The organism is Streptomyces sp. NPDC090127 (assembly GCF_044746945.1).
Lineage (GTDB): Bacteria > Actinomycetota > Actinomycetes > Streptomycetales > Streptomycetaceae > Streptomyces.
In genome coordinates this window covers 317532-374321 of the sequence record NZ_JBIVDE010000009.1, presented here as the reverse complement: position 1 = coordinate 374321, position 56790 = coordinate 317532, and the positions used below count along the sequence as shown (strand labels likewise).

47 protein-coding genes (1 of these 47 cut by a window edge) are annotated in these 56790 nt (G+C 72.6%); 16 read left to right on the top strand and 31 right to left on the bottom strand.

Going from position 1 to position 56790, the window contains the following annotated elements; translation table 11 throughout:
• Positions 1 to 19: 19 nt before the first annotated feature.
• The 4 genes from ACIPPS_RS30240 to ACIPPS_RS30225 form a co-directional block, all read right to left on the bottom strand.
• Entirely contained in the window at positions 20 to 1201 is a 1182-nt protein-coding gene (locus ACIPPS_RS30240) for an SIS domain-containing protein (protein ID WP_401438537.1), read from the bottom strand.
• A gap of 307 nt (positions 1202 to 1508) precedes the next feature.
• Entirely contained in the window at positions 1509 to 1688 is a 180-nt protein-coding gene (locus ACIPPS_RS30235) for a Trm112 family protein (protein WP_401438534.1), read from the bottom strand.
• 135 nt (positions 1689 to 1823) lie between these two features.
• Entirely contained in the window at positions 1824 to 3191 is a 1368-nt protein-coding gene (locus tag ACIPPS_RS30230) for a phosphomannomutase/phosphoglucomutase (RefSeq protein ID WP_401438531.1), read from the bottom strand.
• Positions 3192 to 3419: 228 nt separating this feature from the next.
• Entirely contained in the window at positions 3420 to 3848 is a 429-nt protein-coding gene (locus ACIPPS_RS30225) for a DUF3499 domain-containing protein (RefSeq protein WP_401438528.1), read from the bottom strand.
• Between the two features lie 439 nt (positions 3849 to 4287).
• Here ACIPPS_RS30225 and ACIPPS_RS30220 point away from each other — a divergent pair, with 439 nt between their 5' ends.
• Positions 4288 to 4692, top strand: coding sequence for a metallopeptidase family protein (locus ACIPPS_RS30220; RefSeq protein WP_401438619.1), 405 nt, complete (start codon positions 4288 to 4290; stop codon positions 4690 to 4692).
• Between the two features lie 47 nt (positions 4693 to 4739).
• On the opposite strand, the gene ACIPPS_RS30215 is transcribed toward ACIPPS_RS30220, so the two are convergent.
• The 3 genes from ACIPPS_RS30215 to ACIPPS_RS30205 all read right to left on the bottom strand — a co-directional run bounded on the left by ACIPPS_RS30215 (position 4740) and on the right by ACIPPS_RS30205 (position 10795).
• Positions 4740 to 6281 carry a DUF5719 family protein gene (locus ACIPPS_RS30215; protein ID WP_401438526.1) on the bottom strand — a complete coding sequence of 514 codons (1542 nt, stop codon included), beginning with the start codon at positions 6279 to 6281 and terminating at the stop codon, positions 4740 to 4742.
• Entirely contained in the window at positions 6278 to 10117 is a 3840-nt protein-coding gene (locus tag ACIPPS_RS30210; protein WP_401438523.1) for a glycosyltransferase family 2 protein, read from the bottom strand. The genes ACIPPS_RS30215 and ACIPPS_RS30210 overlap by 4 nt, the downstream gene beginning before the upstream one ends.
• Before the next feature lie 414 nt (positions 10118 to 10531).
• Positions 10532 to 10795, bottom strand: coding sequence for a WhiB family transcriptional regulator (locus ACIPPS_RS30205; protein WP_015033978.1), 264 nt, complete (start codon positions 10793 to 10795; stop codon positions 10532 to 10534).
• A gap of 686 nt (positions 10796 to 11481) precedes the next feature.
• Between ACIPPS_RS30205 and ACIPPS_RS30200 the strand changes: the two genes are divergently transcribed.
• From ACIPPS_RS30200 to ACIPPS_RS30190, 3 genes are read left to right on the top strand one after another with little or no spacing between them, the layout of a single operon-like run.
• Positions 11482 to 12048 (top strand): cysteine dioxygenase, encoded by a 567-nt coding sequence (locus ACIPPS_RS30200; RefSeq protein ID WP_401438520.1) that lies wholly within the window; start codon positions 11482 to 11484, stop codon positions 12046 to 12048.
• Positions 12049 to 12061: 13 nt separating this feature from the next.
• Complete coding sequence (cofD, locus tag ACIPPS_RS30195; RefSeq protein ID WP_401438517.1) at positions 12062 to 13018, top strand: 2-phospho-L-lactate transferase; 957 nt, start codon at positions 12062 to 12064, stop codon at positions 13016 to 13018.
• Positions 13015 to 14367: a coenzyme F420-0:L-glutamate ligase gene (locus ACIPPS_RS30190; RefSeq protein WP_401438514.1), complete on the top strand. Its 1353-nt coding sequence runs from the start codon at positions 13015 to 13017 to the stop codon at positions 14365 to 14367. The genes cofD and ACIPPS_RS30190 overlap by 4 nt, the downstream gene beginning before the upstream one ends.
• A gap of 237 nt (positions 14368 to 14604) precedes the next feature.
• Here ACIPPS_RS30190 and ACIPPS_RS30185 read toward each other — a convergent pair whose 3' ends face one another.
• From ACIPPS_RS30185 to ACIPPS_RS30175, 3 genes are all read right to left on the bottom strand, one after another.
• Positions 14605 to 15636: a DNA-3-methyladenine glycosylase family protein gene (locus ACIPPS_RS30185; protein WP_401438511.1), complete on the bottom strand. Its 1032-nt coding sequence runs from the start codon at positions 15634 to 15636 to the stop codon at positions 14605 to 14607.
• Positions 15637 to 15881: 245 nt separating this feature from the next.
• Positions 15882 to 16964, bottom strand: a complete 1083-nt coding sequence (locus ACIPPS_RS30180; protein ID WP_401438508.1) for a sugar phosphate nucleotidyltransferase — start codon at positions 16962 to 16964, stop codon at positions 15882 to 15884.
• Positions 16965 to 17076: 112 nt separating this feature from the next.
• Positions 17077 to 18702 (bottom strand): N-acetylmuramoyl-L-alanine amidase, encoded by a 1626-nt coding sequence (locus ACIPPS_RS30175; RefSeq protein WP_401438505.1) that lies wholly within the window; start codon positions 18700 to 18702, stop codon positions 17077 to 17079.
• A 137-nt stretch (positions 18703 to 18839) separates the two neighbouring features.
• On the opposite strand from ACIPPS_RS30175, the gene ACIPPS_RS30170 reads away from it, so the two are divergent.
• The 4 genes from ACIPPS_RS30170 to ACIPPS_RS30155 all read left to right on the top strand — a co-directional run bounded on the left by ACIPPS_RS30170 (position 18840) and on the right by ACIPPS_RS30155 (position 24843).
• Positions 18840 to 19592 carry a TIGR03089 family protein gene (locus tag ACIPPS_RS30170; RefSeq protein WP_401438502.1) on the top strand — a complete coding sequence of 251 codons (753 nt, stop codon included), beginning with the start codon at positions 18840 to 18842 and terminating at the stop codon, positions 19590 to 19592.
• A 71-nt stretch (positions 19593 to 19663) separates the two neighbouring features.
• The gene (locus ACIPPS_RS30165) at positions 19664 to 20983 is read left to right on the top strand and encodes an LCP family protein (protein WP_401438499.1); all 1320 of its coding nucleotides are present in this window, start codon (positions 19664 to 19666) and stop codon (positions 20981 to 20983) included.
• Positions 20984 to 21241: 258 nt separating this feature from the next.
• Entirely contained in the window at positions 21242 to 22996 is a 1755-nt protein-coding gene (locus ACIPPS_RS30160; RefSeq protein WP_401438497.1) for an LCP family protein, read from the top strand.
• A 218-nt stretch (positions 22997 to 23214) separates the two neighbouring features.
• Positions 23215 to 24843, top strand: a complete 1629-nt coding sequence (locus tag ACIPPS_RS30155; protein WP_401438495.1) for an LCP family protein — start codon at positions 23215 to 23217, stop codon at positions 24841 to 24843.
• Between the two features lie 91 nt (positions 24844 to 24934).
• On the opposite strand, the gene ACIPPS_RS30150 is transcribed toward ACIPPS_RS30155, so the two are convergent.
• On the bottom strand, positions 24935 to 25951 hold the full coding sequence (locus ACIPPS_RS30150; protein WP_401438493.1) for a glycosyltransferase family 2 protein: 1017 nt from the start codon (positions 25949 to 25951) through the stop codon (positions 24935 to 24937).
• Positions 25952 to 26170: 219 nt separating this feature from the next.
• Between ACIPPS_RS30150 and ACIPPS_RS30145 the strand changes: the two genes are divergently transcribed.
• Positions 26171 to 27577 (top strand): LCP family protein, encoded by a 1407-nt coding sequence (locus ACIPPS_RS30145; protein ID WP_401438490.1) that lies wholly within the window; start codon positions 26171 to 26173, stop codon positions 27575 to 27577.
• A 114-nt stretch (positions 27578 to 27691) separates the two neighbouring features.
• Here ACIPPS_RS30145 and ACIPPS_RS30140 read toward each other — a convergent pair whose 3' ends face one another.
• Positions 27692 to 28225 carry an acyl-CoA thioesterase gene (locus ACIPPS_RS30140; RefSeq protein ID WP_401438488.1) on the bottom strand — a complete coding sequence of 178 codons (534 nt, stop codon included), beginning with the start codon at positions 28223 to 28225 and terminating at the stop codon, positions 27692 to 27694.
• A 119-nt stretch (positions 28226 to 28344) separates the two neighbouring features.
• Between ACIPPS_RS30140 and ACIPPS_RS30135 the strand changes: the two genes are divergently transcribed.
• On the top strand, positions 28345 to 29616 hold the full coding sequence (locus ACIPPS_RS30135; protein ID WP_401438486.1) for an LCP family protein: 1272 nt from the start codon (positions 28345 to 28347) through the stop codon (positions 29614 to 29616).
• Positions 29617 to 29722: 106 nt separating this feature from the next.
• The gene (locus ACIPPS_RS30130; protein WP_401438483.1) at positions 29723 to 31051 is read left to right on the top strand and encodes a UDP-glucose dehydrogenase family protein; all 1329 of its coding nucleotides are present in this window, start codon (positions 29723 to 29725) and stop codon (positions 31049 to 31051) included.
• Positions 31052 to 31189: 138 nt separating this feature from the next.
• On the opposite strand, the gene ACIPPS_RS30125 is transcribed toward ACIPPS_RS30130, so the two are convergent.
• Positions 31190 to 32113, bottom strand: a complete 924-nt coding sequence (locus tag ACIPPS_RS30125; RefSeq protein ID WP_401438481.1) for a membrane dipeptidase — start codon at positions 32111 to 32113, stop codon at positions 31190 to 31192.
• A gap of 181 nt (positions 32114 to 32294) precedes the next feature.
• Positions 32295 to 32432: a hypothetical protein gene (locus tag ACIPPS_RS30120; protein WP_401438478.1), complete on the bottom strand. Its 138-nt coding sequence runs from the start codon at positions 32430 to 32432 to the stop codon at positions 32295 to 32297.
• Between the two features lie 95 nt (positions 32433 to 32527).
• Here ACIPPS_RS30120 and ACIPPS_RS30115 point away from each other — a divergent pair, with 95 nt between their 5' ends.
• The gene (locus tag ACIPPS_RS30115) at positions 32528 to 32896 is read left to right on the top strand and encodes a hypothetical protein (RefSeq protein ID WP_401438475.1); all 369 of its coding nucleotides are present in this window, start codon (positions 32528 to 32530) and stop codon (positions 32894 to 32896) included.
• Positions 32897 to 32946: 50 nt separating this feature from the next.
• On the opposite strand, the gene ACIPPS_RS30110 is transcribed toward ACIPPS_RS30115, so the two are convergent.
• The 3 genes from ACIPPS_RS30110 to ACIPPS_RS30100 form a co-directional block, all read right to left on the bottom strand.
• Complete coding sequence (locus tag ACIPPS_RS30110; protein ID WP_401438617.1) at positions 32947 to 34149, bottom strand: dipeptidase; 1203 nt, start codon at positions 34147 to 34149, stop codon at positions 32947 to 32949.
• A gap of 122 nt (positions 34150 to 34271) precedes the next feature.
• The gene (gene purE, locus ACIPPS_RS30105; RefSeq protein WP_401438473.1) at positions 34272 to 34802 is read right to left on the bottom strand and encodes a 5-(carboxyamino)imidazole ribonucleotide mutase; all 531 of its coding nucleotides are present in this window, start codon (positions 34800 to 34802) and stop codon (positions 34272 to 34274) included.
• Positions 34799 to 35938, bottom strand: coding sequence for a 5-(carboxyamino)imidazole ribonucleotide synthase (locus ACIPPS_RS30100; protein ID WP_401438471.1), 1140 nt, complete (start codon positions 35936 to 35938; stop codon positions 34799 to 34801). Before ACIPPS_RS30100 ends, purE begins: the two co-directional genes overlap by 4 nt.
• Positions 35939 to 36100: 162 nt before the next feature.
• Between ACIPPS_RS30100 and ACIPPS_RS30095 the strand changes: the two genes are divergently transcribed.
• Positions 36101 to 36619: a GtrA family protein gene (locus ACIPPS_RS30095; protein ID WP_401438468.1), complete on the top strand. Its 519-nt coding sequence runs from the start codon at positions 36101 to 36103 to the stop codon at positions 36617 to 36619.
• Positions 36620 to 36644: 25 nt separating this feature from the next.
• Here the strand turns inward: ACIPPS_RS30095 and ACIPPS_RS30090 are convergent, their stop codons facing one another.
• Both ACIPPS_RS30090 and ACIPPS_RS30085 read right to left on the bottom strand, forming a co-directional pair.
• Positions 36645 to 37916 carry an ATP-binding protein gene (locus ACIPPS_RS30090; RefSeq protein ID WP_401438466.1) on the bottom strand — a complete coding sequence of 424 codons (1272 nt, stop codon included), beginning with the start codon at positions 37914 to 37916 and terminating at the stop codon, positions 36645 to 36647.
• A 301-nt stretch (positions 37917 to 38217) separates the two neighbouring features.
• Positions 38218 to 38895 carry a response regulator transcription factor gene (locus ACIPPS_RS30085; RefSeq protein WP_189602000.1) on the bottom strand — a complete coding sequence of 226 codons (678 nt, stop codon included), beginning with the start codon at positions 38893 to 38895 and terminating at the stop codon, positions 38218 to 38220.
• Positions 38896 to 39322: 427 nt separating this feature from the next.
• Here ACIPPS_RS30085 and ACIPPS_RS30080 point away from each other — a divergent pair, with 427 nt between their 5' ends.
• Positions 39323 to 40840: a peptide MFS transporter gene (locus ACIPPS_RS30080; protein ID WP_401438463.1), complete on the top strand. Its 1518-nt coding sequence runs from the start codon at positions 39323 to 39325 to the stop codon at positions 40838 to 40840.
• An 84-nt stretch (positions 40841 to 40924) separates the two neighbouring features.
• On the opposite strand, the gene ACIPPS_RS30075 is transcribed toward ACIPPS_RS30080, so the two are convergent.
• The 6 genes from ACIPPS_RS30075 to ACIPPS_RS30050 all read right to left on the bottom strand — a co-directional run bounded on the left by ACIPPS_RS30075 (position 40925) and on the right by ACIPPS_RS30050 (position 46661).
• Positions 40925 to 42268, bottom strand: a complete 1344-nt coding sequence (locus ACIPPS_RS30075) for a hypothetical protein (protein WP_401438461.1) — start codon at positions 42266 to 42268, stop codon at positions 40925 to 40927.
• 14 nt (positions 42269 to 42282) lie between these two features.
• Positions 42283 to 43392, bottom strand: coding sequence for a hypothetical protein (locus ACIPPS_RS30070; protein WP_401438614.1), 1110 nt, complete (start codon positions 43390 to 43392; stop codon positions 42283 to 42285).
• A gap of 332 nt (positions 43393 to 43724) precedes the next feature.
• On the bottom strand, positions 43725 to 44612 hold the full coding sequence (locus tag ACIPPS_RS30065; protein ID WP_401438458.1) for a hypothetical protein: 888 nt from the start codon (positions 44610 to 44612) through the stop codon (positions 43725 to 43727).
• On the bottom strand, positions 44612 to 45304 hold the full coding sequence (locus tag ACIPPS_RS30060) for a peptidase (RefSeq protein ID WP_401438456.1): 693 nt from the start codon (positions 45302 to 45304) through the stop codon (positions 44612 to 44614). Before ACIPPS_RS30060 ends, ACIPPS_RS30065 begins: the two co-directional genes overlap by 1 nt.
• 413 nt (positions 45305 to 45717) lie before the next feature.
• Entirely contained in the window at positions 45718 to 46191 is a 474-nt protein-coding gene (locus ACIPPS_RS30055; protein WP_401438453.1) for an ATP-binding protein, read from the bottom strand.
• Positions 46192 to 46280: 89 nt separating this feature from the next.
• The gene (locus tag ACIPPS_RS30050) at positions 46281 to 46661 is read right to left on the bottom strand and encodes an STAS domain-containing protein (protein WP_401438450.1); all 381 of its coding nucleotides are present in this window, start codon (positions 46659 to 46661) and stop codon (positions 46281 to 46283) included.
• Positions 46662 to 46870: 209 nt separating this feature from the next.
• Here ACIPPS_RS30050 and ACIPPS_RS30045 point away from each other — a divergent pair, with 209 nt between their 5' ends.
• Positions 46871 to 47815, top strand: a complete 945-nt coding sequence (locus ACIPPS_RS30045; RefSeq protein ID WP_401438447.1) for an RNA polymerase sigma factor SigF — start codon at positions 46871 to 46873, stop codon at positions 47813 to 47815.
• A 387-nt stretch (positions 47816 to 48202) separates the two neighbouring features.
• Here ACIPPS_RS30045 and ACIPPS_RS30040 read toward each other — a convergent pair whose 3' ends face one another.
• From ACIPPS_RS30040 to hutU, 6 genes are all read right to left on the bottom strand, one after another.
• Positions 48203 to 48454 carry a DUF6406 domain-containing protein gene (locus ACIPPS_RS30040; RefSeq protein WP_401438445.1) on the bottom strand — a complete coding sequence of 84 codons (252 nt, stop codon included), beginning with the start codon at positions 48452 to 48454 and terminating at the stop codon, positions 48203 to 48205.
• A 4-nt stretch (positions 48455 to 48458) separates the two neighbouring features.
• Positions 48459 to 50054: a C2 family cysteine protease gene (locus tag ACIPPS_RS30035; protein WP_401438443.1), complete on the bottom strand. Its 1596-nt coding sequence runs from the start codon at positions 50052 to 50054 to the stop codon at positions 48459 to 48461.
• 193 nt (positions 50055 to 50247) lie between these two features.
• A complete protein-coding gene (gene hutI, locus ACIPPS_RS30030; RefSeq protein WP_401438440.1) occupies positions 50248 to 51501 on the bottom strand; it encodes an imidazolonepropionase in 1254 nt (417 codons plus the stop codon).
• A 101-nt stretch (positions 51502 to 51602) separates the two neighbouring features.
• A complete protein-coding gene (locus ACIPPS_RS30025) occupies positions 51603 to 52940 on the bottom strand; it encodes a formimidoylglutamate deiminase (protein ID WP_401438437.1) in 1338 nt (445 codons plus the stop codon).
• Positions 52931 to 54121 (bottom strand): allantoate amidohydrolase, encoded by a 1191-nt coding sequence (locus tag ACIPPS_RS30020; RefSeq protein WP_401438611.1) that lies wholly within the window; start codon positions 54119 to 54121, stop codon positions 52931 to 52933. The genes ACIPPS_RS30025 and ACIPPS_RS30020 overlap by 10 nt, the downstream gene beginning before the upstream one ends.
• A 17-nt stretch (positions 54122 to 54138) precedes the next feature.
• Positions 54139 to 55824, bottom strand: a complete 1686-nt coding sequence (gene hutU, locus ACIPPS_RS30015; RefSeq protein ID WP_401438434.1) for a urocanate hydratase — start codon at positions 55822 to 55824, stop codon at positions 54139 to 54141.
• A 103-nt stretch (positions 55825 to 55927) separates the two neighbouring features.
• Between hutU and ACIPPS_RS30010 the strand changes: the two genes are divergently transcribed.
• A protein-coding gene (locus ACIPPS_RS30010) for a diaminopimelate decarboxylase (protein WP_401438431.1) crosses the window boundary here: on the top strand, positions 55928 to 56790 show its 5' portion. Its footprint extends 484 nt past the window's final position; 863 of the gene's 1347 nt are visible here — the first part of the coding sequence; it begins with the start codon at positions 55928 to 55930; the stop codon falls past the right edge of the window.

The window sequence follows — 56790 nt, the reverse complement described above, 5'->3', positions numbered from 1 at the left end:
GTGGGCCCTGGGTGTTCCGTCAGTGCGGGGGTGCGATGCCTGCCGATGCCAGGGAGAGGTAGACCGCGGCGAAGTCCGTGACCGCGAGCAGTTCGGCCAGGATCTCCAGGAGCTCGCCCGCTTCCTCCGGCGCCTCCTCCGACGCCAGCGGTTCGAGCTCGCTGATGGCCGTGCCGTGGCTGAGGGCCAGCTCGCGGGCGGCGGGCGCCGCCGTCAGGCCGCCCGCGCCGGCCGGGCGGTCCCGCAGCAGGACGACCCGGGCGCGCAGCGCCTGCTGCTCGTCGACACGGTCGCGGAAGAAGTCGTCGGGGTCGGCGCCTGCCGCGTAGTCGCCGGCGAGCAGGACGCCGTGGGCGGGCAGGGCTTCCGGGAGTTCGGCGGCGAGGGCGGGCAGGCCGGCCAGTTCGGCGAGGACGGCCGCGAAGCGCCGACCCACCGGGCCGGCCGCGTCGCCCTCGGTCCAGATCAGCGGCAGCGAGTCCGCGAGCTCGGCGGCGAGCGTCTTGGCCGGGTTGTTGTACGTGGCCATCGCCGGCCCGCAGCGCTCGGCCGTACTGTCCAGGCGGTCGGCGACCTTCTCCAGCGTCGCCGAGGGCGCTTCGACCAGGCCGACGCGGTCCAGCAGCGCGAGGAGCGGGGTGAACAGGGCCCACAGGTCGCCCGGACCGGCAGCGAGGGTCTCCTCGTACTCCCTCGCGCTCTCGTGCGGGGCCATCGCCATCGGTACGAGCAGGCCCCGGGGCGCGCTGACGGTGTCGGCGAGCGGGGAGGTCCGGGGGGCGACGGCGACGACGGTGATGCCGCGCCGGTACGCCTGCTCGGCGAGGAGCGCGAGGCCGGGCTCGGAGCCGTCGGTGGTCGGGATCAGGAGGAGGTCCACGGAGCCCGCCCAGCCGGGCAGCGCCCAGCGCAGGGCACCCGGGGCGGGCGCGACGCCGGTGGGCTGGAGCCGGATGACGGGGGCGGCGGCGCCGGCGAGGGCGCCGACCAGGTCCGCGACGCCGGCGGCGGCGGTGCCGGGGCCTGCCACGAGGACGGCGCGGGGGCGGCCCTCGGGGCTGAGCTCGGAGATGCCGGCTTCGGCGGCGTGCCGGGTCGCCGTCCGCACCCGTGCGCCGGCTTCGGCGGCGCCGCGGAGGAGGCCGTGGCGGTCGGCGAGGGCGAGGGCGTCCGGGGCGTCGAGGATGGTCTCGTCGAGCATGTGGCGGTGCCTCCGGGTACGGGCGGGGCGGGGTGCGCCGTCGTGGGTGGATCCGCCCCAGGGTCGGCGGGCTGCGGGAGCGTGCCGTTGTGGGTGCTCGCCCCAGAGTCCGGCGGGCTGCGGGAGCGTGCCGTTGTGCGTGCTCGCCCCAGAGTCCGGCGGGCTATAGGGGCGTGGCGTCGTGGGTGGATCCGCCCAAGAGGTCGTCGGGCTGCGGGGTGCGCCGTCGTGGGTGGATCCGCCCCAGGGGTGCGTCCCCTCTGGGGCCCGTCGTCCGCGCCGTTGCCGCCCGGTCGGTGGGCGGCTCCTACGGGCGGCGGGCCTCGTCCACCAGCAGGACGGGGATGTCGTCGCGGACCGGGTACGCGAGGGCGCAGTCCGGGCTGGTGCAGATCAGTTCGGGGGTGTCGGCCGCCGTGCGGTCGTTCAGCGGCGCGTGGCACGCCGGGCAGGCCAGGATCTCCAGGAGGCCGGCTTCGAGCGGCATGAGGTGTCCCTTCGAACATACGAGTGATGGTGCTGCCCTTGGGGCCGCTGCCCTTCGGGCCAGGTCAGCCTACCGCCGGGGAACGGGGCGCGCGGCTCGGCCGTCCGCGCCGTCCCCCGGCGGGAAGAGCGGGGGTCAGGCCGTCGCGCGGACGAGGTCCAGGACCTCGTCGCGGACCTTGGCCATGGTGGCCTCGTCGCGGGCCTCCACGTTCAGCCGGAGCAACGGCTCGGTGTTCGAGGGGCGGAGGTTGAACCACCAGTCGGCCCCCGCCACCGTCAGGCCGTCCAGCTCGTCGAGGGTGACCCCCTCCTGGCCCGCGTACGCGGCCTTGACCGCCGCCGTCCGGCCCGCCTGGTCGGCGACCGTGGAGTTGATCTCGCCCGAGCCCGCGTAGCGGTCGTACGAGGAGACCAGCTCCGACAGCGGGCCGTCCTGGCCACCGAGCGCGGCCAGGACGTGGAGCGCCGCGAGCATGCCCGTATCGGCGTTCCAGAAGTCCTTGAAGTAGTAGTGCGCGGAGTGCTCGCCGCCGAAGATCGCGCCCGTCTTCGCCATCTCCTCCTTGATGAAGGAGTGCCCGACGCGGGTGCGGACCGGCGCGCCGCCGTTCTCGCGGACGACCTCGGGGACCGACCAGGAGGTGATCAGGTTGTGGATGATCGTGCCGCCGGGGGTCTTGGCCAGTTCGCGCGCGGCGACCAGCGCCGTGATCGCGGACGGCGAGACCGCCTCGCCGCGCTCGTCGACGACGAAGCAGCGGTCGGCGTCGCCGTCGAAGGCCAGGCCCAGGTCGGCGCCCTCGGCCCGGACGCGGGCCTGGAGGTCGACGATGTTGGCCGGGTCGAGCGGGTTGGCCTCGTGGTTCGGGAACGTGCCGTCGAGCTCGAAGTACATCGGTACGAGGTCCAGCGGGAGGCCCTCGAAGACGGTGGGCACGGTGTGGCCGCCCATGCCGTTGCCCGCGTCCACGACGACCTTCAGGGGGCGGATCGCCGTGAGGTCGACCAGCGCGGTGAGGTGGGCCGCGTAGTCCTTCAGCGTGTCCCGTTCCGAGATCGTGCCCGCCGTGACCGCCGCCTCGGGCGCGCCCTCGTCCGACCAGCGCTCGACGAGCGTCCGGATCACGGAGAGACCGGTGTCCTGGCCGACCGGGGCCGCACCCGCACGGCACATCTTGATGCCGTTGTACTGGGCCGGGTTGTGCGAGGCGGTGAACATCGCGCCCGGCAGGTTCAGGCTGCCGGAGGCGAAGTAGAGCTGGTCCGTCGAGCAGAGCCCGATCAGGGTCACGTCGGCGCCGAGCCGCGCCGCGCCACGGGCGAACGCGCCCGACAGGCCCGGCGAGGAGGGCCGCATGTCGTGACCGACCACGATCGCGTCCGCGCCGGTCACCCGGACGAATGCGGCCCCGAACAGTTCTGCGAGCCCTTCGTCCCACTGATCCGGCACCACCCCGCGGACGTCGTACGCCTTCACGATCTGCGACAGATCAGCAGCCACGGAACAACCCTCCTGAATACGCCTGCGTCGGCACGCGTGTGCGGCGCGTGTACGGAGGCCCAACCTACCGGGGGTCGTGGGCGAGAGGGCAGAGCGCCTTGGCGGCGGTGTCCGAAGGTCGGCGGTGGCGTGAGGTCCGTGGTGGTGCGAGGCCGGCGGTGGTGTGAGGCCGGCGGTGGCGTGAGGCCGGTGGTGGTGCGGGGCGGCGGTCGGCCGTCGTGGCCGATGTCAGTTGTCCGGGGAGCGCAGCACCCGCAGGTGGCCTCTGCGGCCGACCTCCACGGGGTCCCCGCCTCTGCCGCCGCTCTTGCCGCCGGCTTCCGCGGCGCGCTCCTGGGGGCGGGCCGCCTCCCGTACCGCGTTGGCGAGGGCTTCGAGGTCGTCACCGCTGGGGCGGGCCGGGGCGGAGCCGTCCGAGAGACGGACGACCTCCCAGCCGCGCGGCGCGGTGAGGCGCTCGCTGTGCTCGGCGCACAGGTCGTAGCAGTGGGGCTCGGCGTAGGTGGCGAGCGGGCCGAGGACCGCAGTCGAGTCGGCATAGACGTACGTCAGTGTCGCGACGGCAGGGCGGCCGCACGCGGTGCGCGAACAGCGACGTACAGGGCTCACGACGTTGGACGGTACCGCACTCTTGAGCGGGCCGCGACGACTCTCCACCAGGTCACTCCACCGTGTCGCGGTGTGACCTCGGACACGGCCCCTGTTCGGCTGCCCGTCCTGACCTGCGCGTAAGGAGGGGAACGGGGGGAGGGGCGACCGTCGATCCGGACAACGTCGGACAGGAATCCGGTCAACCACGGCCAGATGGCCGATCGCGGGAACCTATGCAATCGAGCCCGCCCTTGGCTGGAACGCTCAACTATCGACAGTGAGGCGGGCGCGACGGCGTGGTGGCACGTGTGCGCCACGGTCATGGAACACCGAGGAGAGTTACGCTGCGTCAGTGATGGACAGTCCTGTGCCGCCGCGCCCTTCGTCCCGCCCGGCCGAGTCCCACACGGGCGACTCCCCGGTGAACGAGTCCCGCTCGGGCGACCCCCTCGCGGGTGAGTCCGACGCGGGCGCATCCGGCTCCGCCGAGGGGCGTCCCGCTCCGGTGGAGCCCCGGGCGCGCCGCCGTGACCGGCATGGCCGCGGGATGCGGGGGCCGGTCGCCCCACCTCAGGTGCCGTTGTCCGCGAGCCGGGCCGACACCTTCCGCGATCTCGTCATCGACTCGGTGGAACGTCTGGAGCGGCGCTGGCCGCAGCTGGCGGACGTCGAGTTCCTGGTCCTGGACGTGCCGCCCACCTCGCCCGGTGAGGCGGTGCCGCTCGGCGGTTCCGTCCCGGCGGCGAAGGACGAGCCGGCCCGGGTCGTCGTCTACCGGCGGCCCGTCGAGATCCGCTCGAAGAGCCGCGAGGAGCGTGCGTTCCTCGTCCACGAGGTCGTGGTGGAGCAGGTGGCGGAGCTGCTGGGCCTCTCCCCCGAGTCCGTCGACCCCCGGTACGGGCAGGACTGACACCGCGGCCCAGCTCCGACCGCGGCCCAGCTTCGTACCGCCGCCGCTCAGTCGTCCAGGACCGAGAGGTCCTGCTTCGCCGTCGGGACCTTGACCGTGCCCCGGTCGTCCACCAGCGGCTGGACCGTGAACATCGGGATGCCGCCCTCCGGGACGGCCAGCAGGCGGGACGCGTGGACCGGGCCGCCGGAGATCCGCTCGACCGTCAGGGCGTAGGAGCCCTTGAGCCCGGCCGGGACCACGTCGGTGACCTTCGTCGTCGTGCCCGCCTTGACCGTGACGGTCCTGGAGACCGGCGTGCCGCCTCCCGTACCCGCCGAGGCGGTGACCTTGACCTGGGCCGTCTCGCCCGGGGCGGTCAGCGCGAGCGTCGAGCCGGCCGCGCGGTTGTCGGCGACGGTCGCGCGGGAGTCGATCGCGGCGGTCGCCGGGATGAACGCGACCTCCTGCTTGTCGCCCTTGCCCCGCGTGACGCGCAGCGCCGCCACGAACGGGGTCGACTTCTTCGGGTCGGAGGGGCTGAGCAGCAGGGAGCCGGTCTCGCCGCGGGTGAGGTCCGGGAGGTCGACGGCCGCGGTCATGCCCGACTTCACGTGCAGGGACTGCGCGGCCGCGGGGACGATCGTGCCCGTCTCGCTGACCAGCTGGATCTTCAGCTCGGCGTCGTTCTCGCCCGGGGCGTACGCCACCAGGCGCACCGAGGTCGCGTCGGCCGGGATGCCGGGCAGGACGGCGGTGCCGGCCGGGTCGGCGGAGGCGGGCAGCCAGTCGCTGCCGAGCTTGTCGTCGGCGGCGCCGACGACCGCGCCCACCCGCCCGCTGCGGGTGGTGACGTGGACGGTCAGGTCGGCGGTGGGGGCCTGGCCGGTGAGCGTCGAGAGCAGGACGGGGACGCTGGAGTGGGCCGGGACGGGGATGCCCTCGGTCAGCTGCGACTTCAGCTCGCCCTCGGGGCCGTACAGCTCGATGTCGGCCACGGCGGCGCTGTCGTCGGGGTTGGTGAGGTGGACGTAGTCCCCGCGCTCCTTGGCCGTGGAGGCGGCCGGGAACCAGAAGTCCGTGTCGGGGGCGCCGCAGGTGACGCCGAGCAGGCCGCGCGCACCGCCGGCCGGGACGACGGTGGTCTGCTGGACCGTCCAGCCGGGGGCGAGGCCGCCCGTGGCCGAACCCGTCAGGGCGGGGGCGGCCGCGCCGTTCGCCTCGGCGGAGACGGGCTTGCCGGGCTGGGTGACGGTGGCCGGGGCCTTGGCGCCGGGCTTCTTCGCCGTGGTGCCGCCGGGGGTGGCGGCGGTCGGGGCGGCCTTGAGCTCGGCCTTGGCGGCAGCGGCGGCGCCTGTGCCGGAGGTCCCGCTGCCGGAGGCGCTGCCGGAACGTCCGGTCGCGCCCGGGGTGTACGAGGTGTAGTCCGTCTCGGCCAGCTCGGAGCTGCTGGGCGCCGGGCAGAGCAGGCTGGAGCGCTCCACGGGCAGCGTGGCCGGGGCCTTGGCCTCGGGCGCGGCCGAGCCGTCGGGGGCGGTCAGGGCGGCGAAGCCGGTGACGGCGGCGAGGGCGGTGGCGACCGCGATCAGGGAGAGGGTGGTGCGCTTCACTGGTTGCTGCTCCCGTCGGGACGCTGCTCGGTCTCGTAGCCGTACGCGTACGGGTCGTAGGCCTGCTGCTCTTCGTAGCCCTGCTGCTGGTCGTAGCCCTGCTGCTCTTCGTAACCCTGCTGCGGGTACTGCTCGTACTGCTGCTGCGCGTGCTGCTGCTGCTGCTGGTCGTAGCCCTGCTGGGCGTACGGGTCGTACTGCTGCTGATACGGGTCGGTGCCGTACTCGGCGTACTGCTGGGGCTGCGCGTAGTAGCCCTGCTGGGCGTACGGGTCCTGCTGGGCCGCCTGCTGGGCCTGCTGGGCCTGCTGGGCCTGCTGCTGCCAGTCCTCGCCCGCGTACGTCTGCTCCTGCGGTACGGGGACGGGCTCCGCCACCGGCTGCTGGGGCTGGGGCTGGGGCTGGGCGTCGTATCCCGCCTCCTGGCCCTGCTCCTGAGCGGCCAGGGCCACGGCTTCGGCTTCCGCCTCCGCCTCCGCCGCCGCGCGCAGGCGGCGGGCCCGACGGCCGTCGCCCTCCATCGCCTGGGCGGGGATGACGACCTCCTCCTCCGGCAGGTCGTCGTCGATCTCGCGGCGCCGCCCCGGCAGGGCGAGCACGAGCAGGACGACGGCGAGGCCGACCTGGGTCCAGATCCACAGCGTGTGGGTGAACGGCTGGTCGTACGTGAGGTCGAGACGGCCGCCGCCGGCGGGGAGTTCGAAGCCCTGGGCCCAGCCGTCGACGGTGGTCCGCGGCAGCTCCTTGCCGTCGAGCGTGGCGATCCAGCCCTCGTCGGCGCGGTCGGCGATGCGCAGGATCCGGCCCGCAGGGCCCGCGGGGATCTCGGTGTGCGCCTCGACGGGCCCGGCGGCGACGGCGACCGGCTTGGCGGCCTCCGCCGCCGTGTCCGCGTCCTTCGCCCCGTCCGTGGCCGTCTTGTCCGTGGCGGTCCCGTCCGTCGTCGTGCCGGGCTTCTGCGCGGGGACGATCATCGCGCGGGCGACCTCGCGGTCGACGCGCCAGAGCGCGCTGCCGTCGAGCTGGCTGAGCCGGCTGAGGCCCGGGGTGGCGTCGAGGACACGGCTCGTCTCGCGCGGCGCCCCGTCCCGTACGAGGACGTAGCGGATCGCGAAGCCGCTGAGCTCTTCGGTCTGGTCGGCGCCGGAGCCCGCCACGAGGTGGGCGACCACCTTGTCCAGGCGCGCGTCGCCGCCGTCCTCCGCGGCCAGTTCGGCGTCGCCGAGGCGGCCGCCGGAGCCGCGGACCAGGGTGTACGCGACCTCGCCGGGCGAGGTGCCTCCCAGGACGAGGGTGCGCGGCTGGTCGCGGGTGTCGCTCTCCTCGGCGACGAACGCCGGGACCTGGACGGGGTCGCGCCGGGTCAGCGGGCCGTCGGCGCCGCCGATCATCCAGCCGACGGCGGCCACGACCGGGCCGAGGGCGGCGGCGAGGGCGATGAGCGCGGCGACCGGCTGGCGCCAGCCGAAGCCGTGCGCGGCGACGCGGGTACGTCCGTACTCGGCGCCGATCATGCCGGCGACGAGCAGCGCCGTGCCGTAGACGAGGGTGGCGGGACCGGCCCAGCCGGTGCCGCCCGCGCCGTTCGACACCACGGCGAAGAGGAGGCCGACGAGGGCGGCGGTCCAGGCCGTGAGGACGGCGGACCGGCGCTCCTCGCGCAGCAGTCCGGCCAGGGCGGCCAGGACGATGCCGATGAGGAGCAGGCCGCCGGTGGTGCCCGGGCCGCCGGGGCTGATCCCGAGCAGGTCGAGGGCGGAGGCCGTGCCCGTACGGATGTCGAGTCCCGCCTCGCGCAGGAAGGCGCTGGGGCTGGTCAGCAGGGAGAGCGACCAGGGGGCGAGGACGAGGATCGGGGTGCCGACGGTGGCGAGGAAGCGCAGGCCGTAGGCGGCGATGTCGGCACGGCGCAGCACGAGGACGGCGAGACCGAGGACGACGGCGATCGGCCAGACGATGGGCGTGAACGCCATCGTGAACGTCAGCAGGAAGGTGTACGCCCAGGTGGCGCGCCAGCTGCCGCGGGCGCCGCCGGTGCTCTTGCCCGCGCCCCTGCCCGCGCTCGTGCCGCCGGTGCCGGTGCCGGAGCCGGTCAGTCCGTGGGCGGCGACGGCGGCGCGGGCGATGAGCGGGAGCAGGATCGCGAGGATCGCGGTGCCGAGGCGGCCGGCGGCGAGGGCGCCGGTGGCGGCGGGCAGGAAGGCGTACGCGATGGCGCCCCAGGCGCGCAGCAGCGCGGACTCGACGAGCGGGCGTGCCGCGAAGTAGGCGGTGAAGCCGGCCAGCGGGACCGAGCAGACGAGCAGCACCGTGAGCGCGAAGGAGGTGGAGCCGAGGAAGAAGGCCGAGAGTCCGGCCAGGACGGCGAGGTAGGGCGGGGCGGTCTGGGTGCCGCCGGTGCCCAGGGCGTGCCAGCTGTCCGCGTACCGCCCCCACAGCTCGGAGACCGTGTCGGGGGCGGGCAGCAGCGCGCCGCCGGCGAGGGAGCCGCCGCCGAACAGGCCACGGCAGGCGACGACGGAGACGAGCAGGAGGAGGGCGAAGAGGACGGGCCCGGGCCTGCGGGAGATCTTCTTCAGCCGGGCGAACTGCTCGACTTCGAGGAAGTCGGCGTCGTCGCCGCCGGGGCCGGTCTCGACGGCGCCGTGGCGCGAGCCGCCGGAATCGGCGTCGGAGCCGCCGAAGTTCGCGACGACCTGTTCGGCGGCGGCGCGGATGGTGGCGCCGGGCGGCGGGAAGAGCGGGCGGAGTTCGCTGGCGGCGACGGCGGGGTTCTTGCGCTGCCTGCGGGCCGCGAGGATCTTCTCGGGGCGCAGCAGGGTGGCGAGGAGGCCCATGACCTCGTCGACGGCCTGACCGGGGACCTTGCCGACGAGGTAGGCGAGGGTACGCAGGAGTGTGCTGAGGATCAGCCGGACCAGGACGTACGGCAGGGCGGCGCCGCGGCTGTTGGCGAGCAGGGTGTAGACGGCGCCGGCCTTGTCGACGCGGTGCGGGTTGGCGACCGAGCGGCCCGCGCAGTCGACGGTGCGGCGTTCGCGGGCGGAGGCCTCGGCGTGCCGCAGGACGGCGTCGGGGGCGACGAGGACGCTGTGGCCGGCGGCGTGGGCGCGCCAGCAGAGGTCGACGTCGTCGCGCATGAGGGGCAGGCGGCGGTCGAAGCCGCCGAGCTCCTCGAAAACGTCCCGGCGGATGAGCATGCCGGCGCTGGAGACGGAGAGGACGGAACGGACCTGGTCGTGCTGGCCCTGGTCCTGCTCGCGGCGGTCGAGGCCGGTCCAGCGGCGGCCGCTGCGGGCGATGGAGACGCCGGCTTCGAGCAGTTGCCTGCGGTCGTACCAGCCGCGGAGCTTGGGGCCGACGACGGCGGCGTACGCGTCCGCGTCGGCGACGCGCAGGAGTTCGGTGAGGGCCTCGGGCTCGGGGGCGCAGTCGTCGTGGAGCAGCCAGAGCCACTGCACGGGCTCGCCGTGCGGCAGTTCGGGCAGGTCGTACGCCTCGTCGCTCCAGGTCCTGCTGACGGGGTCCCAGCCGCTGGGCCGCTTCAGGTACGTCAGCTCCTCGGGTCCGAGTACGGGGGCGGTGCGGGCCGCCTCCTCGACGGCGGCGCCGAAGCCCGTACGGCGGGCGAGGTGCAGCACGCGGTCGGCGCCGATCGCGTCGGCGAGCAGCCGCGCGGAGTCGTCGGCGCTGCCGGTGTCGGCGGCGACGACGTTCTGCACGGGACGCTCCTGCGCGAGCAGCCCGGCGAGGGCGTCCGGCAGCCAGCGGGCGCCGTCGTGGGCGACGAGCACGGCGGTGACGACGTGTCGCGGAAACTCAGGAGTTGAGGACATCGAGGTACGGGCCCTCCGGCCGGGGGGGGGGGTCGCCCGCGGGGGGCGTGGGGTGCGTCTCGGACGGGGCCCCACACTAACGGCTGTCAAGAAAACGGTCCGCCCCCTGTGGACAGAGCACAGGGGGCGGACCGTTCGATGTGTACGGGTGTGCGCGGTTCGGCGGGTGGGTAGCGATGCCGTCGAGCCGGGAGCCGGGAGCCGGGAGCCGGGAGCCGGGAGCCGGGAGCAGCGGTCGGGCCGGAGGCGGGACAGCCTCGGGCCGGAGGCGGGACAGCCTCGGGCCGGAGGCGGGACAGCCTCGGGCCGGGAGCCAGGACGGCCGTCGGGCCCGGCCAGCCGTGGGGCCGGAACAGCCGCCGGTCGGGCGCCGGCCTCGTCGGTCGGACGGTCGGGCGCCGGGGCGTCCGTCGGTCAGACGGCCGCCTTCTTCAGGCGGCGGCGTTCCCGCTCCGACAGACCGCCCCAGATGCCGAACCGTTCGTCGTTCTGCAGGGCGTACTCCAGGCATTCGGAGCGGACCTCACAGGCGAGGCAGACCTTCTTGGCCTCGCGGGTCGAGCCGCCCTTCTCGGGGAAGAAGGACTCGGGGTCGGTCTGGGCGCACAGCGCGCGCTCCTGCCAGCCGAGTTCCTCGTCCGCGTCCTCGACCAGCAGTTCCTGGAACAACTCGGTCATGTGCGCCCCTCGTCTGTCTGTGCGTCCCCGTGATGTTGCCGCTACCGATTCCGGACCGATTCCGGCCGAACGACACGAGTGAAATTACAAGTTCGTGCTCTGTGCGAGTCAAGCCGGAATCTGCTATTGGGCCCGGTATTCACTCTGCGGAACCAAGGCTATGCGGAAAGTGTTCAAATCACCAAAAACCTGACACATGCCACTGGCCTGGCCGCACCGTTCCCTCTCAGGAGAGAGACGCCCGGAGTGTGGATCTTGTCGCGATCCAGCCACGGAAGCGATCCGGATCACAGTTGGATCACAGGACCTCGGCCGCGTTTACGGGCACGGATGTTGCGCCATCTGTCCCGGTCAGCGGCTGCACAAACCTTTCTCCGGACGCTGTAACCGGATGAGGTGAAACATTACCCCCAAAACGGGCATTGAGTTGACAGTCGGGTGGGCCGCCCGGCACCTTTGGTGGCATGCCAGCGATCTCAGCGCCCTCCGCGACCCACGCCCGTGGGTACCGCAGCGCTGTCCAGGCCCGCTGTTGCTGTTGCTGTTCCAGCTGTTGACGCCTCCGAGCTCCAGCGCCCCCTCTCCGCGTTGCCTGCGTTGCCCGCATTGCCCCGCGTGACCCCTTGCACGACTCCTGTGTGACCCCCCTGCACGACTTCTGTTACTGCCGAGGAACCACCGCACCCATGAACAGCGACAGCGACCTTCAGATCGCCGGCGACATCCTCGAGGTCCCCCACCTCCTGCAGCCCGCCCGCGAGCACCCCTCCACGGTGGCCGAGTTCGTCGGCCTCGCCCGTACCATCGCCGCCGACCGCGCCCAGTGGGCCCCGCACGTCGAGTACGACGCCACCACCCGCTGGTACCACCGGCTGCGCACCGGGCCCGGCTACGAGGTCTGGCTGCTCTCCTGGGTGCCCGGCCAGGGCAGCGGACTGCACGACCACGGCGCCTCGTCGGGCGTACTGACCGTGCTCCAGGGAGAACTGACGGAGCGTACGGAGAGGGGCGTACGGAAGCTCGACGGGGGCGCGACGCGGGTCTTCGCGCCCGGGTACGTCCACGAGGTCGTCAACGACTCCCTCGAACCGGCGGTCAGCCTGCACGTCTACTACCCCGGCCTCACCGAGATGCCGATGCACGAGTCCCTGCAGGCACAGTGCGCGTCGGTGCCGGGCGGCTCGGCCGCCGCGGGGGCCGCCTCGACCGCCTCCGGGACCGCCCCGACCGGCTCCGGTGTCGTACGCGCCTGACAGACTGATCCACATGCGCATTGTGGTTCTGGCCGGTGGCATCGGTGGTGCCCGTTTCCTTCGCGGCCTCAAGCAGGCCGCGCCGGACGCGGAGATCACGGTCGTCGGCAACACCGGTGACGACATCCATCTCTTCGGACTGAAGGTCTGCCCTGACCTCGACACGGTGATGTACACCCTCGGCGGTGGCATCAACGAGGAGCAGGGCTGGGGCCGTGAGGACGAGTCCTTCACGGTGAAGGAGGAGCTCGCGGCGTACGGGGTGGGGCCGGAGTGGTTCGGCCTCGGCGACCGCGACTTCGCGACACACATCGTCCGTACGCAGATGCTGGCCGCGGGCTATCCGCTCAGCGCGGTCACCGAGGCGCTGTCCGCGCGCTGGCAGCCGGGGGTGCGGCTGCTGCCGATGTCCGACGACCGCGTCGAGACGCACGTCGCCATCGAGGTCGACGGCGAGTCGCGGGCGGTGCACTTCCAGGAGTACTGGGTGCGGCTGCGGGCCTCCGTGGACGCGCAGGCCGTGGTGGCCGTCGGCGCGGAGGCGTCGAAGCCGGCGCCGGGTGTCCTGGAGGCCATCGCGGAGGCGGACCTCATCCTGTTCCCGCCGTCCAACCCGGTCGTGTCGGTCGGCACGATCCTGTCCGTGCCCGGCATCCGGGAGGCGATCGCGGAGGCGGACGTGCCGGTGGTCGGCCTCTCCCCCATCGTCGGCGACGCGCCGGTACGGGGCATGGCGGACAAGGTCCTCGCCGCGGTGGGCGTGGAGTCCACGGCCTCGGCGGTGGCCCGGCACTACGGCTCGGGGCTGCTCGACGGCTGGCTGGTCGACACGGTCGACGCGGGTGTGGTCGAGGAGGTCGAGTCGGCGGGGATCCGCTGCCGGGCGGTGCCGCTGATGATGACGGACCTGGACGCCACGACGGCGATGGCGCGCGAGGCGCTGGCGCTGGCGGAGGAGGTCCGGGGATGACCGGCCCTGCGGACGGCGGCTCGGCGGCGGGGGACGGTTCCGGGCCTGGCGGGGGCGGGTATCGGGTGTGGGCGCTCGGTGGGTTGCCCGAGGTGAGGGGCGGGGACGATCTCGCCAAGCTGATCGCCTCCGTCTCCCCCGGGCTCCGGGACGGGGACGTCCTGCTCGTCACCTCCAAGATCGTGAGCAAGGCCGAGGGGCGGGTGGTCGCCGCCGACGACCGCGAGGAGGCGATCGACGCCGAGACGGTACGGGTCGTGGCGCGGCGCGGCGCGCTGCGGATCGTCGAGAACCGCCAGGGTCTCGTCATGGCCGCCGCCGGGGTCGACGCCTCGAACACCCCCGCCGGGACGGTCCTGTTGCTGCCCGTCGACCCGGACGCCTCCGCCCGGGCGATCCGGGACGGCCTGCGGGACACCCTCGGGGTCGACGTCGGAGTCGTCGTCACGGACACCTCCGGCCGGCCCTGGCGCACCGGGCTGACCGACGTGGCGATCGGCGCGGCCGGCGTGCGCGTCCTCGACGACCTGCGCGGCGGGACGGACGCGTACGGCAATCCGCTCAGCGCCACGGTCGTCGCCACCGCCGACGAGCTCGCCGCCGCGGGCGACCTGGTGAAGGGCAAGGCGAACGGGCTGCCGGTCGCCGTCGTGCGCGGCCTGGCGCACGTCGTGGACGGTGCCGGCGACGACGAGGGCGCCCGGGCGCTGGTGCGGGGCGCCGCCGACGACATGTTCCGGCTCGGGACGTCGGAGGCGGTACGGGAGGCGGTGACCCTGCGGCGTACGGTCCGGGAGTTCACCGACGAGCCCGTGGACCCCGGCGCCGTGCGGCGTGCTGTCGCGGCCGCCGTCACGGCTCCGGCGCCGCACCACACCACGCCGTGGCGGTTCGTGCTCCTGGAGTCGGAGGCCTCGCGGGTGCGGCTTCTCGACGCGATGCGGGACGCCTGGATCGCGGACCTGCGGCGGGACGGCAAGTCCGAGGAGTCCGTCGCCAAGCGGGTACGCCGGGGTGACGTGCTGCGGAACGCGCCGTACCTGGTGGTGCCGTGCCTGGTCATGGACGGCTCGCATCACTACGGCGACGCGCGCCGGGACGCCGCCGAGCGCGAGATGTTCGTGGTCGCGGCGGGCGCGGGCGTGCAGAACTTCCTGGTGGCGCTGGCGGGCGAGCGGCTGGGGTCGGCGTGGGTGTCCTCGACGATGTTCTGCCGCGATGTCGTACGGGAGGCACTCGGGCTTCCGGAGGACTGGGACCCGATGGGCGCGGTCGCGGTCGGCCACGCGGCGGCGCCGCCGAAGGAACGGCCGGCGCGGCAGGCGGGGCGGTTCATCGAGGTGCGGTGAGGCGGCCGTGCGGGCTCGGCGGCGGTGGTGGGGGCTGCGGGCTCGGTGGTGGTGCGGGCGCGGCGGCGATGGTGGGGGCTGCGGTCCGTTACGCCCGTAGGCCTTCAGGCCGCCGCTCTCGGGCTGCCGTGCGGGTACGCGCGGTGGCGGGAGGCGTCGCGCGTACGGTGGCCCACGGCGGGTCGCCGGAGGGCCGTGACGGCGGCCGGCTTTCCGGTCGCCTTGGCAGAACGCCTGTCAGAGTGCCGCGATGTTGCCCGGTGTCATGCGCGGTGCCCTGCGCGGTGGGGTCTGGCCGCTGAGAAGGATGAGGCGGGCGGCGCGGTGGCGTTGGCCCGCGTACGGGGCGAGCAGTTCGAGCATGGCCGCGTCGTCGGTGTCGCGGTCGCCGGCGAGGGCGTAGCCGACGATGCCGGGCAGGTGGTAGTCGCCGACGCTCACCGCGTCCGGGGCGCCGTTGCTGCGCTGGACCGTCTCGGCGGAGGTCCAGGGGCCGATGCCCGGGATCAACTCCAGCCGCTGCTGGGCCTGTTCAGGGGCCATGGCAGCGGCTTCCTCCATGCGGCGGGCGACTTTGGCGACGCGCAGGACCGTGCTGGCGCGCTTGTTGTCGACACCGGCGCGGTGCCATTCCCAGGAGGGGATCAGGGACCAGGTCCGGGCGTCGGGCATCACGTGGAGGCGGTGCTCCTGGGGGCCGGGGGCGGGCTCGCCGTACTTCCGTACGAGCAGGCGCCAGGCGCGGTAGGCCTCGCGGGTGGTGACCTTCTGTTCCAGGATCGAAGGGATCAGTGACTCCATCACCAGGCCGGTGCGGGTCAGCCGGAGGTCGGGGCGGCGGCGGTGCGTGGCGGCGAGGAGGCGGTGGCGGGGGACGAAGGCGGCGGGGTCGTCGTCGGCGCCGAGGAGTTGGGGGAGGCGGTCGAGGAGCCACTGCGCGCCGGGTCCCCAGGCCTCCGCCTCCGCCTCGGCGGCGGCCTTGCGGAGGGCCACCCTGATCGTGCCGGGGCCTTCGGGCGTGCGGGTGGCGCGCCAGACGGAGCCGTCGGGGGTCGTACCGAAGGTGGGGTCACCGACGCCTCGACGGAGCGGGCCGAGGGTGAGGCCCAGGTCGGTCGGAGCGTCGGGGGCCCAGCGGCGGGTGGCGCTGCGTGCGGGAGCCGGAGCGGGGGCTGCGGTGATGGGGATGCGGGAGGCGGGTACGGGGATGTGGCCGCCGCGCACGGTGGTGCGGGTGGTGGGGGTACGGGGAGCGAAGCGGCCGGCCATGTCTACGAGCGTAACGGGGCGGGTGCGGTGGGGGTGGCGGCGTGGGTGACGCGTCGGTGGTGGGTGCGCCCGGCCTCCGGCAGGGCTGGTTGTCCCACCCGCACCACCGCCACCGCCCGTGCGGCTGAGAAGACAGAGGTGCGGGTCTTCGCGTGCCGGGCCGCGCACCGCCGGCGGCTGCTGCGGCCGGGTGGCCGACGGCGAGGATCGCGGAGCGCGGAGCCCGGTGCGTCGGTGGGGCTGGGTTACTGGTCCGAGGAGAAGCGGATGGCGCCCTGGGGGACCGTGGTGTCGCACCAGACGCGGATGCCGTCGCGGAGTTCGTTGTCAGGGCCCACGTGCGCGCCGTCGCCGATGACCGCGCCGGTCAGGACCGTGCGCGCGCCGATGCGGGCGCCCGCGCCGATCAGGGAGTCGGTGACGACCGCGCCCGCCTCGACGACCGCGCCCTCGTGCAGGGTCGAGCCCGTCACCCGGGCGCCCTCGCCGACCACCGCGCCCGCGCCGACGACCGTACCGCCGGTGAGCTTCGCGTCCGGGGCCACGCGGGCCGTCGGCAGGACCAGCCGGTCGCCGCAGCGGCCCGGGACCGCCGGGGACGGGGCGCGGCCCAGGACCAGGTCGGCCGAGCCCCGGACGAAGGCCTGCGGGGTGCCCAGATCCAGCCAGTACGTCGAGTCCACCAGGCCCTGCAGGTGCGCGCCCGTGGCGAGCAGCTCCGGGAAGGTCTCCCGCTCCACCGAGACCGGGCGGCCCGTCGGGATCGTGTCGATGACCGAGCGGCGGAAGACGTACGCCCCCGCGTTGATCTGGTCGGTGACGATCTCCTCCGGCGTCTGCGGCTTCTCCAGGAACGCCGTCACCCGGCCCGTCGGGTCCGTCGGCACCAGGCCGAACGCCCTCGGGTCCTCGACCCTCGTCAGGTGCAGCGAGACGTCCGCCCCCGAGGTCTCGTGCGTGGCGACCAGCGCCCGGATGTCCAGGCCGGTCAGGATGTCGCCGTTGAAGACCAGGACCGCGTCCTCCGGGCCCGAGTGCAGGCGCGAGGCGACGTTGCGGATCGCGCCGCCGGTGCCCAGCGGCTCCTCCTCGGTGACGTACTCCAGGCTGAGCCCCAGCGACGAGCCGTCCCCGAAGTGCGGTTCGAAGACCTCCGCCAGGTACGACGTGGCCAGGACCACGTGCTCCACGCCCGCCGCCCTCGCCCTCGCGAGCTGGTGCGTCAGGAACGGCACGCCCGCCGCCGGGACCATCGGCTTCGGTGTGTTCACCGTCAGGGGCCGCAGCCTTGTGCCCTTGCCACCGACCAGGAGGATCGCTTCTGTCACCTGTCGTCTCTGCTTCCTGTCCGGGGCCGGTCTCATCGCCCGTCTGGTTCGTTTCGCTCGTCCGGGCGATATGACCGGTCAGTTTATGCAGATGGTCGGACCGGCGACCGCATCACCGCCGCCCCTGGTACTTCGCCGAGGCGGCCCGGGCCGTGCCGAGCTTCCCGTAGAGGCGGGCTCCGGGGCAGGCTGTGGCGTATCCGTCACGGTGTCCGGCGATGGCGTTGAACTTGACCTTCGTGCCCTTTTTGTAGCGGTTCCCACCGCCCGAGACGAGCGTCGCCTTCCCCTTCGGATTTCCCCCGTGCAGCCCCAGCTTCCATGCGGTCAGCCGGGCGATCGCGGTCGTCACCGCGGCGGGCGGATTCGACGAACTGTAGGTGCCGAGGACGGCGATGCCCATGCTGTTGGTGTTGAAACCGAGCGTGTGGGCGCCGAGGACGGGCTTGGCCACTCCCCCGGCACGGCCTTCGTAGATGTTTCCGCACTTGTCGACGGCGAAGTTGTAGCCGAAGTCCCGCCAGCCGCTGCTCTGCGTGTGGTAGCGGTAGATGCTGCGGAGTACGGAGGGCGCCTGCTTGCAGGTGTAGTTGTTGCCGGTCGCGCTGTGATGGACGAAGGCCGCCTTGATCGACTTGGTGTAGACGAAGCCCTTCTCGCGCAGCTTCTCGTTCGCTCCCCAGCCCTTGCGCGTGATGATCTTCGGGCGGGGCCCGATGTACGGCTTCGCGGCGGCGGCCGCCGGGATCGCGGCCGCGCCGACCGGCGCGAGCTGCGCGTTCACGGAGAAGGCCGCAGCTTCCTCGACGGTCGGGCCGCGGCGCGCGACCCGCGTCGAGGCCGGGCGGCCCTTGCCGTCCTCCGCGTGCGCCGCCCGGCCCGCGGCCTGGTCCGGCTCCGGAACCTGGCCGGGCTCCTGGCCCTGGCCAAGCTCCGCCGCCCGGCCCGGCTCCTGGCCCTGACCCGGCTCCTCGGCCCGGTCCGGCTCCGCGGCCGGTTCCTCGCCCGGGTCGACCAGTTCGAGGCGGAGACCAGTCGGCAGGCCTTCCGCGTCCGCCGACGAGAGGTCGTCCGAGTCGGCCGCGCCCCTCTCCGGCTGTACGCGGATCTCCACGCCGTCCGAGTCGCCGACCCACAGCGGCGCGGTCGCCCCGCGGACCGCCCCGGACGCGGCTTCCGGCGTATCGGGATCGGCCCCGTGCTCGTCGTTGTGGACCTCCACGTCCTGCCACGGCGACCAGGCTCCGCTGCCGGTCGCCCGGGTGCGGACCTGGACCGTCCCGTGCAGGTGCGCCCGGGCGTCGTCCCAGACGACACCGACCAGGGAGAAGGGTCTGACGTTCCGCCGCGTCAGCCCCTGCGCCGTCCCGGTGGCGCCCGGCGCGCGCAGCGCCCGGCGGTCGTCCCCGAGAGGGGCGAGGGGCAGGGACTGGGTGGAACCGGCGACATCCGCGTCCGGTCGCGCGGAGGCGTCCGCCGCCCGAGCGGCGTCCGGCACCACGGCGTCCGGCACCACGGCGCCAGGCGCCGCGTCAGGCACCCCGGGCGCTGACGGCACCCCGGACGCCGACGGCGTCCCAGTCGCGGACGACGCCGCCGTCGTGGAGGGCGCCCCGGTCGCGGCTTGTGCTCCGGACGCGACCGGCTGGAGCGACGCCGCCGGCGTCGCGAGGGACAGCGGCAGGGCGAGCGCTGCCGCGCACGTGACGGTGATCGAGGAGACGAGGTAGGCACGCATGTAGGGATCGTCCGCATCCCGGGCCCGTTCCGCTCGGCGGGATCCGGCCCGGAAACTGACGGCCCGTCGGTCCGACCGGAGGACGGCGTCACCGGTACGGCGGGTCCCCGCACCCCCGCCCGCGTACCCTTGCCCGCGTGAACGCCAGCGACCGCACCCCCGCCGACCTGCTGCGATCCGCGCTCGCCGCGGACCCCGCCCGCCCCTTGGTCACCTTCTACGACGACGCCACCGGTGAACGCGTCGAATTGTCCGTGGCCACCTTCGCCAATTGGGTGGCCAAGACGGCCAATCTGCTCCAGGGCGAGCTGTCCGCCTCCCCCGGCGATCGGCTCGCGCTGCTGCTGCCGGCGCACTGGCAGAGTGCCGTCTGGCTGCTGGCGTGCTCCTCCGTCGGCGTGGTCGCCGAGGTCGGCGGTGACCCGGCGGACGCCGACTACGTCGTCGCCGGACCGGACGCCCTCGACGCCGGGCTCGCCTGCTCGGGAGACCGGATCGCGCTCTCCCTCGCCCCGCTGGGCCGCCGCTTCCCCGCCGCGCCCGCCGGGTACGCGGACTACGCGGTGGAGGTGCCGAGCCAGGGCGACCGGTTCGCCCCATTCGTCCCGGTGGACGCGGACGGCCCGGCGCTGCTGGTCGACGGTACGGAACTGACGGGCGCCCAGCTCGTCGAGCGGGCCCGCGCGGACGCGGAGGCGCTCGGCCTCGCCCCCGGGGCCCGGCTGCTGTCCGGCCGCTCGTACGACGGCTGGGACGGGCTCTCCGCCGGGTTGTACGCACCGCTGGCGGCCGGCGCGTCCGTCGTGCTGTGCCGGAACCTGGAGCAGCTGGCGCCCGAGGCGCTCGCCAAGCGGGTCGAGAGCGAGCGGGTCACCGCGACCGCCGAGTGACCGGCTGAGGGTTCCACCCGTATGGCGCACCGACTCGCCGAGTCCTCGGGTCCGTGCGTCAACTCCGGTACATGATCGGCGGGTACGTACCCCTCCCGCACAACCAAGCGCCCGGTTCAGCCGTCCCACTCTTCGAACGGCGGCCCCCGGGCGCGCCGCCGACGCCGCGAAGGATGGACTCAGACGTGACGGACAGTGCCGGCACGCCCGCCGAACCGGAGGCCCCGCGCAAGCGTCATTGGCTGCGCTGGACGGCTCTCGGGGTCTCGGTCGTCCTTCTCGCCGGAGCGGGTACCGGCTGGTGGCTCTACCGCAAGCTCGACAACAACATCACCACCGACACCGACGCGGCCGCCGAACTGCTCAAGTACGAGAAGGAGCGGCCCACGCCGGGGGCGCTGGGCGCGCAGAACATCCTGCTCATCGGCTCCGACACGCGCTCCGGCGCGGGCAACGCCAAGTACGGCAAGGACAAGGGCACCCAGCGTTCCGACACCACGATCCTGCTGCACATCGCGGCGAAGCGGTCGAGTGCGACGGCCGTGTCGATTCCACGTGACCTGATGGTGAACATGCCCAGCTGCAGGGCGCCGGACGGAACGCGGACCCAGGAGCAGTTCGCGCAGTTCAACTCGGCGTTCGAGATCGGCGGCACGGCGTGCACGATCCGCACCGTCGAGCGGCTGACCGCGATCCGGGTCGACCACCACATGGTGATCGACTTCCGGGGCTTCAAGAAGATGGTCGACGCCGTGAACGGGGTGGAGATCTGCCTGAAGGAACCGATCGACGACAGGGACGCCAAGCTGAAGCTGCCCGCCGGGCGCCAGACGCTCCACGGCGAGCAGGCGCTGGGCTTCGTACGGGCCCGCAAGACGCTCGGCAACGGCAGTGACACGGACCGCATGGACCGGCAGCAGCGGTTCCTGGGCGCGCTGGTCAACAAGGTGCAGAGCAACGGCGTCCTGCTGAATCCGACCCGGCTCTACCCGGTCCTGGACGCGGCGACGAAGTCGATCACGACCGACCCGGGGCTCGACTCGCTGCGGGACCTGTACGACCTGGCGCGCTCGATGCGGTCGGTCCCGACGGAGAAGGTGCAGTTCCTCACGGTGCCCCGGCGGCCGTACTCGTACAACGCGAACCGGGACGAACTCGTACAACCGGAGGCGAGCCAACTCTTCACACGACTGCGTGAGGACAAGCCCGTGACCGTGAACCCGAGCACCGATCCCTCCCCGTCCCCGCACGCGAGCGGCGGCACGGGCGCGAGCTCCGAAGAGCCCGGGACCACGAGCGGGAGCGGGAAACCGGACGCGGCGAGCTCCTCGGGTCCGGCGCCGACGCCGACCTACACGGGGCGCAGCGCGGCGGAGGGAGCGTGCTCGTGAGCGTGCCTCTGGAGGCGGGTGAGTAAAGGAGAGTCCAAGGAGTCCGGGGGGAAGGCGGTGCCCGAAGGGGTTTGGGCAAAATGCCCAGTTGTAAGGGGCGTGGAATTTGTCACGGACGTCGCCCCACGCTGAACTGGGCGGATAGTGTGACGCGATCCGGTGCTTCCGACCGCGTGGTCGCGCACTCAACGGATCGAACGACCGAGCGCCTGCCGGGGGAGGCGCCTCGCGTGGCACCGACGGAGGATTCAAGTAACCGTGGACGCGCACAGCCGTGGACAGGCGGACGAGATCGACCCCGCCGACCAGTGGGTCCTCAACCCGCAGACCGGCAACTACGAACTGCGACTGAACCACTCCGCTGGGCAGTCGCCGTCGCAGTCCCGCCCTCGCGGCGCCACCACCCCGGGCCCCAGAACCGCCGAGGGACCCGGGTCCCGCTCCGCCCAGCGCTCGCGTACGACCGGCGCGCCGACCGAGGCGCCCGTCCCCGGCCAGCGCCGCCGGCGCGCACCCGAGGGGCCGGGCGGCCCCGCGAGCGGTCCGCCGCAGCCGGGCCGGCGCAAGCGCAAGCCCGCGAAGTCCCGCAAGAAGAAGGCCCTGCTGTGGACCGGCGGGACGATGGCGCTTGTGCTCGTGGCGGGCGGTGTGGGCGTGTACGCGTACTACGACCACCTCAACGGGAACATCAACAAGGTCGACGTGGTCGGCGCCGGCAGCACCGGCTTCAAGAAGGACCAGGCCGTCAACATCCTGCTGATCGGCACGGACAAGCGGACCGGCGACGGCAACGAGGGCTACGGCGACAAGAACAGCCCCGGCCACGCCGACACCACGATCCTCTTCCACGTCTCCAAGGACCGGACCAACGCCACGGCGATGTCCATCCCGCGCGACCTGAAGACCGAGATCCCCGAGTGCCAGACGAAGATGCCGGACGGCTCCATCAAGACCATTCCGGGCCAGGCCGACGAGCGCTTCAACGTCAGCCTGGGCCAGTCCGACCGTGACCCCGGCTGCACGATGCGCACGGTCAAGGAGTTGACCGGGCTGACCGTCGACCACTTCATGATGGCCGACTTCAACGCCGTCAAGGAGATGACGACGGCCGTCGGCGGCGTGAAGGTCTGCCTGGTCAAGCCGGTCAAGGACAAGGACTCCAAGCTCGATCTGCCCGCGGGCGAGTCGACGATCCAGGGCGAGCAGGCCCTCGCCTTCGTCCGTACCCGGCACAGCTTCGGCAACGAGAGCGACCTCGACCGGATCAAGATCCAGCAGCAGTTCCTCAGCTCGATGATCCGGCAGATGAAGTCGGACGAGACGCTGACCAGCCCGAGCAAGCTGCTCGACCTCGCCGAGGCGGCCACCAACGCGCTGACCGTCGACTCGGGCATAGGAAGCATCGCGAAGCTCAAGTCGCTCGCCGAGGAACTCGCGAAGATCGACACGAAGAACATCACGTTCACGACGCTTCCGGTCATCGACAACCCGGCCGAGAAGGTCAAGGCCACCGTCGTGCCCGACCCGACCAAGGCGCCGCAGCTCTTCGCGATGCTGCAGTCCGACACGTCCCTCACCGAGGTGAAGAAGAAGCAGCAGGACGCCAAGAACGCCCAGGCCGCCCTGTTGAAGGGCGCCCGGGCCACCGCGCGCGAGGTCCGCGTCGACGTCTACAACGGCAGCGGCATCACCGGCGCCGCGCAGAAGACGCTCGACTGGCTCCAGAACGAGCAGGGCGTCACGAGGTCCACGAACAAGAGCAACGCACCGGAGAAGGCGGCGAAGACGACGCTGACCTACGCTCCGAACCAGGCCGACCAGGCCCGCAAGCTGGCGGACCTCATGGGTCTGCCCGCCACGGCACTCAAGCCGGGCACGCAGGACGCCGAGGCGCTCGCACCCATGACGCTCGTCCTCGGTTCCGACTTCAAGGGCGCGGGGGTGCCCATCACCGGTCCGGCAAAGGCGCCGGAGGGTGCTCAGACCGCAGACAAGAAGGTGTGCGCCGAGTGACCCGGAAACACCGGGTCGCAGCGCGTTCCTGAGGAGGGGGACCAGGGGTGGGACAGAACAGCGTGCGTGGGGAGGGGACCCGGGGTCGCGTGCCGCACGCCCGCGAATTGGGCTGGGACGAGAGTCTCTACGGGGACGGGGACGGGGACGGCGCCGGGGGGAAGGCCGGTCGCCAGGGCTCGTCCTCGGGCTCGGGCGACCGAGGTCCGCGCGACCGTGTGCCCGGCGACAGGTCGTCGGGCGAGCGGACCCCCGGCGACGGGGACGCGGCGGGCCCGGGCCGGAGCGGCGGCGAAGGCCGTGCGAGCCGTCGGCGCAAGGGGACGCGCAGGGCCAAGAAGAGCGGCAGACGCAAGATACTTCGCTGGGTCGCGGCGACCCTGTCGTTCCTCATACTCGGAACAGCCGCCGCCGGTTACCTGTACTACCAGCACCTCAACGACAACATCCGCAGCGGTGGCCGCGCGGGCGGCGAGAGCGGTGTGAAGAAGGGCGCGCCGAACGCGCTCGGCGACACCCCGCTCAACATCCTGCTGATCGGCTCCGACAGCCGCGCCGACGCGAAGAACGTGGCGCTCGGCGGCGGCAAGAACGACCGCGACCGCAAGCCGCTCGCCGACGTGCAGATGCTGCTGCACATCTCGGCGGACCGGAAGAACGCCAACATCGTCTCCATCCCGCGCGACACGATCGTCAAGATCCCGCAGTGCAAGGACGAAGACGGCACCACCTACCCCGCCACGACCACCAGCCCCATCAACGAGACGCTGTCGCGCGGCGGTCCGGGCTGCACGCTGACGACGTGGGAGTCCCTCACCGGGGTCTACATCGACCACTGGATGATGATCGACTTCGCGGGTGTGGTGGCCATGGCCGACGAGGTCGGCGGCGTCCCCGTCTGCGTGAATACCGGTGTGTGGGACAGGTCGACCCGTCTGGTGAAGGGCGGCTCCGGCCTGAAGCTGAAGGAGGGCACCACCGAGGTCAAGGGTGAGCAGGCGCTCCAGTGGCTGCGCACCCGGCACGCCTTCGGCAACGACCAGAACCGGGCCAAGGCCCAGCACATGTACATGAACGGGATGGTCGAGAAGCTCCAGAAGCAGAACGCCTGGACCGACACCGGACGGCTCATGGGCCTGGCCGAGACCGCCACCAAGGCGCTCCAGGTCTCCGACGAGATCGGCTCCGTCTCCAAGCTCTTCGACCTGTCGATGCAGCTCAAGAACGTGAGGATGGACCGTCTCACGACGGCCACGGTGCCCACCGTCGCCTGGTCCGGCAACAGGGACAAGCTGGAGATGGTGCCGAGCTCCGCCGAGAAGATGTGGGCGATGCTCCGCGACGACGTCGCCTTCGACAAGAACGGCGACCCGGCCGGTGCCAAGCCGTCCGCGTCCGCGAAGCCGAAGCCGAAGGGCCCGACGGCCGCCGCGCCCGCGTCGCTCGCCGTCACGGTCGTCAACGGCACGGCCGGCGACGGTCAGGCGCCCGCGGAGGGCCGCGCCAGCTCGATGGCCGAGACCCTCCAGAACAAGGGCTTCACCCAGGCGGACGCCTCGCGGACCGCCGAGCCCCGCAAGGACACCGTGGTCAAGTACCCCAAGGCGAGCGGTGATCAGGGGAAGGCGGACGCGCTGTCCGTGGCCAAGGCGCTCGGTCTGCCGGACTCGTCCGTCCGCGCGGACGCCGCGGCGGAGAACATCACGCTGGTCGTCGGCGCGGACTGGCGCCAGGGCGCGACGTACGAGAAGCCGAAGACCGAGGCGGGCGACCTTCCCGACGGCGCCGACGACAAGGCCACGTGCATGGAGGTCTACAGCGTCTACAAGTGGGACGGCAAGAGCTGACCCGCGGACGACCTACGGCGACGGCCGGGCCCCCGTGGGGGCCCGGCCGTCGCCGTAGGCGTACCGAGTCGCCTGACGCGTACCGAAGGGATCAGACCTTCTCCGCCGTCACCGCCGGGCGGCGGCTCGCGATGACCTTCTTCGCGAGGGCGCGCGGGCTGGTGAGGAAGCCGTAGCCCCAGGACATGTGCATCGTCGCGAGGGCCACCGGGATCTGGAGGCGGGCCTTCGGCGGCAGGCCCCGGCCCGCCGGGACGGAGCCCGCGGCGATCGCGGCCAGGTAGCCGGCCGGGATCAGGAAGCCGAGCGGGGTGAGCGCCGCGCCGACCACCACACCGGCCGCGATCGCGCAGACGGCGGTCGGCGGGGCGAGGTAGCGGAGGTTGATCGAGCCCTGGTGGTAGCGGGCCACGACGTGGCGCCAACGGCCGTAGTCCTTGTACTGCTTCGCCAGCGCGCGGACGCTGGGCCGCGGACGGTACTGGACGCGCAGCTCGGGCGAGAACCAGATCAGGCCGCCCGCCTCACGGATCCGGAAGTTCAGCTCCCAGTCCTGGGCGCGGATGAACTCGATGTTGTAGCCGTCCTGCCGCTCCAGCGCCTCGCGCCGGAAGACACCCAGGTAGACGGTCTCCGCCGGGCCGGCCTGCCCACCGGTGTGGAAGGCCGCGTTGCCGACGCCGATCTTCGAGGTCATCGCGGCGGCGACCGCGCGCTCCCAGTCGTTCTCGCCCTCGGCGTGCATGATGCCGCCGACGTTCTGCGCGCCCGTCTCCTCCAGGAGGCGGACGGCGGTCGCGATGTAGTTGGGCGACAGCATGCCGTGGCCGTCGACGCGCACCACGATCGGGTGACGGGAGGCCTTGATCGCCGCGTTGAGGGCGGCGGGCGTGCGGCCCGTGGGGTTGGGCACGGTGTGGACGCGCGGGTCTTCTCGTACGAGTTCGGCGGCGATCTCGTCCGTACGGTCCGTGGACGGGCCGAGCGCGATCACCACCTCCATCTCGCCGTCGTACTCCTGCTCGAGGATGTGACGGACCGAGTTGCGCAGGTGCCGCTCCTCGTTGAGGACCGGCATGATCACGGAGACGGGGGGCGTGGCGTTCATTGCCCGACACGTTACCGCGAACGGGGGACACCGAGCGCGGCACGCGGACCGCTGCACCCTTGCGCTGATCGTATGGGCCTACGGTGCTCACGGTTCCCCTTGTCACAGCCGCGGAGGTGTCCCCCGGTGCCCACACCGCCCCGCACGCCCCGTCCCCGGCCCGCCGGCCGCCCCGTACCGGCACGCCGCGTCAGACGGACGGCGCGGCCCCGGTGGGGCATGCGGGTGGCGACGACCCTCTCCGTCGTCGTCCTGGGAGCGGGCGGCATCGGGCACGCGCTGGTCACCAGCCTGGACACCGGGATCAACCGGGTCGACCCGTTCAAGGACATGAAGAACCGCCCTCGGGCCGGGGACGGCATGAACGTGCTGGTCGTGGGCACGGACGGGCGCGACAGCATCAGCGAGCAGCAGCGCAAGGAGTTCAGGCTGGGCGGGGCGCCCTGCCACTGCACGGACACCGTGATGCTCGTCCACATCAGCGAGGGCCGGGACCGGGCGAGTGTGGTGAGTCTCCCCCGTGACTCGTACGCCGAGATGCCCGAGCACACCGACGCGACCACGGGGAAGCGGCACCAGGCGCACCCGGTGAAGCTGAACGCCGCGTACGCCGAGGGCGGGCCGGCGCTCACGGTGCGGACCGTGGAGGGCATGACGGGCGTGAAGATCGACCACTATCTGGAGGTCGACTTCACCAGCTTCATGAAGACGGTCGACGCGGTCGGCGGGGTGGAGATCTGTACGCCCCGGCCGATGAAGGACACCTACACCGGGCTCGACCTGGCGGCGGGGCCGCATCAGCTCTCCGGCGGGCAGGCGTTGCAGTACGTACGCTCCCGCCATGTCGACGGCGCGGCCGACATCGGCCGGATGCAGCGCCAGCAGCGCTTCCTGGCCGCGCTGATCGACCGGGCGACGAGCGGCGGGGTGCTGCTGAATCCGGTGCGGTTCCGGGAGGTGGCCACGACCATGCTGAAGTCGGTACGGGCCGACCAGGGCTTCGGTACGGATCAGCTGCTGGCCCTCGCCAAGGGGTTGCGGGGCTTCACCCCGGCGTCCTCGGAGTTCGTCTCCGTGCCGGTCGGGGAGATGAGCTTTCCGGTGAAGGGCATCGGTTCGACGGTGAAGTGGGACGCGCCCAAGGCGCAGAAGATCTTCCAGGCCCTGCGCGACGACCGGCCGCTCGCCCCGAGACGGGCGGCGCCGCCCGCGCCCGCGACCACGACCGAGGAGGCGAAGGGCGGCCGGCCGAGTCCGGTGGTGGTGGACGTGGCGCCGAAGGCGATCCGGGTGCAGGTCTACAACGGGACGCGGACGGACGGCCTGGGTCGCAAGGTGGACGACGCGCTGCGGGCCACCGGCTTCGACACGACACGCACGCCGCGCACCGGGGACGGGCCGGAGCGGCGACGGACGCTGGTGGAGTACGACCCGCGCTGGGACCGCTCGGCGAAGTCCCTGGCGGCGGCGCTGCCGGGGGCGGAGCTGCGGGCGGTGAAGGGGCAGGGCAGGACGCTGCGGGTTCTCGTGGGGCTCGACCACAGGACGGTGACGCCGGTCAGGGCGCACGAGCCGGAGGCGGGCCCGTTCGAGGCGGTCACCGGGGACCGGGTGGTCTGTCCGTAGAGGGAGCGCCCGGGGGCGCCGACGGCGGGACGCCGGCGGCTCAGCCTCGTGGGGGAATCCCTCGGGGCCCCCGCGGCCGGTGCGGCGGCCGGGCGCGCCCGCCGGGCGCCCTGCTCAGTCCTCGTAGCCGTCCGCCGCCCGCTGTTCGCGGAGTTCCCTGATCGCCCGGCGGCGGGCCAGGCGGTGGGTGCGGCGGATCTGGGCCTCCTGGTAGCGGCGCTTGTCCTTCTCGCTCTCTGGGACGACCGGCGGCACCGGGCGGGGCTTGCCGTCCGCGTCGACCGCGGCGAAGACCAGGTACGCGGAGCCGACCTGCTGGGCGGGGGTGGACTCGTTCCACCGTTCGGCCATGACCCGGACGCCGACCTCCATGGAGGACCGGCCCGTCCAGTTGACCTGCGCCTTCACATGAAGGAGGTCGCCGACCCGGACCGGCTCCAGGAACACCATCTCGTCCATGGACGCGGTCACGGCCGGTCCGCCCGAGTGGCGGCCCGCGACCGCGCCCGCCGCGTCGTCCACCAGCTTCATGATCACGCCGCCGTGCACCGTCCCCAGGAGGTTGGTGTCGTGGCTGGTCATGATGTGGCTGAGCGTGGTGCGGGACGCGGCGGTGGGCTTGCCCGGGATATCGCCCTGATCTGTCATGCCCTCCACCTTATGCCGGGTCCCGACCTCGTCCTCTTTGCATCAGCTTGGCAACAGCGCCGCCCCGATTCCCCACCCGCCCTGTCGGCGCCCCGGAGGGGGCCTGCACACTGGTCCGCATGAATGACTGGCCGAACTCGCAGCCCGAGGGTCCCCGCCGGATGCGGCACGTGCAGCGCCCGCAGGTCCCTCAGCAGCAGCCGCAGTACGACCCCGGCTACGGCCAGGGTCAGGGGCAGGGGCAGGGCCAGGCGTACAACCCGAACTTCACCCAGCAGCAGGCCACCGGCTACGACAGCGGCTACAGCAGCGGCCAGGTCTACGGCTCCCCGCAGGGCGGAGGCCGCGGCACCGTCCCGCCGCAGCACGACCCCCGGTACGCGCCGCCGCCGCAGCCCGGCGCGCCCGCGCCCGACTGGCGCCGCCGGATCAAGATCGGCTCGATCGTCCTGGTCGTCGCCGTGCTCGGCTGGAGCGTCGGCACGTACGCGTGGGCCAGCTCACAGATGCGGAACGAGGTCGACCTCGGCAAGGTCATCGAGCGGCCGGCCGAGGGCGACTGCACGACGTACCTGATCGTCGGCTCCGACAGCCGTGAGGGCATGTCGGCCGAGGAGAAGAAGAAGCTGCACACCGGCTCCGCCGAGGGCAAGCGGACCGACTCGATGATGATCCTCGCGGCCTGCTCCAGCGGGAACACGATGGTGTCGCTCCCCCGTGACTCCTGGGTCACGATCCCGTCCTTCGTCGGCTCGGAGTCCGGCAAGACGTTCGCGGCGCGCGGCGGCTCCAAGCTCAACGCCGCGTACGCGATGGACGGCCCGGAGCTCCTGGTCCGGACGGTGGAGTTCAACACCGGTCTGCGCATCGACCACTACGCGGAGATCGGCTTCGCCGGCTTCGCGAACATCGTCGACGCGCTCGGCGGGGTCGACCTGAACATCGAGAAGGGCTTCAAGGACAAGAAGTCCGGCGCCGACTTCCAGGCCGGCGAGCAGACTCTCAACGGCGAGCAGGCCCTCGCCTTCGTCCGTACCCGGTACGCCTTCGCCGAGTCGGACCTCGCGCGGACGAAGAACCAGCAGAAGTTCCTCTCCGCCCTGGCGAACCAGGCGGCGACGCCGGGCACGATCCTCAACCCGTTCCGGCTGTACCCGACGCTGGGCGCCGGTCTGGACACGCTGATCGTGGACAAGGACATGTCGCTCTACGACCTGGGCCAGATGTTCTTCGCCATGAAGGGCATCAGCGGCGGCGACGGCAAGTCCATGAACATCCCGATCTCCGGCAGCGCCCCGCAGGGCTCCCTGAAGTGGGACATGCCCAAGGTGAAGCAGCTGGTGTCGCAGATCCAGAACGACGAGCCGGTCACGGTGACGTCGAACCGCTGACCCTGCGGTCGTGAACGCGTAAGGCCCGTTCGGGGCCCGGACCGGGCCTCGAACAGGCACGACTATGCTCGGGCAGGCATTCCGCCCGACCTCACTGGAGTCCCGTATGGCCCTCAAGATCACGGTGATCGGCACCGGCTACCTCGGCGCCACGCACGCAGCGGCCATGGCGGAGCTCGGCTTCGAGGTGCTCGGCCTCGACGTCGTCCCCGAGAAGATCGAACTGCTGGCCACCGGCCGCGTACCGATGTACGAGCCCGGCCTGGAGGAGCTGCTCTCCCGGCACGTCGCCGGGATCGAGGGGTCGACGGGGCGGCTGCGCTTCACCACCTCCTGGGAGGAGGTCGGCGCCTTCGGCGACGTGCACTTCGTCTGCGTGAACACTCCGCAGAAGCACGGCGAGTACGCGTGTGACATGAGCTACGTCGACGCGGCCTTCGGCTCGCTGGCGGCCGTGGTGCGCGAGGGCGCGCTGGTCGTCGGCAAGTCGACCGTGCCGGTCGGTTCGGCCGAGCGGCTCGCGGAGCTGCTGCCGGAGGGCGTGGACCTGGCCTGGAACCCGGAGTTCCTCCGGGAGGGCTTCGCCGTGAACGACACGCTCCACCCCGACCGGCTCGTCGCGGGCGTGACGAACGAGCGGGCCGAGAAGCTGCTGCGCGAGGTGTACGCCACACCGGTCGCCGAGGGCACGCCGTTCGTCGTCACCGACTTCCCCACCGCCGAGCTGGTGAAGACCGCCGCGAACTCCTTCCTCGCCACCAAGATCTCCTTCATCAACGCCATGGCGGAGGTCTGCGAGGCCGCCGGCGGCGACGTCGCGAAGCTGGCGGAGGCGATCGGCTACGACGAGCGGATCGGGTCCAAGTTCCTGCGGGCCGGGATCGGCTTCGGGGGCGGCTGCCTGCCGAAGGACATCCGCGCGTTCATGGCGCGGGCGGGTGAGCTGGGCGCGGACCAGGCGCTGACCTTCCTGCGCGAGATCGACTCGATCAACATGCGGCGCCGCGGCCAGATGGTCGAGATGGCCCGGGACGCGGTCGGCGGCGACTCGTTCCTGGGCAAGCGGGTCGCGGTGCTCGGCGCCACGTTCAAGCCCGACTCGGACGACGTACGGGACTCGCCGGCGCTGAACGTGGCGGGCCAGATCCACCTCCAGGGCGGACAGGTCACGGTCTACGACCCGAAGGGCATGGAGAACGCGCGTCGGCTCTTCCCGACCCTCGGATACGCGGATTCGGCCCTGGAGGCCGTGCGCGGCGCGGACGTGGTGCTGCACCTCACGGAGTGGCGCGAGTTCCGTGACGACCTGGACCCGGCGGAGCTGGCGGCGGCGGTGACCTCGCGGGTCATCCTGGACGGCCGTAACGCGCTGGACGGCGCCCGGTGGCGCGAGGCGGGCTGGGTCTACCGCGCGATGGGGCGCCCGCGGGCGTAGCCGTCCGTAGCGGTTCCGGGCGGCTCTCGGCGGCTCTCGGCGGTTCTCGGCGGCTCTCGGCCGTTCTCGGCGTTCTGAGTGGTTCTTCTGCGCTGCGAGGTCCCGCCGCCCTCGGGGGTGGCGGGACCTCGTGCGTGCTCAGACCGCGCGGCGCAGACGCGTCGTGCGGGAGAGGAACTCCGCCTGGCGCAGGGCGCGCGTGGCGTTGTCGTGGGCGAGGGCGACCAGGTCGGAGGCCGGCCAGTCGCGGCGGAGGAGCTCGGCGAAGAGCGGGGCGTAGCCGCCGTCCGGGTCCGTGGTGTGCGAGAGGCCCACGCACTGCGGGCCCGCCAGGGTACGGACGCGGTCGAGGGCGTCGGCGGTCGCCGACGGTTGCCCGGTCACCGGGACCATGCAGACGCCGTTGTTCCGGCCGAGCAGGCCGAGGACGTCGTCCGGCAGCTCCTCCGGGTCCGCCAGGGTCAGCAGGACGGGGCTCTTGGTGAGCGCGAGGACCCGGCGGGCGGTCTCCGGGTCGGCCCCGGAGAGGTCCACGACGAGGCCCAGGCGGTTCATCTCCCGTACGGCCTCGCGGGTGAAGCCGTCGAACCGGGTGAGGTTGACCGCCCGTACGCCGAGCGCGTGGTACGCGCGGAGCGCGGCGATCGAGCCGGCCAGCGCCGCCCAGCTGACCGGGCCGAGGACCACCGCGACCCGGCCGCAGTTCATGGCGTGGGCCATCTCCGCGGTGGTCTGGGCGAGGCGCAGGTCCTCGGGGCAGGCGGCGACGAGGGCGCGGATCCCGTCGATCCGGCGCAGGGTGCCGATCACGCTCTCTTCTGCCTCGACGTGCAGGGACCAGAGCTGGACACCCGCCTCGGCCGCCCGCGTCGGCGGCAGGTCCTCGGGGTCGAACTCCCGGGGCGGGTCGGTGTGCCCCTCGATGACGGGCTGCGCGGCGAGGAGGGCCTGCGCGCGGGCCAACTCATCGACGGGCAGCGGTGGTTCGGGCGCGTCCAGCTCGCCGGAGGCGGCGCCGGTGTGCTCGGGGGCGAAGGGATGGTGATCTTCAAGATCTGCCATGGCGTGACAACTCCGAACTGGACGAGGCAGTACCGTCCACCGTGGCACGAAGCCCGTGGCGAGGAGCGGTGGAGTAGCCCGTTGGAGGGAGGGCCGGGTCTGGACCCGGCTCTGCCGCGGCCGGCCCGGGTGCCACGGGGGTCCGGGCGGTCCTCGGCTTCGGTCGGGCCTCAGGGGCGGGTCAGTCCTTCCAGGTCATGACCCACTCCAGGCCGAAGCTGCCGAAGCTGCTGAAGCTGCTGAAGCTGCTGGGCAGGCTCGCGGTCGGCGGCCAGGGCGAGGTCCACGCGGTGGGTGGGCCCGAGGGGCTGCTGTTCAAGAGGTACCTGGAGCCGCGGAAGGTCGACGCGGGAGCCCTCGCCGCGCTGGTCGCGCTGCGGCAGGGGCTCGACCCGGCCGAGCGGGACCGCGATCGTGGAGCTGTTCCAGTGGCTGCACGCGATGGGCCTTGTCGTGGGCGACCTGTCACAGGCGAACGTGCTGTGGTCCCTGGAGCCGGGGCCCGCCGTCCATCTGCTCGACTGCGACGGCGTCCGCATCACCGGCCGGCCGGCGGTCCTGGACCAGGCGGACACCCCGGACTGGCTGGATCCGCACGCGCCGCCGGGCGCGGGCGGACCGTACGGCACCCGTCCCGACCTCGGGCAGTGGCGGGCGGCACTCGCGGGGCGGGACACCATCAGGCTGCTCGCGACGCGGCCCGCGCCCCGGCCGACGGTGGACCGCTCCCGGTTCGACGGGGACGCGAACCGGCAGCGGGGCACCATCAACCTGCGCGACTGACCCTCCGCCCGCGGACTGCCCCTCAGCCCGCGGAAACGACTGACCTGCCGTCAAGAAGCGGGACCGTCCAGGGAGTCGACCGTCGCGTTCGACGGGCCGCGGCGGGCGGCCAGGTCGCGGGAGACCGCCTCCGCGTCGCGCAGCGCGCGCACCGCGTTGGACCAGGTCAGCTTCGCCAGGTCGGCGTGGGACCAGCGGCGGTGGAGGAGTTCGGCGATCAGGTTCGGGTAGCCCGCGACGTCGTCGAGGCCCGCCGGGGTGAACGCCGTGCCGTCGTAGTCGCCGCCGATGCCGATGTGGTCGACGCCGGCCACCTCGCGCATGTGGTCGAGGTGGTCCGCCACCGTCGCCGCCGTGGCGATCGGACGCGGGTTCTCGGCCTCGAAGGCGCGGTGCAGCGTCATCGCCTCCGCGGTGGTGTCGAGGTGGTGGAGGCCGTGCGCCCGCAGGTTCTCGTCCGCCCGGGCGGTCCACTCCACCGCGGCGGGCAGGATGAACTTCGGTACGAACGTGGCCATCGCGACGCCGCCGTTCGCGGGCAGCTGCGCCAGCACGTCGTCCGGGATGTTGCGCGGGTGGTCGCAGACCGCGAGCGACGAGGAGTGCGAGAAGATCACCGGCGCCACGGAGGTGGCGAGCGCGTCCCGCATCGTCGTCGCCGCGACGTGGCTGAGGTCGACGAGCATGCCGATCCGGTTCATCTCCCGGACGACCTCGTGGCCGAAGGGCGAGAGGCCGCCGACGCCCGGCTCGTCGGTCGCCGAGTCGGCCCACGGGGTGTTGTCGTTGTGCGTGAGCGTCATGTAGCGCACGCCCAGGGTGTGCAGCGCGCGCAGGGTGGCGAGGGAGTTGTTGATGGAGTGGCCGCCCTCGGCGCCCTTGAGCGAGGCGATACGGCCCTGCTTCCGCGCCGCCTCCATGTCGTCCGCCGTCAGGGCGGGGGCCAGCTCCGCCGCGTACCGCTCCAGGAGCTGGTCGACGACGTCGATCTGCTCCAGGGTGGCGCTCACCGCGTCGTCCCCGGTCAGCCCGGTGGAGACGTACACCGACCAGAACTGGGCGCCGACGCCGCCGGCGCGCAGCCGGGCGAGGTCGGTGTGGAGGGCGCCGGTCTGGTCGGCGGCGATGTCGAGCCGGTCGAGGTCGTAGCGCACATGCTGGCGCAGCGCCCACGGGAGGTCGTTGTGGCCGTCGACGACGGGGTGGTCCGCCAGCAGGTCGAGGGCCTCCGCGAGCCGCTCGGCCGCGCCCACGGACGTACCGCTTCCGCCGGCGTCGCTCACCTGGCCGTCACCGCTGTCGGCCGGGTGAGCGCCGCTCACCTGGCCGTCACCGCCGTCGCTCACCTGGCCGCCGCTCCCCACCTGGCCGCCGCTCACTTCGCGAAGCCGAACGACTCCGAGCCCTCGACCTTGGCGCGCAGCCGCTTGCCCTTCTCGGTGGCCTGGTCGTTCAGCTCCTGCTGGAACTCCCGCATGCGGCCGAGGAGTTCGGCGTCGTGCGCGGCGAGGATCCGGGCCGCGAGCAGCCCCGCGTTGCGCGCGCCGCCCACCGAGACGGTGGCCACCGGCACGCCCGCCGGCATCTGCACGATGGAGAGCAGCGAGTCCATGCCGTCGAGGTACTTCAGCGGCACCGGCACGCCGATGACCGGCAGCGGGGTCACCGAGGCGAGCATGCCCGGGAGGTGGGCCGCGCCGCCCGCGCCCGCGATGATCGCCTTCAGCCCGCGCTCGGCGGCCTGCTCGCCGTACGCGATCATCTCGCGCGGCATCCGGTGGGCGGAGACGACGTCGACCTCGTACGCGATCTCGAACTCGTCCAGCGCCTGGGCCGCCGCCTCCATGACGGGCCAGTCGGAGTCGGATCCCATGACGATGCCGACGACGGGGCTCACAGCGCTCATTCGGTGATCGTTCCTCGCAGGTAGCCGGCGGCGTGACGGGCGCGCTCCAGCACGTCGTCCAGATCGTCGCCGTAGGTGTTGACGTGTCCGACCTTGCGGCCGGGCTTCACGTCCTTGCCGTACATGTGGATCTTGAGCTGGGGGTCCCGGGCCATGCAGTGCAGGTACGCGTAGTACATGTCCGGATAGTCGCCGCCCAGCACGTTGCACATGACCGTCCACGGCGCGCGGGGGCGGGGGTCGCCCAGCGGGAGGTCGAGGACGGCGCGGACGTGGTTGGCGAACTGCGAGGTGATCGCGCCGTCCTGGGTCCAGTGGCCGGAGTTGTGCGGACGCATCGCGAGCTCGTTGACGAGGATCCGGCCGTCGCGCGTCTCGAAGAGCTCCACGGCCAGGTGCCCGACGACGTCGAGCTCCTTGGCGATGCGCAGGGCGAGTTCCTGGGCCTGGCCGGCCAGCTCGGCGGAGAGGTTCGGCGCGGGCGCGATCACGGTGTCGCAGACGCCGTCGACCTGCTGGGACTCGACGACCGGGTAGGCGACGGCCTGGCCGTGCGGGGAGCGGACGATGTTCGCGGCGAGCTCGCGCGCGAAGTCGACCTTCTCCTCGGCGAGGACCCGGACGCCCGCCCGGAAGGGGTCGCGGGCGTCCTCCTCCGTACGGACGAACCAGACGCCCTTGCCGTCGTAGCCGCCACTCACCGTCTTGAGGATGATCGGGAAGCCGCCCACCTCGGCCGCGAAGGCCGCCGCGTCCGCCGGATCGGCGACGATGCGGTGGCGGGGGCTGGGCGCGCCGATCTCGTCGAGCCTGGCGCGCATCACCCCCTTGTCCTGGGCGTGCACCAGCGCGGCGAGCCCCGGGCGGATGACGACGCCATCCTCCTCCAGAGCACGCAGATGACCGGCGGGGACGTGTTCGTGATCGAAGGTGATCACGTCACAGCCACGCGCGAAGTCACGCAGCGTAGCCAGGTCGCGATAGTCGCCGACGACGACCTCGCTCACCACCTGGGCCGCCGAATCCTGCGGGGTGTCACTGAGCAGCTTGAACTTGATGCCGAGGGGGATACCCGCCTCGTGGGTCATTCGGGCGAGCTGACCGCCACCGACCATGCCGACTACCGGGAACGTCACCCTCTTAGGGTATCCGCACCATGCGGGAAGCCTCCGCCGCCTGTGCTTTACGACAGCCGAGCTGGATTTTCCGTGGTTTGCAATGTCCCCGGGCGGGTCACAGGTGGGCTGGTTAGCATGGCTGGGTTGACGAAACCGAACGGACGGGGCTGGACCATCACCATGAGTGAACGAAGCGCACTACGTGTGCGGCTTGACCGGCTCACGCGTGAGTTCGCCAAGTTCGGCGCGGTCGGAGGCATCGGCCTGCTGGTGGACCTCGGGGTCTTCAACCTGGTCCGCCATCTGACGGATCTGCCGGTGGTCCGGGCGAGCGTCATCGCCACGGTCGTGGCGATCGGGTTCAACTACCTGGGCTTCCGCTACTTCACGTACCGGGACCGCGACAAGAGCAGCCGGACGAAGGAGCTGACGCTCTTCCTGCTGTTCAGCGTGGCGGGCCTGGTGATCCAGAACGGCATTCTGTACGCGGCGACGTACGGCTTCGGCTGGGACACCCCGCTGCAGAGCAACGTCTTCAAGTTCCTCGGGATCGGCGTCGCGACGCTGTTCCGCTTCTGGTCGTACCGCACCTGGGTGTTCCGGACGCTGCCCGCCCGGGAGGCCGTGCAGACCGCCGAATCGTTCCTGGAGCAGACGCCCAAGCAGGCGACGAGGAAGCAGCCGGACAGGGTGCGCTAGGGGGCCGGTCTGTCCCGTGTTCGCCTCAGCGGACCGGGCGTTCCCGATCGTCGTCCGTCTTGCTCCTGACCTCACGACTCAGGAAGAGCGCGAAGATCGGAGGCTGCTGCTGGAGCAGCTCCAGGCGCCCGCCGTCCGCCTCCGCGAGGTCGCGGGCGACGGCGAGGCCGATGCCCGTGGAGCTGCGCCCGCTGACCGCCCGCTCGAAGATCCGCGCGCCGAGGTCGGCCGGGACGCCGGGGCCCTCGTCGGTGACCTCGATCACGGACTGGTTGCCGGTGACCCGGGTCCGCAGGGCGACGGTGCCGCCGCCGTGCATGAGGGAGTTCTCGATCAGCGCGGCGAGCACCTGGGCGACGGCCCCGGGGGTGCCGACCGCGCGCATGCCCTGCTTGCCCGAGTGGACGATGGCGCGGCCGGCGCTGCGGTAGGCCGGGCGCCACTCCTCGAGCTGCTGCTTGATGACCTCGTCGAGGTCGAAGGCGAGCGCGGAGCCGGTGCGGGGGTCACGGGAGTTCGTGAGCAGCCGCTCGACGACGTCCGTGAGCCGCTCGACCTGCGTGAGCGCGATCGTGGCCTCCTCCTTGACCGTGGGGAGGTCGTCGGCGACGGCGACCTCCTCCAGCCGCATCGAGAGTGCCGTGAGGGGCGTACGGAGCTGGTGCGAGGCGTCGGCGGCGAGCCGGCGCTCGGCGGTGAGCATCCGGGCGATCCGCTCGGCGGAGGCGTCCAGGACGTCGGCGACGCGGTCGAGCTCGGCCACGCCGTACCGCTTGTGGCGGGGGCGCGGGTCGCCTGAGCCGAGGCGCTCGGCGGTCTCGGCGAGGTCGGTGAGCGGGGAGGTCAGCCGGTTGGCCTGCCGTACGGCGAGGAGGACTGCGGCGATGACGGCGAGCAGGGCCACGGCGCCGATGATCAGCAGGGTGCGGCCGACCTCGCTGGTGATCGTGGAACGCGACTCCTCGACGGTCACGGTCTCGCCGCGCTCGCCCTCGGCGGTGCCCCGGATGACGCTGCCCTCGGGGCGGGTGCCGATCTCGATGGGGGCGCGGCCGGGGATCTCGATGAGGGCGTACCGCTTGGCGCCGCTCTGCTCGGCGAGGATGTCGGGGTTGACGGGTTCCCCGCCGAAGAGCCGGCTGTCGACGATGGAGACCAGCCGGAGGGCCTCGGAGTCCACGCTCTCCTGGGCGCTGGAGGAGATCGTGCGCGTCTCGACGATGACGAGGGAGACGCCGAAGACGGCGATGACGACGAGGACCACGGCGAGCGTGGAGTTGATCAGACGGCGACGCACGAGGGCCTTCCGGGGAGGGTGACGGAGGTCACGAGGGACGCCCTTGAGCGTACGGGGACGGCACGCCGCGCCCCGAGTGCGCGGGCGGCCGACACCGCGCGCTCCGCGTCGCGCTCGGCTGGGGCGCTCGGCCGCGTCCCGGTGCGCGGGCGGCCGACCCCGCGCGTCCTCGTGGTGTCGGCGTCGCGCCCGCGCGTCCTCGTGGTGTCGGCGTCGCGCCCGCGCGTCCTCGTGGTGTCGGCGTCGCGCCCGCGCGTCCTCGAAACGTCACCGCGCGCCCGTCGCGGCCGGGCGAGGCGCCCTAGCTCTTCTCGAAGCGGAAGCCGACGCCTCGGACCGTGGCGATGTAGCGCGGGTTCGCCGCGTCGTCGCCCAGCTTCTTCCGTAGCCACGAGATGTGCATGTCCAGCGTCTTCGTCGACGACCACCACGTCGTGTCCCAGACCTCCCGCATCAGCTGGTCCCGGGTCACGACCCGGCCCGCGTCGCGGACCAGGACCCGCAGGAGGTCGAACTCCTTCGCCGTGAGCTGGAGTTCCTCGTCACCCATCCAGGCCCGGTGCGACTCGACGTCGATCCGCACCCCGTGCGTCGCGGGGGCGACGGCCGGCTCCGTGGCGCCGCGCCGGAGCAGGGCCCGGACCCGGGCGAGGAGCTCGGCGAGCCGGAACGGCTTCGTCACGTAGTCGTCGGCGCCCGCGTCGAGACCGACCACCGTGTCGACCTCGTCGGCGCGGGCGGTCAGGACCAGGATCGGAACCGTGTGCCCCTCGGAGCGCAGCCGCCGGGCGACCTCCAGGCCGTCCATGCCGGGCAGCCCGAGGTCGAGCACCACGAGGTCGACGCCGCCCTGGAGTCCGGCGTCGAGGGCGGTCGGCCCGTCCTCCCGCACCTCGACCTCGTACCCCTCCCTGCGCAGCGCGCGGGCCAGCGGCTCCGAGATGGATGCGTCGTCCTCGGCGAGCAGTACACGGGTCATGGAGTGATGGTAGTCCGCGCCGTCGACGCCCCGGGGCATGATCCACAGGCTTGACCCGACCCCTGGGGATCAGGTGACCATCCTGCCCATGACCTTCGATTGACTATCCTTGGTTCCTTCGCCACCTGTGATCCATCTCTCAAGTCCTTCCAATTCAGTCGGTGTCGTGTCGTAAGGTGGCGAGACGTCTGTTGCGGTAAACGAGGACCTTTGGCTCGCGAAACGCGCCAAGGGTCTCTTTTCTGCACAAGGTCGGCGTTGCCAGCCTTGAGGACGGCGAACGACCTGTGGGCCGGGTTCCGGGACGCGACGACGCGAATCGGGGCGTGGATCCCGGCGGGGTGCGACCAGCTCCCGTCGGTGCCGGCCTCCCCCACCGGGCGCACCACGCTCACAAGGCGCGCGTCCCGACAGAGCAAGGATCGACATGGCGTCCAGCCTGACGACGGCTTCGGCCGGAACCCCTGGTTCCGAGAAGACGTTCCTCGGCCACCCCCGCGGCCTGGCCACCCTCTTCTTCACCGAGATGTGGGAGCGCTTCTCCTACTACGGCATGAGGGCTCTCCTCGTCCTGTACCTGGTCTCCGGAGGCGCGGACGCCGCGACCGGCAGCCAGGGTGGCGGCCTCGCGATGACGGCGGCCACGGCGACGGCGATCTACTCCGTCTACGTCTCGATGGTCTACCTGATGGCCATGCCGGGCGGCTGGTTCGGCGACCGCGTCTGGGGCGCCCGCAAGACCGTCACCATCGCCGGCTTCGTCATCATGGCCGGTCACGCCTCGCTGGCCCTGCCCGGCCAGGCGATGTTCTTCGTCGGCCTGGCGCTCGTCGCCGCCGGCTCCGGTCTGCTGAAGGCCAACATCTCGACGATGGTCGGCCACCTCTACGACGGCCCGGACGACCCGCGCCGTGACGGTGGCTTCACGCTCTTCTACATCGGCATCAACCTCGGTGCCTTCATAGCGCCGTTCGTGGTCGGCACCATCGGCGAGAAGGTCAACTGGCACCTCGGCTTCATCCTCGCCGCCGTCGGCATGGGCATCGGCCTGGCCTGCTTCCTGGCCTTCACCAAGAGCCTGAGCCCGACGAGCAACGTGGTCCCGAACCCGCTCTCCGCCGAGGAGAAGAAGCGGATCCTGGTCAAGGCCTCGCTCGTCGTCGTGCTCGCCGCCGCCTTCTACGGCGTGATCGTCGCCCTCGACGTCTTCACCCTGAACTGGGCCCTGGTCCCGCTGACCCTCGCCGGTCTGCTCATCCCGGTCGCCGTGCTGGTCCGCATCAAGCGCGACAAGGACCTCGACACGTCCGAGCAGTCGAAGATGAACGGCTACATCTGGTTCTTCGTCGCCGCCGCCATCTTCTGGATGATCTACGACCAGGGTGGCTCCACCCTGTCGCTGTTCGCCGACTCCAAGACCGGCACGCTCTTCGGCTTCGACCCGTCCGCCACCTGGTACCAGGCGCTCAACCCCATGTTCGTCATGGCGCTGGCCCCGGTCTTCGCCTTCCTGTGGCTGTGGCTGGCTCGCAAGAACCAGGAGCCGAACACCATCGTGAAGTTCTCGATGGGTCTGGTCCTGGTCGGCGCGTCCTTCTTCGTCTTCATCGTCCCGATGGGCATGGCGGGCGACGGCACGCTGGTCTCCCCGATGTGGCTGGTCTCGATCTACATGATCCAGACCATCGGTGAGCTGTGCCTCTCCCCCGTCGGCCTCTCCGTGACCACGAAGATGGCGCCGAAGAAGTACGCCTCCCAGATGATGGGTGTCTGGTTCCTCGCCGTCACCGCCGGTGACTGCACCACGGGTCTGCTCTCGCTGGCCGGTGTGGACCTCAACGGCACGGGAATCATCGCCCTGCAGGCGGCCCTCGCCGTCGGCGCCGGACTCGCGGTCTACATGTACCGCAAGAAGGTCCAGGCGCTCATGGGCGGCGTGCACTGACGCCCCGCTCCACCGCGTGACTGAGGGCCGCCGCACCGGTTTCGGTGCGGCGGCCCTCAGGCGTTCCACGGGCCCGTGGAGCCGTCAGCGCCGCAGCCGCGCCCACGGGGTGAACGTGAACACCGCGCCGCCGAGCAGGATCACCGTGCCGGCGACCAGGCCGAGGGCGCGCAGGGCGCCGTCGTCCTCGGCGCCGGTGTCGGCGAGGCCGCCCGAGCCGCCGTCGCCGGAGCCGCCGCCGACCGCCGCGTCACCGCCGCCCACCGCGCCGCCGTCCACCTTGGACGTGTCGAGTTCGAGGGAGGCCTGGACCGAGCCCTTGACCTGGCAGGGGATCACGATCGGCGAGCCGCCGAGCGAGACGTTGATGGTCAGGGTGCCCGGGCTGAGCGTGGACTTCCCGTTCGCCCCGGGCTTGTACGTGCCCTTCATGTCCGGCAGGTCGACCGGCTTGCCCTGCTCCAGCGGGGCGGAGTTGGCCGGTCCCTCGACCTTGACCGTGCCGCTGTCCGCACCGCCGAGCTTGACCGCCATCGACGGCTTGAGCGCGCCCGCGGGCAGCGGGGCCGGGCTGTCCATGACGCCCTTGGCGGTCTTGACGGTGAGGTCGTAGTTCCCGCCGCTCTTCTTGGCGCTGATGGTGACCTTGGAGGTGATGTTGGCCGGGCCGGGCGACTGGCAGGCGAACTGGACCGCGACCTCCTTGCCGGGGAAGTCGGTCTGCCCGCCGCCCCCGCCGGAAGCGCTGCCGCCCGAGGACGTCGTACCGCCCGATGACGTGGTGCCACCGGAGGTCGTCGTTCCGCCGGAGCTGGTCGTGCCGCCCGAAGACGTGGTGCCGCCCGAGGACGTCGTACCGCCGGAGGTCGTCGTACCGCCGGAGGTCGTCGTACCGCCCCCGCCCTCCGTCACCTTGATCTTCGCGCCGACCGGCACCGCCTCCTTCGGCGCGCACTTGGTGTCCGTCGACAGCGGCTTCGAGACGTTGATCGTGTACTTGTCCGGCGTCAGCGTGATCTCGCCGGCCTTGTCCAGCTTCAGCTTGCCCTTCATCTCCGGCAGCTTCATCGGGCTGTTCTTGGGGATCGGCGGGTTCGACCGCGGCCCCTCCACGGCGAGCGTGCCGCTCGCCGCGCCGCCGACCTTGATCGTGCCGGACGGCTTGACGGTGTCCTTCTCCAGGTCGAGGACGTCGGGGTTCTTGGACGCGGCCTCGACCGTCTTCCAGACGACCTCGACCTCGTCCCCGACCTTCGCCTCCGCCGGCGCGGTGATCTCCACCTTCGTGGTGCCCTGCACCGGGGGGAGTCCGGAGATGGACGGCGGAATGCACTCGGTCTTGTACGAGATCTCGGCCGCCTGGGCGGGGCCGGCGGCCAGCAGGATCCCCGCGCCGCCGAGCATCAGCGCGACTCCCGCCGCGCTCATCCTCCGTTGCGTACTCACTGATGTCCCTTCGTCGTCGGGCTGATCTCTGACGGTGCGGACGGTGCGGAGTCCGGGGTGAACCACGGCAGGACCGTGGTGGCTGTGGTTTCGTCCCGCCCGGGGGCGGGCCTGGGTTCGGGGGTACGTACGAGAGTGCGGCGGCGACCGCGGTGCCCCGAGCGCGCCCCGGAGGCGCCGCCGGGGCGGACCCGGTCCACCACCGCCATGCCGACCCGGAAGAGCGCGGCCGGGACGACCAGCGCGAGCAGCAGCCAGAAGAGCGTCACGCCCCAGGGGCGGCCGACGCCCCACGGCTGGTCGACCAGGACCTTGCCGGCGTACTTCACCGAGATCTCGTAGTCGCCGTGCGCACCCGCCGACAGGTCGACGGGCAGCTTGATCTGGGCCTTCGCGCCGGGCTTGATCGTGCCGCGCCACTGCCGTTCCTCGTACTGCGGCGAGAAGACGCCGTGGCTGGTGCCGACGTGGAAGACCGGGTCCTTGACGGGGGTCTGGCCGAGGTTGCCGACGGTGAAGACGACCTCGCGGCGGGCGGGCGCGCCGAACCAGACGAGGACGCCGCTGGACCCTTCGAGGCGTACGGAGGCGAGGACGGCGAGCCGGCCGGTGCCGGTGGCCTCGGGCAGCGGCGCGGTCGGGTGCCCGGCGACCGTGAACGCCACGTCCACGACGTCCTGTTGTCCGGTGACTCCGGCGACGTGCACCACGCAGGGACAGGGCTTGGGCGGCTCGGCGACCGGCACTTTCTGGCTGAAGGCGCCCTTGGCGTCGACGGTGGCGGCGCGGCCGAGGGTGTTGGCGCAGGAGTTGGTGCCGCCGATGACGCCCTTGCCGGGTTCGCCCTGGCCGCAGATCAGCAGCATGAGCAGGGCGCCCGGCTTCCAGCCGGCCCCACTCACGGTGATCTCGCCGCCCTTGCCGCCCTCGGCCTGCGACAGAGCGACGCTCGGCCCGGACGCCGACGGTGCCGACGGAGCCGCAGGGGCGGCTGGGGCGGCTGGGAAGGCGGGCGCGGCCGGGAAGGCTGCCTGAGCTGCCGGGGCGGACTGAGCTGCCTCGGCTGCCTGAGCTGCCGGAGCGGCCTGGGCGGCGGTGGACGGCAGGAGGGCGAGCGCCAGCGTGGCGAGGAGGGGCCCGACGACGGCCGCCGCCACCGCGCGCGTACGGCCGCGAGAGCCGCTGCCGCCGCGCCGCGCGCCGGCCGGTGCCGGGGCGCCTCCGGCCGCCCTGAGCCGGGCGCGCGCCGAGGCATCCGCCGCGTCCGCCGCGTCCGGCGTGCCCGGCGCGTCCGGCGTGCCCGCCGCGCCCGCCGTGCCCGGCGCGTCCGGCGTGCCCGCCGCGCCCGCCGTGCCCGACGCGTCCGCCGTGCCCGGCGTGTCCGGCGTGCCCGGCGTGTCCGGCGCGCCTCGTGCCCCGCGTCCCGTACCGCTCGTCCTCATCGGTCCGCTCCTGCCGTGACGTCCACCAACTGGGGCTGCCCCACCGGGATCTCGGTCTCCTCCGTGGCCCGGTCGCGGCGTCTTCGGAGGGTGGCGGCGGCCGCCGCCACCACCGTGAGCAGGGCGCCCGCGCCCGCCACGGCCGCGCCCGTGGACACGAAGACGCGCTCGGCGCGGGCCTCCGCCGCCGTCGCGCCGGGGGCGGTCGCACGGACGTGGACCGCGACCGCGTCGAGGGCGGGCGGATCGGGCCAGGGTTCGGTGCGGGTGGCGCGTTCGCCGGGGCGCAGGGTGAGCGCCAGGGCGCGGGACGGTCGGTCAAGGACCGTCCCGAACGCGCCCTCCGCGCGCACGGACAGGCGCGGTACGAGGACCGTGCTGCCCCGGTTGACCAGGGTGTAGCGCAGGGTGCCCGACGCGTCGAGCCGTACGTTCTCCACGGTGAGCGCGGCCAGGATCGGCCCGCTCACCCGCAGGTGCACCGGCACGCGCACCGCGCGGCCGTCCGCCGTCACGGTCACCGTGCCCCGGTGGTCGCCGGGCGGGGTGTCGGCGGTCACGGTCACCGCGAAGGGTACGTCCGCCCGCGTCCGCGCCGGTACGGTCACCGTCCGCGCGGCGAAGGCGAGCGGGGCGCCCTGCCCGTCGAGCCGTACCGTGAGCGGTCGCGCGCCCGGGTTGCTCACCGAGAGAGTGTCCTGCAGGACGCTGCCCGCCGCGCCTTCGAGGTAGACGTACGGGCGCCCCTGGGCCGCGCCGCCTGTGCCGCCCGCCCCGGCCGCCCCCGCCGTCCAGCCGGGGGCCGGCGTGGATGCGGGCGCCGCCGCCACTGCTCCGAGCAGCGCGGCGACGGCCGTCGCGGTCCCGGCCCACGCCCCCCGCATCAGCGCGCCGTGCGCCGCGTGAGCCAGAGCACGCCGGCCGCGCCGGTCAGGAGCACCGTGCCGCCGAGGGTGCCGAGCGCCGTCGCCGAGTCGAGCGGGCCGGTCCTGGGCAGCTCGCCGCCGCTCGGGGCCTGACCGCCGCCGGAGTCGTCGGACCCGCCGCCGGAGTCGGCTCCACCACCGCCGGCCGTGACCTCCAGTTCGAGGGAGGGCGCCGGGTTGTTCTTCGGCGTGCAGACGGCCGCGTCCATGCCGAGCGCGTGGACGGTGAGCAGACCGGCCGTGAAGGTGACCTTGCCGCTCTTCTTCGGCGTGTACGTTCCGGTCAACTGCCCGATTTTGATAGGGGTGTTGGGCGGGATGGCCTCGGTGTTCGGCGTTCCCTTGACCTGGAGCGTGCCCGAGTCGGCGCCGCCGAGCCTCAGCTCGGCGCGCGGGGTCATGACGCCCTTGGGCAGCTCGATCGGACTGTCCGAGACGCCCTTCTCGAAGGACATGGTGACCGCGTACGCGGAGCCGCTCCTGACGGCCTTGATGTCGACGGGCGAGACGGCGCCCTTGGGGCCGATCTTCGTCTCGCAGGCGTAGTTCACGTCGACGACGGTGGCGTGCGCGGCAGGGGCCGAGGCCAGGACCGCCGCGCCCGCCACGGCTGCTGCCAGCGTGAACGCTGTTCTCCTCCGGTACGGCACGATCCAAGCACCCCTCACCGCGAAGTTACTGACGGCACATCAGATTGCGCGCCAAGGTACGCCTGGGGCGTTGAGGAGGGAAGACAAAGGAACGATCGAAGTGCGCGCGCTCACGGCCCACGCACGGGCGAGCGGGCGCACGGGGCGAGCAGGGCCAGTGGAGCGAGCGGGGGCGAGTTGGGCCAGCGGGGCGGGGGGGGCGGTCGGAACATCCGCGCGCCGGGACGGCAGCGAGGACAGGCACGGGGCCCCAGCCCGCCGGGCAGGCCATGGGCCGGGGGCGGGCCGGGCAGGCCAGGGGGCCGGGCAGGCCAGGGGCCGGGGGCGGGCCGGGCAGGCCGGGGGCGGGCCGCGTGGGTCGGGCGAGCCGGGCGGGCCAGGGGCCGGGGGCGGGCGAGCCGGGCAGCCGCGTCCTAGGCGGGGGCCGCCAGTTCGGCCCAGACCGTCTTGCCGGGGGAGCCCGTCGTGCGCTCGATGCCCCAGTCGAGGCAGAGCCGCTGCACGATGAACATGCCGTGTCCGCCGGGCCGCGCGGCACGGTGCGGGGTGCGCGGTGCGGGCTGGCCCGCGCCTCGGTCGGTGATCTCCAGCCGCAGCACCTTGGCACGGCGCAGCACGCGCAGCGTCTCGGGGCCCTCGGCGTGCAGACAGGCGTTGGTCACGAGCTCGGAGACGACGAGCAGGACGTCCTCGGCGGCGGCCCTGGCGTCGGCGGACGCGGCCGGTAGCCAGCCCCAGTCGTACAGCGCGGACCTGGTGAAGTCGCGGGCGAGCGGAACGATGCCGCTGGCGGCGCCGAGCGCGAGCGTGCGTACGTCGAGCAGAGCTGTGTCCACGACAGGACCCACCGACCCCTCGACCCCCCTGCCATCGGCAGCAGTGTCCATCAGCGCTTCACCTCACCGATTCACCAGACAGATTCACCAGACAACGGACGAAACCGGGGCTCTCCTGCCCGGTTCACCCTCGACGACACCTATGCGACGTTCTCGTCGGGCAGCGCCGCCGCGAGCGTTTCGTGCACGGTGAAGACGACGTCCGCACCGGTGATCTCGAAGACCCTGGCCACCACCGGCCGCATCCCCGTCAGATGGACTCCCCCTCCGGCGGCGTCGGCCTTCAGCCGAGCGCCGAGGAGCACGTTCAGGCCGGTGGAGTCACAGAAGTCGAGCTGTGAGCAGTCGACCACGAGCCGTGACCGGCCCGCGTCGAGCGCGCGATCGAGTGGCGCGCGCAACACCTCGGCCGTGTGGTGATCGAGCTCACCCACCGGAGTGAGGACCTCGGTCGCTCCCACGGTGCGGACCTCGACCCGCAGCCTCCCTGGCTGCGCGCTGCCCATGTGATGGCGGTCCATGCCCGTGCCTCTTTCGCTCTCGCGGATGCCGGTTGACGTGCCTCGCACCTTACAAGTGTGAGGCTGTGCCGTGCACCCGAACACCACAACATAGTCAGACAAACCGGACAATTGGCACTTGCAACTTGGTGCGCTGAGCGGGTAGGCCTAGTAAGGCACAGTCCATACGTCCGGCTTGGAGGCGCCGCAAACCGCAGCAGGAAGAAACGATGGAGGAGACCATGTCACCCCGGCTCGACGCCACGCGTACCCACGACGCGCCGTCGGCAGCAACTCCGCCCCCCACCCTCGAAGACCTTCCCGGGTTCGGCGAGACCAATCAGGTCTCCGAGACCTCTCAGATCTCCGAGATCGACGCGATCTCCGCGATCGGGCCTTTCGACCAGGTCGACCCGCTGGACGCGCGAGCCCTGTCGAAGACGCTCTTCGCCCGGCTCGACGCCCTCGAAGAGGGCACGCACGAGTACGCGTACGTCCGTAACACGCTGGTCGAACTCAACCTCGCCCTGGTCAAGTTCGCCGCCTCCCGGTTCCGCTCCCGCAGCGAGCCGATGGAGGACATCATCCAGGTCGGCACGATCGGCCTCATCAAGGCCATCGACCGCTTCGAGCTGACCCGTGGCGTCGAGTTCCCCACCTTCGCGATGCCGACCATCGTCGGCGAGATCAAGCGCTTCTTCCGCGACACCTCGTGGTCCGTGCGCGTTCCGCGCAGGCTCCAGGAGCTCCGCCTCGACCTCGCCAAGGCCGGTGACGAGCTCGCCCAGCGGCTCGACCGCGCCCCGACCGTCGCCGAACTCGCCCAGCAGCTCGACCTGAGCCGCGACGAGGTCGTCGAGGGCATGGCCGCCAGCAACGCGTACACCGCGAGCTCGCTGGACGCCCAGCCCGAGGACGACGAGGGCGAAGGCGCGCTCGCCGACCGGATCGGCTACGAGGACCACGGCATCGAGGGCATCGAGTACATCGAGTCCCTCAAGCCGATGATCGCCTCGCTGCCGGCCCGTGACCGGCAGATCCTCTCCCTCCGGTTCGTCGCCGGCATGACCCAGTCGGAGATCGGCGAGGAGCTGGGCATCTCCCAGATGCACGTCTCCCGGCTGCTCTCGCGGACCCTGACGCGGCTGCGCAAGGGCCTGACGCTGGAGGAGTGATCTCCGCGCCTCCGCGCTCCGGCGCACCCCCTTCCGGGTGCCCTCAAGTGACCTGTGGAAAGGGCCTGTTCCTCACCGGACAGGCCCTTCTGCGTTATTGACGGGTCGCCCTGGTTTGGGCCACATGGGGCCGGGGTTCAGGGGGAAAGCATGATTTCCGCGTACGCGGAACTGGAAGAGCGCATGCGCGATCGCGACCGTCCTCCTCCGCACCCTCGGCGCAAGCGGCCGCCTCACGGCGTGCGCGGTCTGGATCCTGGTGTGGGCGGGCTGGGCGGCCCAGCACGCTTTCGCCGAGGCACACCCTTCCCCCTCGCCCTCGGCATGTGCGGGGTCACGATGACGGGGTACGCGATCCAGCGCCTGCGGGTCGGATCCGGACGACGTTCAGGTGACCTTGCGCAGGAGTACGAGCCAGCGCTCGGTCTCCACGTTGTCGACCCGTTCGAACGTCCAGGTCTCGTCCCGTACGGGGAAGGTGTCGCCCACGTGCAGGGTGTAGGTGCGCTCCTCGTCGGCCGCGACAACGAGCTGGATGCTGAGCGGCGTGTCGGGCGGGGCGTAGAGGTGGATCACCGAGAACCGGGCATCGTCCGAGTCTCCGACCACGCGTGGCCACAGCCACACTTCGTTGATCATGTTCCTATCCCATCGTGGTGAACAGGCTGTTGGAGTTGGCCCTGAGTTCCTTCGCCGTCAGCGGCTTCGGATCGTTGAGGTTGTGCGGATTGTGCAGATGGATGAGTCCCTCGTCGTCCACCTGGGTCACCTCGTACGCATGCCCGTCCACAAGGCCCTTGGGAAGCGCCCGCTCGTCCTTCCCGATCTTGCGGGTGCCGATCAGTATCGGGCAGCCTGCATCGAGCTTTTCCCGGAACGTGGCGAGCAGCTGGCGGTCCGGGCTGACGCCGTTCATGTCGTACTGGGTCGGGATGTCTTCGGTGTAGGCGGGCCGCCCCGTGAGCTGGGTCAGCATCTCAGCGCGGTGGCTCGGCCTGGTCCCGAGATCGAGGCGTTCGTAGCCTGACGCCTGTCCGGGGCGGTCCGCCTCCCAGGTCTGGTCCACTCCCGCGAAGGCCTTTTCCAGTACTGCGGGCCAGGCGACACCGTCGGCGCCCGCACGGCCGTAGGCGGGCCTGTCCGGCCGGTCGTACTGCACGACAAGCTCCGGCGTGATCGTGAGAACGGTGACGGCGCCGTTCGGTTCGCAGCGGATCAAATCTCCGCCGAACGTCTTCTTCACCTGGTGGAACGTCACATCGTAGGAACCGTCGCCGTTCTCCTTCACGCACTCCGAGATCGCCTCCGGCAGATGCGTGGCGACAGCCCCCATGGTGGCGATGACGCCACAGTCCCCGAGCCTTCCCTGCTCGGTCTGCTCACGCCTGGGCGGACCGTCGAACAGTGGGGCGCGTTGCCCGTCGGGGCGCTCGAGAGGCGTGCCGTACCGGAAGAGGGTCACACCGACTTCCGGGATCTCCATGGCGTTGAAGTCCGGCCGGTCCACGGTGGCGTACTTGTCGACGGGCCCCTCCGCCGACTCGTGCGGTCCGGTGATTCTGTCCCGCAGCTTCGAGAAGACGTCGCCCAGGAAGGCACGTTCGGGCTCCGGGCCGGCGTCGGCGGTGTCCGACATGGTGTCCGCCGTATCCGGCAAGGTCTCTGCCGTGTCCGGCGCGGTGTCCGCCGTGTCCGGCGCGGTGTCCGCCGTATCCGGCGCAGTCTCTGCCGTGTCCGGCGCGGTGTCCGCCGTATCCGGCGCAGTCTCTGCCGTGTCCGGCGCGGTGTCCGCCGTTTCCGGCATGGTGTCCGCCGTGTCCGGCAAGGTCTCTGCCGTGTCCGACACGGCATCGGCCGTGTCCGGAGCGACCTCGGGCTCGACCGGCTCAGCGGGTTCGCCTGGCGCTTCGGGCTCCTCAGGCTCCCCGAGGCCTTCCGGCTCCCCTGGTCCCTCAGGTTCCCCGGACCCCTCCGGCTCGCCGTTCCCCTCTGGCTCCCCGGGCCCTTCCGACTCCCCCGGCCCTTCCGAGTCCTCCGGCCCTTCCAACTCCTCCGGCCCTTCCGTTTCGCCGGGCTCGTCCTGCTGCTCAGCCTCACCCGGCTCCTCCGGCTGGGCGTTGGCGTCGGGGGCGTCGGGGGCCTCAAGCGCGACGTCAGGCAATGGCGGCGCCTCCAGCGCCTTCGTCTCCGCCTCCGCCTCCGCCTCCGCACCACGCTCAGCTGTGCCCAGCTCGCTCATACCGCCCCGTCCCCCCGGCCGTCGGTCGAAGATCGTAGTCCTCGCGCCGGCCGGCGAGGGCGGCGGGCCTGTCAGCGCGGGACGTCGTGGCGGAAGTAGGGGGCCTGTCCGGCGCCCCTGTATCCCTCCGGCACAGGGCCCGAGTTGACCGTCAGGTCGCATGCGCGGCCGCCCGGGACCGCGCGGTTCCAGCTCACACCACCCGCGTCCCCCGCCGCCAGACCCCCGCGACCAGGGGGACGCCCGGGCGGTAGGCCAGGTGGACGTGGGAGGGGGCGTTCAGGAGGGTGAGGTCGGCGTGGGCGCCGGGGGTCAGGTGGCCCACGTCCGTGCGGCGGAGGGCCTTCGCGCCGCCTGCCGTGGCCGACCACAGCGCCTCGTCGGGGGTCATGCCCATGTCCCGTACCGCCAGCGCGACGCAGAACGGGACCGAGGACGTGAACGACGAGCCCGGGTTGCAGTCCGTCGACAGGGCCACCGTCACGCCCGCGTCCAGCAGGCGCCGGGCGTTCGGCCAGTCCGCCCGGGTGGAGAACTCCGCGCCCGGGAGGAGGGTCGCCACCGTCGACGAACCCGCCAGAGCCGCGACGTCCTCGTCCGTCAGGTGCGTGCAGTGGTCCGCGCTCGCCGCGTCCAGTTCCACCGCCAGCTGGACGCCCGGGCCGTACGTCAGCTGGTTCGCGTGCACCCTCGGGTGCAGGCCCTTCGCCTTGCCCGCCGTCAGGATCGCCCGCGCCTGGTCCCCGTCGAACGCGCCCTTCTCGCAGAAGACGTCCACCCACCGGGCGTACGGCGCACAGGCGTCGAGCATCTCGCCCGTCACCAGCTCCACGTACCCCGCCGGGTCGTCCGCGTACTCCGGCGCCACGATGTGGGCGCCGAGGTACGTGACCTCGTCCGTGTGCCCGGCCGCGATCCGCAGCGCCCTCGCCTCGTCCTCGACCGTCAGGCCGTAGCCCGACTTCGTCTCGAACGTCGTCGTGCCCTGGCGCAGCGCCTCGTCCATGTAGCGGGCCACGTTCGCCGAGAGGGCCTCGTCGCTCGCCGCCCGCGTCGCCGCCACCGTCGTCCTGATGCCGCCCGCCTTGTACGGCTGTCCCGACATCCGGGCGTTGAACTCCGCCGTACGGTCGCCCGCGAAGACCAGGTGCGAGTGGGAGTCGACGAAGCCGGGGATCACGGCCCGGCCGCCGGCGTCGACCCGGTTGTCAGTGGCGGGTGCTTTGCTTGATTCACCGACCCAGACCACCCGGTCGCCCTCGATGACGACGGCCGCGTCCTGGATCAGGCCCAGTTGGCTGCCATCACCGAGGGAGGGATCGTTCGTGACCAGGCTGGCGATGTTGACGATGGCGGTGGCGTCCGTCGCGACCGCGCTCTTCGCACTCGTGGGTGCCGAGGTCGGCGCCGCGTTGTTCCTCGCCACGGGGCCCGTGTTCGTGCTCAAAGGTGTCTCCTTCAGCCGGGTGAGCAGGGTCAGCCGGAACAGCCGGGTCGGTCGGGGCAGCCGGGTCGGTCCGGGCAGTCGGGGCGGTCCGGGAGGACCGGTCAGCCGCGCACGGCTGCGATCGCTTCCGCCAGAGCCCCGGCCGCGTCCGGTACGGACTGGTGGACCCCGTCTCGTACGACAGGGCGGCCGGCCACGATCGTGTGCCGCACGTCCGCGGCCGACGCTGCGAATACCGCCGTCTCGGCTGCCAGACGCGGCACCGGTCCCGCTGTCCTGACGGAGTCCAGCGCGATGGTCGTGAAGTCCGCGAGCGCGCCCGCCTCCAGCGAGCCCGCCCCGTCCCAGCCGAGCGCCGCGTGGCCGTCGGCCGTCGCCGCCCGCAGCAGCGCCGCCGCCGTCCAGTGCCCGCGCGTGCGGGAGCGGAGCCGCTCGTTCAGCTCCATCGCCCGCGCCTCCTCCAGGAGGTCGATCACGGCGTGGCTGTCGCTGCCCAGCGACAGCGGCGAGCCCGCCCGCTGAAGGGCGACCGCCGGGCCGATACCGTCCGCGAGGTCCCGTTCCGTCGTCGGGCACATGCACGTGCCCGTGGTGGACGAGCCCAGCAGGCCGATGTCCGTCTCCGTCAGGTGGGTGTTGTGGACACCCGTCGTCCTCGGGCCGAGGACCCCGTGGTCCGCCAGGAGTTGCGTGGGGGTGCGGCCGTGGGCCGCCAGGCAGGCGTCGTTCTCGGCCGTCTGCTCCGAGAGGTGGACGTGCAGCGGTACGCCCCGCTCGCGCGCCCAGTCCGCGACGGTCGCCAGCTGGTCCGCCGGGACCGCCCGCACCGAGTGGATCGCCGCCCCGATCCGTACGCCCTCGCGCTCCTTCAGCGACGAGACGCGCTCCGCCCACGCCTGGGCGGTGCCGTCCGAGAAGCGGAGCTGGTGCCGGTCCGGCGCCGCCCCGAAGCCGGACGACAGGTACGCCGTGTCCAGGAGCGTGATCCGGATGCCCGCGTCCGCCGCCGCCTGCACGAGGGCCTCGCCCATCGCGTTGGGGTCGGCGTACGGCCGTCCGCCCGGCGCGTGGTGGAGGTAGTGGAACTCGCCGACCGCCGTGATGCCGGCCAGCGCCATCTCCGCGTACACCGCCCGGGCGAGCGCGTGATAGCTCTCCGGGGTCAGCCTCGACGCGACCTGGTACATCACCTCCCGCCAGGTCCAGAACGTGCCCGAGCCGACCTGGACCGTCCCGCGCAGGGCGCGGTGGAAGGCGTGCGAGTGCGCGTTGGCCAGGCCCGGGATCGTCAGGCCCCGGAGGACCTCCGCCCCCGGGGGCGGGGTGTCGACGCCCGTGCGGACCGCCGCGATGCGGCCGTCCGTCACCTCGAGCGCCACCCCCGGCTCCACGTTCGTGTCGAGCCAGGCGTGTTCCAGCCAGTACGTCGTCACCTGCACGCCAGGCCCTCCAGTACGTCCGCGAGTGCGATGACCCCCGCCACACAGTCCTCCTCGGCCGCGAACTCGGCCGGGGAGTGCGAGACGCCCGTGGGGTTCCGTACGAACAGCATGGCGGTCGGGATCGATTCGGACAAAATACCCGCGTCGTGTCCCGCGCCCGTGCCGAGGACCGGGGTCTTCTCCCCCAGGACGGCCGACAGCTCGTCCCGCAGCGTGTGCGCGAACTCGACGACCGGCGTGAAGGACTCCCGTACGACCGTGAGGTCGATGCCGTGCCGGGTCGCGTAGTCACGGGCGGCCGTCTCGACGCCCGCGATCACGGTGTCCAGGGACTCCTGGTCGGCGGCGCGGGCGTCCAGCCAGCCCCGCACCAGCGAGGGGATCGCGTTGACCCCGTTCGGCTCCACCGCGATCTTGCCGAACGTGGCGACCGCGCCCGCGAGTTCGGCCTCCCGGCGCGCCGCGAGGACCGTCTCGGCGTAGGTCAGCATCGGGTCGCGGCGGTCGACCAGGCGGGTGGTGCCCGCGTGGTTGGCCTCGCCCGCGAAGTCGTACCGCCAGCGGCCGTGCGGCCAGATCGCGGACGCGATGCCGACGGCGTCGCCGGAGAGGTCCAGGGCGCGGCCCTGCTCGACGTGCAGCTCGACGAAGGCGCCGATCCGGGCGAGCCGCTCGGGGTCGGCGCCGATGGCGTCGGGGTCGTACCCGGCGGCCTCCATGGCCTGCGGGAGCGTGATCCCGTCGGCGTCCCGGAGCTCGTACGCCTGCTCCTTCGTCAGCCGCCCGGCCGTGAGGCGGGAGCCGACGCAGGCCAGGCCGAAGCGGGCGCCCTCCTCGTCGCCGAAGTTGGTGATCGCGAACGGCCGGACGAACTCCACTCCCCTGCGGCGGAGTTCGTCCAGCGCCGCGAACGCCGACACCACGCCGAGGGGGCCGTCGAAGGCGCCCCCGTCCGGCACGGAGTCCAGGTGCGAGCCGGTGACGACCGCGTCACCGGCCGCCGGGTCGCCGAGCCAGGCCCACTGGTTGCCGTTGCGGTCGACCTCGTAGTTCAGACGGCGCGCCTCGGCCTGCATCCGGAACCAGAGCCGACAGTCGGCGTCCGCACCGGTCCAGGCGTGGCGGCGGTAGCCGCCCGAGGCGTCGCTTCGGCCGATGGGCCGCAGCGACCGCCACATGGCGTGGAACGTCTCGCTCACGCGGAGGCACCGTCCGCGACGGAGGCGTCGCCCTCGCGCATCGGGACCCGTACGCCCTTCTCGTCCGCCACCTTCTCCGCGATGTCGTAGCCCGCGTCGACGTGCCGGATGACGCCCATGCCCGGGTCGTTGGTCAGCACGCGGCGGATCTTCTCGCCGGCCAGCGGTGTGCCGTCCGCGACCGTGACCTGGCCCGCGTGGATGGAGCGGCCCATGCCGACGCCGCCGCCGTGGTGCAGCGACACCCACGAGGCGCCCGAGGCGACGTTGACCATGGCGTTGAGCAGCGGCCAGTCGGCGATGGCGTCGGAGCCGTCGAGCATGGCCTCGGTCTCGCGGTACGGGGAGGCCACCGAGCCGCAGTCGAGGTGGTCGCGGCCGATGGCCAGCGGGGCGGCCAGCTCGCCGCTCGCCACCATGTCGTTGAAGCGCTCGCCCGCCTTGTCCCGCTCGCCGTGGCCGAGCCAGCAGATGCGCGCCGGGAGGCCCTGGAAGTGGACGCGCTCGCCGGCCATCGTGATCCAGCGGTGGAGCGACTCGTTCTCCGGGAAGAGGTCGAGGATGGCCTTGTCCGTCTTGTGGATGTCCGAGGCCTCGCCCGAGAGGGCCGCCCAGCGGAACGGGCCCTTGCCCTCGCAGAAGAGCGGACGGATGTAGGCCGGTACGAAGCCGGGGAAGGCGAACGCCCGGTCGTAACCCGCGAGCTGGGCCTCGCCACGGATCGAGTTGCCGTAGTCGAAGACCTCCGCGCCCGCGTCCATGAAGCCGATCATGGCCTCGACGTGCCGCGCCATCGACTCGCGCGCCCGGGTCGTGAAGCCCGCCGGGTCCTTGGCCGCCGCGTCCGTCATGTCGTCGAAGTCGACGCCGATCGGCAGATACGCCAGCGGGTCGTGGGCCGAGGTCTGGTCGGTGACGATGTCGATGGGGGCGCCCTCGGCCAGCAGCTGCGGCAGCAGCTCGGCCGCGTTGCCGAGCAGGCCGATGGAGAGCGGGCGGCGGGCGTCGCGGGCCTCGACGGCCAGCTGGAGGGCGTGGGCCGGGCTGTCGGCCTTCACGTCCAGGTAGCGGTGCTCGATGCGGCGGTCGATGGCGCGCGGGTCGACGTCGACACAGATCGCGACGCCGTCGTTCATCGTCACGGCGAGCGGCTGGGCGCCGCCCATGCCGCCGAGGCCGGCGGTGAGGGTGATCGTCCCGGCGAGCGTGCCGCCGAACTTCTTGGCGGCGACGGCGGCGAAGGTCTCGTAGGTGCCCTGGAGGATGCCCTGGGTGCCGATGTAGATCCACGAACCGGCTGTCATCTGGCCGTACATGGTCAGGCCCAGCTGCTCCAGGCGCCGGAACTCCTCCCAGTTCGCCCAGTCGCCGACCAGGTTGGAGTTGGCGATCAGGACGCGCGGGGCCCACTCGTGGGTCTGCATGACGCCGACCGGGCGGCCGGACTGGACGAGCATCGTCTCGTCCTGCTTGAGGGTCCGCAGCGTGCGGACCATGGCGTCGAAGGAGCGCCAGTCGCGGGCGGCCTTGCCCGTGCCGCCGTAGACGACGAGCTTGTCGGGGTGCTCGGCGACCTCGGGGTCGAGGTTGTTCTGGAGCATGCGGAGGGCGGCCTCCTGCTGCCATCCCAGGGCGCTCAGTTCCGTACCGCGCGGGGCCCGTACGGGGCGGGGTCCTGACATGGGGCAGCCTCCTCCGGTGTGGATCAGATATTCACATCCTGGACTGCTGAATAGTTGTAGTCAACAGCTGCGGGGGCACCCGTACCGGTGGTCCCATGGAGCCATGGCTTCCCACCACGCCGGGGCCCGTCGCGATCGGGCCGTCCGAGCCGCCGTCGAGCAGGGCCTCCTGTCGTCCGCCGACCCCGACCGCCAGATCGTCGCCCTCCTCGACACCGCCGGCATCCGCGCCTCCGCCGCAGCCCTCGTCTCCGCCTTCGCCGCCGTCACCGACGCCCCCGTCCTGCACGCCTTCGCCGTGAAGGCCTGCCCGCTCGTGCCCGTGCTGCGGCTGCTCGACGCGTGCGGCCTCGGCGCCGAGGTCGCGAGCCCCGGCGAGCTGGCCCTCGCCCGAGCCGCCGGCCTCCCCCCGTCCCGTACGGTGCTCGACTCGCCCGCCAAGACCCCCGCCGACCTGCGCCAGGCGCTCGCGCTCGGGATCGCCGTCAACGCCGACAACCTCCAGGAGCTGGCGCGGCTGGACGAGCTCGTGGGCTCCGCGCCGACCTCCTCGCCGCTCGGGATCCGGGTGAACCCGCAGATCGGGGCCGGTTCGATCGGGGCGCTCTCGACGGCGACCGCGACCTCCAAGTTCGGCGTCGCGCTGCGCGACGAGGGCGCGCGGGACGCGGTCGTACGGGCCTACCTCGACCGGCCCTGGCTGACCCGGCTGCACACCCACACCGGCTCGCAGGGCGTCCCGCTCGCCCTCATGGCCGAGGGCGTCGCCGCCGCTCACGCGCTCGCCGAGGAGATCAACGCCAAGGCCGGTCGGCAGCAGATCGACACCCTCGACATCGGCGGCGGACTGCCGGTGAACTTCTCCTCCGACGAGGAGACGCCGACCTACGCGGAGTACGCCGAGCTGCTCGCCGCGACCGTCCCCGGGCTGCTCGACGGGCGGTACGCCCTGGTCACCGAGTTCGG

What these genes read in the sequence shown, in the direction of transcription:
- ACIPPS_RS30235 (WP_401438534.1), bottom strand. Translation starts at nt 1,688, where the DNA reads ATGCCGCTCGAAGCCGGCCTCCTGGAGATCCTGGCCTGCCCGGCGTGC.
- ACIPPS_RS30075 (WP_401438461.1), bottom strand. Translation starts at nt 42,268, where the DNA reads ATGAGCGCGGCGGGAGTCGCGCTGATGCTCGGCGGCGCGGGGATCCTG.
- ACIPPS_RS30150 (WP_401438493.1), bottom strand. Translation starts at nt 25,951, where the DNA reads ATGAACGCCACGCCCCCCGTCTCCGTGATCATGCCGGTCCTCAACGAG.
- ACIPPS_RS30190 (WP_401438514.1), top strand. Translation starts at nt 13,015, where the DNA reads ATGACCGGCCCTGCGGACGGCGGCTCGGCGGCGGGGGACGGTTCCGGG.
- ACIPPS_RS30200 (WP_401438520.1), top strand. Translation starts at nt 11,482, where the DNA reads ATGAACAGCGACAGCGACCTTCAGATCGCCGGCGACATCCTCGAGGTC.
- ACIPPS_RS30140 (WP_401438488.1), bottom strand. Translation starts at nt 28,225, where the DNA reads ATGACAGATCAGGGCGATATCCCGGGCAAGCCCACCGCCGCGTCCCGC.
- ACIPPS_RS30145 (WP_401438490.1), top strand. Translation starts at nt 26,171, where the DNA reads ATGCGGGTGGCGACGACCCTCTCCGTCGTCGTCCTGGGAGCGGGCGGC.
- ACIPPS_RS30205 (WP_015033978.1), bottom strand. Translation starts at nt 10,795, where the DNA reads ATGACCGAGTTGTTCCAGGAACTGCTGGTCGAGGACGCGGACGAGGAA.
- ACIPPS_RS30135 (WP_401438486.1), top strand. Translation starts at nt 28,345, where the DNA reads ATGAATGACTGGCCGAACTCGCAGCCCGAGGGTCCCCGCCGGATGCGG.
- ACIPPS_RS30240 (WP_401438537.1), bottom strand. Translation starts at nt 1,201, where the DNA reads ATGCTCGACGAGACCATCCTCGACGCCCCGGACGCCCTCGCCCTCGCC.
- ACIPPS_RS30050 (WP_401438450.1), bottom strand. Translation starts at nt 46,661, where the DNA reads ATGGACCGCCATCACATGGGCAGCGCGCAGCCAGGGAGGCTGCGGGTC.
- ACIPPS_RS30165 (WP_401438499.1), top strand. Translation starts at nt 19,664, where the DNA reads ATGATCGGCGGGTACGTACCCCTCCCGCACAACCAAGCGCCCGGTTCA.
- ACIPPS_RS30175 (WP_401438505.1), bottom strand. Translation starts at nt 18,702, where the DNA reads ATGCGTGCCTACCTCGTCTCCTCGATCACCGTCACGTGCGCGGCAGCG.
- cofD (WP_401438517.1), top strand. Translation starts at nt 12,062, where the DNA reads ATGCGCATTGTGGTTCTGGCCGGTGGCATCGGTGGTGCCCGTTTCCTT.
- ACIPPS_RS30065 (WP_401438458.1), bottom strand. Translation starts at nt 44,612, where the DNA reads ATGCGGGGGGCGTGGGCCGGGACCGCGACGGCCGTCGCCGCGCTGCTC.
- ACIPPS_RS30040 (WP_401438445.1), bottom strand. Translation starts at nt 48,454, where the DNA reads ATGATCAACGAAGTGTGGCTGTGGCCACGCGTGGTCGGAGACTCGGAC.
- purE (WP_401438473.1), bottom strand. Translation starts at nt 34,802, where the DNA reads ATGAGCGCTGTGAGCCCCGTCGTCGGCATCGTCATGGGATCCGACTCC.
- ACIPPS_RS30035 (WP_401438443.1), bottom strand. Translation starts at nt 50,054, where the DNA reads ATGAGCGAGCTGGGCACAGCTGAGCGTGGTGCGGAGGCGGAGGCGGAG.
- ACIPPS_RS30125 (WP_401438481.1), bottom strand. Translation starts at nt 32,113, where the DNA reads ATGGCAGATCTTGAAGATCACCATCCCTTCGCCCCCGAGCACACCGGC.
- ACIPPS_RS30020 (WP_401438611.1), bottom strand. Translation starts at nt 54,121, where the DNA reads ATGTGGCGGTCGCTGCGGCCCATCGGCCGAAGCGACGCCTCGGGCGGC.
- ACIPPS_RS30055 (WP_401438453.1), bottom strand. Translation starts at nt 46,191, where the DNA reads ATGGACACTGCTGCCGATGGCAGGGGGGTCGAGGGGTCGGTGGGTCCT.
- ACIPPS_RS30045 (WP_401438447.1), top strand. Translation starts at nt 46,871, where the DNA reads ATGGAGGAGACCATGTCACCCCGGCTCGACGCCACGCGTACCCACGAC.
- ACIPPS_RS30185 (WP_401438511.1), bottom strand. Translation starts at nt 15,636, where the DNA reads ATGGCCGGCCGCTTCGCTCCCCGTACCCCCACCACCCGCACCACCGTG.
- ACIPPS_RS30085 (WP_189602000.1), bottom strand. Translation starts at nt 38,895, where the DNA reads ATGACCCGTGTACTGCTCGCCGAGGACGACGCATCCATCTCGGAGCCG.
- ACIPPS_RS30210 (WP_401438523.1), bottom strand. Translation starts at nt 10,117, where the DNA reads ATGTCCTCAACTCCTGAGTTTCCGCGACACGTCGTCACCGCCGTGCTC.
- ACIPPS_RS30130 (WP_401438483.1), top strand. Translation starts at nt 29,723, where the DNA reads ATGGCCCTCAAGATCACGGTGATCGGCACCGGCTACCTCGGCGCCACG.
- hutU (WP_401438434.1), bottom strand. Translation starts at nt 55,824, where the DNA reads ATGTCAGGACCCCGCCCCGTACGGGCCCCGCGCGGTACGGAACTGAGC.
- ACIPPS_RS30095 (WP_401438468.1), top strand. Translation starts at nt 36,101, where the DNA reads ATGAGTGAACGAAGCGCACTACGTGTGCGGCTTGACCGGCTCACGCGT.
- ACIPPS_RS30080 (WP_401438463.1), top strand. Translation starts at nt 39,323, where the DNA reads ATGGCGTCCAGCCTGACGACGGCTTCGGCCGGAACCCCTGGTTCCGAG.